The sequence below is a fragment of the Clostridium sp. 29_15 genome, assembly GCF_001916075.1.
Classification (GTDB): domain Bacteria; phylum Bacillota; class Clostridia; order Clostridiales; family Clostridiaceae; genus Clostridium; species Clostridium lentum.
On record NZ_MNRT01000017.1, the window covers coordinates 1 to 57,671 of the forward strand.

59 protein-coding genes, 1 pseudogene and 1 riboswitch (1 of these 61 running past the window's edge) are annotated in these 57,671 nt (G+C 29.5%); of the genes and pseudogenes, 15 read left to right on the plus strand and 45 right to left on the minus strand.

Features of this window, described 5'->3' with window-relative positions; genetic code table 11:
- Positions 1 to 469: 469 nt before the first annotated feature.
- From BHW04_RS02115 to BHW04_RS02125, 3 genes and pseudogenes are all read right to left on the minus strand, one after another.
- Positions 470 to 2,656: an alpha-galactosidase gene (locus BHW04_RS02115; RefSeq protein ID WP_022166982.1), complete on the minus strand. Its 2,187-nt coding sequence runs from the start codon at positions 2,654 to 2,656 to the stop codon at positions 470 to 472.
- A 341-nt stretch (positions 2,657 to 2,997) separates the two neighbouring features.
- A pseudogene (locus tag BHW04_RS02120) lies at positions 2,998 to 3,165 on the minus strand (arsenate reductase ArsC); the annotation flags it as partial.
- Between the two features lie 86 nt (positions 3,166 to 3,251).
- Positions 3,252 to 3,491, minus strand: a complete 240-nt coding sequence (locus BHW04_RS02125) for a spore coat protein (RefSeq protein ID WP_308779194.1) — start codon at positions 3,489 to 3,491, stop codon at positions 3,252 to 3,254.
- 133 nt (positions 3,492 to 3,624) lie between these two features.
- Here BHW04_RS02125 and BHW04_RS02130 point away from each other — a divergent pair, with 133 nt between their 5' ends.
- Entirely contained in the window at positions 3,625 to 4,179 is a 555-nt protein-coding gene (locus BHW04_RS02130) for a TIGR01440 family protein (protein WP_302698701.1), read from the plus strand.
- Between the two features lie 148 nt (positions 4,180 to 4,327).
- Here the strand turns inward: BHW04_RS02130 and BHW04_RS02135 are convergent, their stop codons facing one another.
- The 7 genes from BHW04_RS02135 to BHW04_RS02165 form a co-directional block, all read right to left on the minus strand.
- Positions 4,328 to 5,728 carry a radical SAM protein gene (locus BHW04_RS02135; RefSeq protein WP_302632038.1) on the minus strand — a complete coding sequence of 467 codons (1,401 nt, stop codon included), beginning with the start codon at positions 5,726 to 5,728 and terminating at the stop codon, positions 4,328 to 4,330.
- Positions 5,729 to 6,051: 323 nt separating this feature from the next.
- A complete protein-coding gene (locus BHW04_RS02140) occupies positions 6,052 to 6,198 on the minus strand; it encodes a hypothetical protein (RefSeq protein ID WP_302632037.1) in 147 nt (48 codons plus the stop codon).
- 278 nt (positions 6,199 to 6,476) lie between these two features.
- Positions 6,477 to 7,700 carry an NAD(P)/FAD-dependent oxidoreductase gene (locus tag BHW04_RS02145; protein WP_302698704.1) on the minus strand — a complete coding sequence of 408 codons (1,224 nt, stop codon included), beginning with the start codon at positions 7,698 to 7,700 and terminating at the stop codon, positions 6,477 to 6,479.
- Between the two features lies 1 nt (position 7,701).
- Positions 7,702 to 8,115 (minus strand): 4Fe-4S dicluster domain-containing protein, encoded by a 414-nt coding sequence (locus BHW04_RS02150; protein ID WP_022166974.1) that lies wholly within the window; start codon positions 8,113 to 8,115, stop codon positions 7,702 to 7,704.
- A gap of 10 nt (positions 8,116 to 8,125) precedes the next feature.
- Positions 8,126 to 10,210 carry a molybdopterin oxidoreductase family protein gene (locus BHW04_RS02155; RefSeq protein ID WP_302698706.1) on the minus strand — a complete coding sequence of 695 codons (2,085 nt, stop codon included), beginning with the start codon at positions 10,208 to 10,210 and terminating at the stop codon, positions 8,126 to 8,128.
- Positions 10,211 to 10,428: 218 nt separating this feature from the next.
- Positions 10,429 to 10,635 (minus strand): hypothetical protein, encoded by a 207-nt coding sequence (locus BHW04_RS02160; protein ID WP_302631070.1) that lies wholly within the window; start codon positions 10,633 to 10,635, stop codon positions 10,429 to 10,431.
- A 49-nt stretch (positions 10,636 to 10,684) separates the two neighbouring features.
- Entirely contained in the window at positions 10,685 to 11,617 is a 933-nt protein-coding gene (locus tag BHW04_RS02165; protein ID WP_302698708.1) for a helix-turn-helix transcriptional regulator, read from the minus strand.
- A 183-nt stretch (positions 11,618 to 11,800) separates the two neighbouring features.
- Between BHW04_RS02165 and modA the strand changes: the two genes are divergently transcribed.
- The 4 genes from modA to BHW04_RS12270 all read left to right on the plus strand — a co-directional run bounded on the left by modA (position 11,801) and on the right by BHW04_RS12270 (position 14,806).
- Positions 11,801 to 12,580, plus strand: coding sequence for a molybdate ABC transporter substrate-binding protein (gene modA, locus BHW04_RS02170; RefSeq protein WP_186834914.1), 780 nt, complete (start codon positions 11,801 to 11,803; stop codon positions 12,578 to 12,580).
- A 24-nt stretch (positions 12,581 to 12,604) separates the two neighbouring features.
- The gene (modB, locus tag BHW04_RS02175; RefSeq protein ID WP_186834915.1) at positions 12,605 to 13,282 is read left to right on the plus strand and encodes a molybdate ABC transporter permease subunit; all 678 of its coding nucleotides are present in this window, start codon (positions 12,605 to 12,607) and stop codon (positions 13,280 to 13,282) included.
- Positions 13,283 to 14,323 carry a sulfate/molybdate ABC transporter ATP-binding protein gene (locus BHW04_RS02180; protein ID WP_186834916.1) on the plus strand — a complete coding sequence of 347 codons (1,041 nt, stop codon included), beginning with the start codon at positions 13,283 to 13,285 and terminating at the stop codon, positions 14,321 to 14,323.
- 66 nt (positions 14,324 to 14,389) lie between these two features.
- Positions 14,390 to 14,806: a TOBE domain-containing protein gene (locus BHW04_RS12270; RefSeq protein WP_302698710.1), complete on the plus strand. Its 417-nt coding sequence runs from the start codon at positions 14,390 to 14,392 to the stop codon at positions 14,804 to 14,806.
- Positions 14,807 to 14,898: 92 nt separating this feature from the next.
- Here the strand turns inward: BHW04_RS12270 and BHW04_RS02190 are convergent, their stop codons facing one another.
- The 6 genes from BHW04_RS02190 to BHW04_RS02215 all read right to left on the minus strand — a co-directional run bounded on the left by BHW04_RS02190 (position 14,899) and on the right by BHW04_RS02215 (position 24,424).
- Positions 14,899 to 15,078, minus strand: a complete 180-nt coding sequence (locus BHW04_RS02190) for an LPXTG cell wall anchor domain-containing protein (RefSeq protein WP_186835416.1) — start codon at positions 15,076 to 15,078, stop codon at positions 14,899 to 14,901.
- On the minus strand, positions 15,044 to 18,679 hold the full coding sequence (locus BHW04_RS02195; protein WP_302698712.1) for a glycosyl hydrolase 53 family protein: 3,636 nt from the start codon (positions 18,677 to 18,679) through the stop codon (positions 15,044 to 15,046). Before BHW04_RS02195 ends, BHW04_RS02190 begins: the two co-directional genes overlap by 35 nt.
- A 27-nt stretch (positions 18,680 to 18,706) precedes the next feature.
- Positions 18,707 to 20,773, minus strand: a complete 2,067-nt coding sequence (locus tag BHW04_RS02200; protein ID WP_302698713.1) for a beta-galactosidase — start codon at positions 20,771 to 20,773, stop codon at positions 18,707 to 18,709.
- Positions 20,774 to 20,944: 171 nt separating this feature from the next.
- Complete coding sequence (locus BHW04_RS02205; RefSeq protein ID WP_302698714.1) at positions 20,945 to 22,495, minus strand: ABC transporter substrate-binding protein; 1,551 nt, start codon at positions 22,493 to 22,495, stop codon at positions 20,945 to 20,947.
- Positions 22,496 to 22,539: 44 nt separating this feature from the next.
- Entirely contained in the window at positions 22,540 to 23,430 is an 891-nt protein-coding gene (locus BHW04_RS02210) for a carbohydrate ABC transporter permease (RefSeq protein ID WP_022211554.1), read from the minus strand.
- A 13-nt stretch (positions 23,431 to 23,443) separates the two neighbouring features.
- Positions 23,444 to 24,424, minus strand: coding sequence for an ABC transporter permease (locus tag BHW04_RS02215; protein ID WP_022211553.1), 981 nt, complete (start codon positions 24,422 to 24,424; stop codon positions 23,444 to 23,446).
- Positions 24,425 to 24,615: 191 nt separating this feature from the next.
- On the opposite strand from BHW04_RS02215, the gene BHW04_RS02220 reads away from it, so the two are divergent.
- The 3 genes from BHW04_RS02220 to BHW04_RS02230 are packed head-to-tail and all read left to right on the plus strand — an operon-like array spanning position 24,616 to position 28,626.
- Entirely contained in the window at positions 24,616 to 26,154 is a 1,539-nt protein-coding gene (locus BHW04_RS02220; RefSeq protein ID WP_302622977.1) for a response regulator, read from the plus strand.
- The gene (locus tag BHW04_RS02225; protein ID WP_302698716.1) at positions 26,154 to 27,920 is read left to right on the plus strand and encodes a sensor histidine kinase; all 1,767 of its coding nucleotides are present in this window, start codon (positions 26,154 to 26,156) and stop codon (positions 27,918 to 27,920) included. Before BHW04_RS02220 ends, BHW04_RS02225 begins: the two co-directional genes overlap by 1 nt.
- 22 nt (positions 27,921 to 27,942) lie before the next feature.
- The gene (locus BHW04_RS02230) at positions 27,943 to 28,626 is read left to right on the plus strand and encodes a DUF624 domain-containing protein (RefSeq protein ID WP_302698718.1); all 684 of its coding nucleotides are present in this window, start codon (positions 27,943 to 27,945) and stop codon (positions 28,624 to 28,626) included.
- Between the two features lie 116 nt (positions 28,627 to 28,742).
- Here BHW04_RS02230 and BHW04_RS02235 read toward each other — a convergent pair whose 3' ends face one another.
- Together BHW04_RS02235 and BHW04_RS02240 are read right to left on the minus strand one after the other, a co-directional pair.
- On the minus strand, positions 28,743 to 29,714 hold the full coding sequence (locus BHW04_RS02235; RefSeq protein ID WP_022211549.1) for a sodium:calcium antiporter: 972 nt from the start codon (positions 29,712 to 29,714) through the stop codon (positions 28,743 to 28,745).
- A 219-nt stretch (positions 29,715 to 29,933) separates the two neighbouring features.
- On the minus strand, positions 29,934 to 31,004 hold the full coding sequence (locus BHW04_RS02240) for a glycosyltransferase (RefSeq protein ID WP_022211548.1): 1,071 nt from the start codon (positions 31,002 to 31,004) through the stop codon (positions 29,934 to 29,936).
- A gap of 184 nt (positions 31,005 to 31,188) precedes the next feature.
- Between BHW04_RS02240 and BHW04_RS02245 the strand changes: the two genes are divergently transcribed.
- Positions 31,189 to 32,472 carry a DNRLRE domain-containing protein gene (locus tag BHW04_RS02245; protein ID WP_022211547.1) on the plus strand — a complete coding sequence of 428 codons (1,284 nt, stop codon included), beginning with the start codon at positions 31,189 to 31,191 and terminating at the stop codon, positions 32,470 to 32,472.
- 73 nt (positions 32,473 to 32,545) lie between these two features.
- Here BHW04_RS02245 and BHW04_RS02250 read toward each other — a convergent pair whose 3' ends face one another.
- The 4 genes from BHW04_RS02250 to BHW04_RS02265 all read right to left on the minus strand — a co-directional run bounded on the left by BHW04_RS02250 (position 32,546) and on the right by BHW04_RS02265 (position 35,826).
- On the minus strand, positions 32,546 to 33,235 hold the full coding sequence (locus BHW04_RS02250; protein ID WP_022211546.1) for a radical SAM domain protein: 690 nt from the start codon (positions 33,233 to 33,235) through the stop codon (positions 32,546 to 32,548).
- Positions 33,236 to 33,242: 7 nt separating this feature from the next.
- Complete coding sequence (locus BHW04_RS02255) at positions 33,243 to 33,800, minus strand: ECF transporter S component (protein WP_022211545.1); 558 nt, start codon at positions 33,798 to 33,800, stop codon at positions 33,243 to 33,245.
- Between the two features lie 198 nt (positions 33,801 to 33,998).
- Positions 33,999 to 34,046: riboswitch (PreQ1 riboswitch) on the minus strand.
- An 82-nt stretch (positions 34,047 to 34,128) separates the two neighbouring features.
- Complete coding sequence (locus BHW04_RS02260; protein ID WP_022211544.1) at positions 34,129 to 34,602, minus strand: DUF4358 domain-containing protein; 474 nt, start codon at positions 34,600 to 34,602, stop codon at positions 34,129 to 34,131.
- Between the two features lie 138 nt (positions 34,603 to 34,740).
- Positions 34,741 to 35,826, minus strand: coding sequence for an HD-GYP domain-containing protein (locus BHW04_RS02265; RefSeq protein ID WP_302698719.1), 1,086 nt, complete (start codon positions 35,824 to 35,826; stop codon positions 34,741 to 34,743).
- 236 nt (positions 35,827 to 36,062) lie between these two features.
- Here BHW04_RS02265 and BHW04_RS02270 point away from each other — a divergent pair, with 236 nt between their 5' ends.
- Positions 36,063 to 36,872, plus strand: a complete 810-nt coding sequence (locus BHW04_RS02270) for an N-acetylmuramoyl-L-alanine amidase family protein (protein ID WP_302698721.1) — start codon at positions 36,063 to 36,065, stop codon at positions 36,870 to 36,872.
- A gap of 212 nt (positions 36,873 to 37,084) precedes the next feature.
- Here BHW04_RS02270 and BHW04_RS02275 read toward each other — a convergent pair whose 3' ends face one another.
- The 3 genes from BHW04_RS02275 to BHW04_RS02285 all read right to left on the minus strand — a co-directional run bounded on the left by BHW04_RS02275 (position 37,085) and on the right by BHW04_RS02285 (position 39,736).
- Positions 37,085 to 38,047, minus strand: a complete 963-nt coding sequence (locus tag BHW04_RS02275) for a S8 family peptidase (protein ID WP_302698723.1) — start codon at positions 38,045 to 38,047, stop codon at positions 37,085 to 37,087.
- A 743-nt stretch (positions 38,048 to 38,790) separates the two neighbouring features.
- Positions 38,791 to 39,105, minus strand: coding sequence for a rhodanese-like domain-containing protein (locus BHW04_RS02280; protein WP_022211540.1), 315 nt, complete (start codon positions 39,103 to 39,105; stop codon positions 38,791 to 38,793).
- A gap of 88 nt (positions 39,106 to 39,193) precedes the next feature.
- Positions 39,194 to 39,736: a cysteine hydrolase family protein gene (locus BHW04_RS02285; protein ID WP_302698725.1), complete on the minus strand. Its 543-nt coding sequence runs from the start codon at positions 39,734 to 39,736 to the stop codon at positions 39,194 to 39,196.
- A gap of 272 nt (positions 39,737 to 40,008) precedes the next feature.
- On the opposite strand from BHW04_RS02285, the gene BHW04_RS02290 reads away from it, so the two are divergent.
- Complete coding sequence (locus BHW04_RS02290) at positions 40,009 to 40,305, plus strand: hypothetical protein (protein ID WP_022211538.1); 297 nt, start codon at positions 40,009 to 40,011, stop codon at positions 40,303 to 40,305.
- Between the two features lie 152 nt (positions 40,306 to 40,457).
- Here the strand turns inward: BHW04_RS02290 and BHW04_RS02295 are convergent, their stop codons facing one another.
- The 15 genes from BHW04_RS02295 to BHW04_RS02365 are packed head-to-tail and all read right to left on the minus strand — an operon-like array spanning position 40,458 to position 49,161.
- On the minus strand, positions 40,458 to 40,865 hold the full coding sequence (locus BHW04_RS02295) for a 4Fe-4S binding protein (protein WP_302630982.1): 408 nt from the start codon (positions 40,863 to 40,865) through the stop codon (positions 40,458 to 40,460).
- Positions 40,865 to 41,302 carry an NADH-quinone oxidoreductase subunit B family protein gene (locus BHW04_RS02300; protein ID WP_022211536.1) on the minus strand — a complete coding sequence of 146 codons (438 nt, stop codon included), beginning with the start codon at positions 41,300 to 41,302 and terminating at the stop codon, positions 40,865 to 40,867. The genes BHW04_RS02295 and BHW04_RS02300 overlap by 1 nt, the downstream gene beginning before the upstream one ends.
- A 12-nt stretch (positions 41,303 to 41,314) precedes the next feature.
- Positions 41,315 to 42,292: a respiratory chain complex I subunit 1 family protein gene (locus BHW04_RS02305; RefSeq protein ID WP_302698727.1), complete on the minus strand. Its 978-nt coding sequence runs from the start codon at positions 42,290 to 42,292 to the stop codon at positions 41,315 to 41,317.
- Positions 42,293 to 42,303: 11 nt separating this feature from the next.
- Positions 42,304 to 44,229 (minus strand): proton-conducting transporter transmembrane domain-containing protein, encoded by a 1,926-nt coding sequence (locus BHW04_RS02310; RefSeq protein WP_022211534.1) that lies wholly within the window; start codon positions 44,227 to 44,229, stop codon positions 42,304 to 42,306.
- Complete coding sequence (locus BHW04_RS02315) at positions 44,226 to 44,561, minus strand: sodium:proton antiporter (RefSeq protein WP_022211533.1); 336 nt, start codon at positions 44,559 to 44,561, stop codon at positions 44,226 to 44,228. The genes BHW04_RS02310 and BHW04_RS02315 overlap by 4 nt, the downstream gene beginning before the upstream one ends.
- Positions 44,562 to 44,563: 2 nt before the next feature.
- Positions 44,564 to 45,013, minus strand: coding sequence for an MnhB domain-containing protein (locus tag BHW04_RS02320; RefSeq protein ID WP_302623191.1), 450 nt, complete (start codon positions 45,011 to 45,013; stop codon positions 44,564 to 44,566).
- Positions 45,006 to 45,290 (minus strand): hydrogen gas-evolving membrane-bound hydrogenase subunit E, encoded by a 285-nt coding sequence (mbhE, locus tag BHW04_RS02325; RefSeq protein WP_022211531.1) that lies wholly within the window; start codon positions 45,288 to 45,290, stop codon positions 45,006 to 45,008. The genes BHW04_RS02320 and mbhE overlap by 8 nt, the downstream gene beginning before the upstream one ends.
- Positions 45,283 to 45,549, minus strand: a complete 267-nt coding sequence (locus BHW04_RS02330) for a Na(+)/H(+) antiporter subunit B (protein WP_022211530.1) — start codon at positions 45,547 to 45,549, stop codon at positions 45,283 to 45,285. Before BHW04_RS02330 ends, mbhE begins: the two co-directional genes overlap by 8 nt.
- Positions 45,546 to 45,887, minus strand: coding sequence for a monovalent cation/H(+) antiporter subunit G (gene mnhG, locus BHW04_RS02335; protein WP_022211529.1), 342 nt, complete (start codon positions 45,885 to 45,887; stop codon positions 45,546 to 45,548). The genes BHW04_RS02330 and mnhG overlap by 4 nt, the downstream gene beginning before the upstream one ends.
- Complete coding sequence (locus BHW04_RS02340) at positions 45,887 to 46,150, minus strand: monovalent cation/H+ antiporter complex subunit F (RefSeq protein WP_302623189.1); 264 nt, start codon at positions 46,148 to 46,150, stop codon at positions 45,887 to 45,889. The genes mnhG and BHW04_RS02340 overlap by 1 nt, the downstream gene beginning before the upstream one ends.
- Entirely contained in the window at positions 46,150 to 46,680 is a 531-nt protein-coding gene (locus tag BHW04_RS02345) for a Na+/H+ antiporter subunit E (protein WP_302698730.1), read from the minus strand. Before BHW04_RS02345 ends, BHW04_RS02340 begins: the two co-directional genes overlap by 1 nt.
- A 12-nt stretch (positions 46,681 to 46,692) precedes the next feature.
- A complete protein-coding gene (gene hypB, locus BHW04_RS02350) occupies positions 46,693 to 47,343 on the minus strand; it encodes a hydrogenase nickel incorporation protein HypB (protein ID WP_302698732.1) in 651 nt (216 codons plus the stop codon).
- Entirely contained in the window at positions 47,344 to 47,685 is a 342-nt protein-coding gene (gene hypA / locus BHW04_RS02355) for a hydrogenase maturation nickel metallochaperone HypA (protein WP_302623186.1), read from the minus strand.
- 4 nt (positions 47,686 to 47,689) lie between these two features.
- The gene (locus BHW04_RS02360; protein ID WP_302698734.1) at positions 47,690 to 48,772 is read right to left on the minus strand and encodes a hydrogenase large subunit; all 1,083 of its coding nucleotides are present in this window, start codon (positions 48,770 to 48,772) and stop codon (positions 47,690 to 47,692) included.
- An 11-nt stretch (positions 48,773 to 48,783) separates the two neighbouring features.
- Positions 48,784 to 49,161, minus strand: a complete 378-nt coding sequence (locus BHW04_RS02365; RefSeq protein ID WP_302632605.1) for an NADH-quinone oxidoreductase subunit C — start codon at positions 49,159 to 49,161, stop codon at positions 48,784 to 48,786.
- Between the two features lie 282 nt (positions 49,162 to 49,443).
- Between BHW04_RS02365 and BHW04_RS02370 the strand changes: the two genes are divergently transcribed.
- Complete coding sequence (locus BHW04_RS02370; protein WP_022211523.1) at positions 49,444 to 49,860, plus strand: hypothetical protein; 417 nt, start codon at positions 49,444 to 49,446, stop codon at positions 49,858 to 49,860.
- Positions 49,861 to 49,943: 83 nt separating this feature from the next.
- Here BHW04_RS02370 and BHW04_RS02375 read toward each other — a convergent pair whose 3' ends face one another.
- Positions 49,944 to 50,285 (minus strand): hypothetical protein, encoded by a 342-nt coding sequence (locus BHW04_RS02375; protein WP_022211522.1) that lies wholly within the window; start codon positions 50,283 to 50,285, stop codon positions 49,944 to 49,946.
- A 181-nt stretch (positions 50,286 to 50,466) separates the two neighbouring features.
- Here BHW04_RS02375 and ilvB point away from each other — a divergent pair, with 181 nt between their 5' ends.
- Together ilvB and BHW04_RS02385 are read left to right on the plus strand one after the other, a co-directional pair.
- On the plus strand, positions 50,467 to 52,140 hold the full coding sequence (ilvB, locus tag BHW04_RS02380) for a biosynthetic-type acetolactate synthase large subunit (RefSeq protein ID WP_302698737.1): 1,674 nt from the start codon (positions 50,467 to 50,469) through the stop codon (positions 52,138 to 52,140).
- On the plus strand, positions 52,133 to 52,426 hold the full coding sequence (locus tag BHW04_RS02385; RefSeq protein ID WP_022211520.1) for an ACT domain-containing protein: 294 nt from the start codon (positions 52,133 to 52,135) through the stop codon (positions 52,424 to 52,426). The genes ilvB and BHW04_RS02385 overlap by 8 nt, the downstream gene beginning before the upstream one ends.
- A gap of 101 nt (positions 52,427 to 52,527) precedes the next feature.
- On the opposite strand, the gene BHW04_RS02390 is transcribed toward BHW04_RS02385, so the two are convergent.
- Complete coding sequence (locus tag BHW04_RS02390) at positions 52,528 to 53,682, minus strand: NAD(P)-dependent malic enzyme (RefSeq protein WP_022211519.1); 1,155 nt, start codon at positions 53,680 to 53,682, stop codon at positions 52,528 to 52,530.
- A 225-nt stretch (positions 53,683 to 53,907) separates the two neighbouring features.
- On the opposite strand from BHW04_RS02390, the gene aspD reads away from it, so the two are divergent.
- Positions 53,908 to 55,509 carry an aspartate 4-decarboxylase gene (gene aspD, locus BHW04_RS02395; RefSeq protein ID WP_441294413.1) on the plus strand — a complete coding sequence of 534 codons (1,602 nt, stop codon included), beginning with the start codon at positions 53,908 to 53,910 and terminating at the stop codon, positions 55,507 to 55,509.
- 62 nt (positions 55,510 to 55,571) lie between these two features.
- On the opposite strand, the gene BHW04_RS02400 is transcribed toward aspD, so the two are convergent.
- The 3 genes from BHW04_RS02400 to BHW04_RS02410 form a co-directional block, all read right to left on the minus strand.
- On the minus strand, positions 55,572 to 56,150 hold the full coding sequence (locus BHW04_RS02400) for a hypothetical protein (protein WP_302623585.1): 579 nt from the start codon (positions 56,148 to 56,150) through the stop codon (positions 55,572 to 55,574).
- Between the two features lie 197 nt (positions 56,151 to 56,347).
- A complete protein-coding gene (locus tag BHW04_RS02405; protein WP_302623584.1) occupies positions 56,348 to 57,283 on the minus strand; it encodes a hypothetical protein in 936 nt (311 codons plus the stop codon).
- Between the two features lie 192 nt (positions 57,284 to 57,475).
- Positions 57,476 to 57,671: the end of a hypothetical protein gene (locus tag BHW04_RS02410; protein WP_302623583.1), read on the minus strand. Its footprint extends 803 nt past the window's final position; 196 of the gene's 999 nt are visible here — the last part of the coding sequence; its start codon lies beyond the right edge, outside the window — the gene reads right to left on this strand; it ends in the stop codon at positions 57,476 to 57,478.

The following is a 57,671-nucleotide window of genomic DNA, read 5'->3' on the forward strand; positions in this document are numbered from 1 at the left end:
TATTTCATTTTCCTCTTTAATTCTTGCCATTTCTTTTTTTAAAGCTTTAACTTCCTTTAATGTCATAACTTCATTTTCATCTACTTTAATTTCTTTTACGTCTTTAATCCAACCGTTAATTGTTGATTTTGCAATGCCATATTCGTAGACGATGCTCTGCTAAGCTCATTCCTGCCTTAAATAATTCTACTATCATATCCTTATATTCTTAATCGTATCTTCTGCCCTTTCCCATAATGGACACATCCTTTCTTAACTAAATATTATTTTACTTAGTTCATCTTAATGTGTCCACTACTTTATACTAACACCAGGGATCTGTATTGGAAAACCTATTTGTTGCATAGGTATCACATTCTTTTTGAAGTTTTTCATAACGATATTATATGCAAAAAAGGGAATTCAAACTCGAATTCCCCTTTTTTTATCGGCTAGTATCGAAAGTTATTTCGATACATCCCCTTTATATCTATATTTTTTCTATTGTCCAAACTCTACTTTGATAATCTCCCAATAATTCTCCTATATATAATCCTACGTACATTAATTCATCTCCGCCATATACTTCATTAGTTTCTACAACTTTATATATGGCTTCTTTTTCTAATCCTCTTAACTTTAATCTCTTAGGTAATACATTAACCTCACCATATGGCTTAACGTAAGTTATAACACCTTTCGATTTATCTTTTGATAAATGCATCCAAGCTGCATCATTTCCGTCAAAAGTATTTTTTAATCTATATAAATCTCCAAATTGACATATTTGTCTTATTTCTTTATAGAATTCTACTTGTTTTTTAACTTCTTCCTTTTCTTCACTGGTCATTTTATTTATATCTAATTCATATCCAAAGCTTCCTTCCATTGCTACAGCTGCTCTTGTGCTTAGAGGTGTTATTCTTCCTACTTGATGATTAGGTACTTCTGACACATGACTTCCCATTGTTACTGTTGGATATACTAGAGAAGTTCCATATTGAATTTTTAATCTTTCTATAGCATCCGTATCATCGCTTGCCCAAGTTTGTGGCATATAATATAACATTCCGCCATCAAATCTTCCACCCCCCCCTGAGCAGCTTTCAAATAATATTTCTGGGAACTCTGATGTTATTGTTTCCATAATTCTATATAAACCAAGCATATATCTATGAGCTACTTCTTTTTGTCTTTCTCTTGGTAAATTACTTGATCCTATTTCTGTCATGTTTCTGTTCATATCCCACTTAACATAAGATATTGGTGCTGATTTTAATACATCTTTAAGCATTTTTATTATAGCATCACATACTTCTTCTCTTGATAAATCTAAAATTAATTGCTTTCTAGCTTGATTTCTAGTTCTTCCTGGAACATGAATACACCAATCTGGATGTTCTTCATATAACTTACTCTTAGGAGATATCATTTCTGGCTCAAACCATAAACCAAATTTTAATCCCATTTCATTTATATCTTTTGCTAAATCATTTAATGTACCTTGAATTTTTTCTTCATTTACAAACCAGTCACCTAATGAACTATCGTCATTATCTCTTGTTCCAAACCATCCATCATCTAAGACAAATAATTCAATTCCAAGGTCTGCTGCATCTTTTGCTATGCTCTTAATTTTTTCTCCATTAAAATTGAAATATGTTGCTTCCCAGTTATTAATTAATATAGGTCTTTCTTTATCTCTATATACCCCTCTACATAGTCTCTTTCTATATAAATCATGGAATATATGACTCATTCCTGTTAACCCATTTGATGAATATACAAGAACTGCTTCCGGAGCTTGGAATTCTTCATTTGGCTCTAAAAGCCATGAAAAATCAAAAGGATTAATACCTATTTGTGCTCTTGAATTATTATACATATCAACTTCTACATTAGCTAAAAAATTTCCACTATATATTAAATTTAATCCATATACATCTCCATACTCTTCATTAGCATCATGACTTGCTAAAGCTATAAATGGATTTTGAGCATGACTACTAGCCCCTCTTCTACTTTCTATCAATTGATTTCCACTTCTTAATGGAGTTCTTACCATATGTCTTTCTCTAGCCCATGCTCCTGATAATTGAATTAAATCAAATTCATTACTATTAAAATCAACATTAGCACTTAAAACTCTTAAAATCTCAACGTTATTATTACTGTTATTTATAACTCTACAGCTTCTTGTTATTGCATCATATTCTTCAAATACTGTATATGATAAAACAATTCTTAATTCTGCTAATTTATCCACTAAAGTAATTTCTAAAGTTTCTCCATCTATATCGTTTTCCATATACGTAGCAGGTAATCCTCTAAGTTCCTTTTTTCCTCTAAAAATGCTGTGATTTTCATATCTAAAATCAGTAAGTGTTGTTCCGTTAGCTAATTTTATTTCTATTGCAGGAGAACGTAAATCAGTATGACCATATGTTGGATATTCAACTGTATTTAATTCTATACTAAAATTATCAATATTATCTGTATCAGCTAGAAAGCTTCCTTTACCATATTTCTTAAAAATATAATCTAACTTATTAGATTCTAGCTTTCTTCCCCAGTATAAATGTATTAAATGACCTGTATCAGCTACCATTAATGCATAGCTTGTATTTTTAGATTTTATATTAAATACTTTTTTATCTTCATTATATATTATTGCCATATTTATCCCTCACCTCTAACAATTTTTCAATGTAAAGTAATTATACTATTTATTAATATAATAAAATATGTAAAAATGTTGTTTTTATATGTAAAAGTGTTGTTTTTATAATAATATATACGCAAATTTATTAAATATAATTTTAATAATTTAATTATAGACAACAATTATCCTTTTATCCAAAAATAAATAGCTACTTATAAGAAATACGTAACTATTTATTTTAAGCACTATATCACCAACAATAAATTAAATAAAACTGTTAATAACCTATAATAAAAGAGACCTACTTTTAACTGCCACTGTAAAGTAGACAGGGGGCAGTTAATTTTTTAGGTCTCTTATAAATTATTATTCTTTATTCTTTCTGCTAAATCTTTAATTTTGCTTTCTATAATTTTAGAAGTATTAATAAATTCTTCATCACATTTTCCTGTAGGATCTTCTAATCCCCAGTCTTCAATATGCTTTGCTGGAAGATATGGGCAAACAACATTACATCCCATTTTTCAATATAAAAATACAGATAGTTAAATATATTATTATTAACTACCTGTATTTTTTATAAAATTTATTTTATTTAATATTTATAATATTATCCTTGAGACATTTGTTGCTTTACAGTAGCAATTTCTTCAGGTGTTGCTTGCTGTGCTGGAATATAGTAGCCCTTTTCTTTTGCTTTTGTAAAAAGAAGATATTGGCGTACTTCATCTTTATTTCTCATTTCTTGTATAGTGGCACGTAATTGCTGATTTTCACATTGTGCAATAATTCCTCCATAACCAGCTAAACTTGCATTTAATGATGCAAGATAAACACTCCTTATAATTATTCACTTATATTATTTGAATTATTGTGATTTATATGTATGCTCATATTTATAATCATATTTTTATGAGATATAATAACAATATAATATAGAAATAATTTCTTAAAAATCATGCTTTTAAAGGAGAATAAAATATATGTCTGAATTATTAGATTCTATTTATAACCAAGCTAAAAAAGCTACAGAAGAATTATGTGAAAAAGCTAAACTTAAACAAGGAAATATCGTTATTATTGGCTGTTCTTCTAGTGAAGTAACAGGAGAGTTAATTGGTACACATTCAAGCCTTGAAACTGCTGATGCTATTTTTAAAGGAATATATGAAGTACTATCTGCCAAAAATATATATTTAGCAGCTCAATGCTGTGAACATTTAAATAGAGCTATCATTGTGGAACGTGCAGCAGTTCCACTTTATGATAATGTTAATGTCGTTCCTCAGCCTAAGGCTGGTGGATCATTTGCCACAACTGCTTATAATACTTTTAAGGATCCTGTGGCTATAGAGCATATCAAATCTGATGCTGGTATAGATATTGGTGGAACTCTTATTGGCATGCACTTAAAAGAAGTTGCTGTACCTTTGCGTTTAAGCCTTGACCATATTGGAAGTGCTATTTTGCTGGCTGCTAGGACAAGACCTAAATTCATTGGTGGTATACGTGCTACTTATAATGAAAATCTATTATAAAAAATAACTGGAGCTATACATTAGCACCAGCTATTTTTTATTCTTTTATTTTTTATCTTCAAAAAAGCTAATATGACATCAATATTTCTCTAAACATTTTATATGCAATAGATATTAATACCTATATTAATTTGTAACTTTACGTAAATCAGACTTTCATATAATCTTTTTCTTCTTTTTTACTACAACCAACACACCCTTTTTTACATCTTAAATTTTCTTCCCATAATGGTTCTGCCCTCTTAGCCCAAGTTTGTCCATACTCAATAGTTTTCCTACATAAATCATCTACATTTTCTGGATTAATAAATTCTGTAGACTTAGCTCCAGAATTTTTAACCATTTCAGCAATTTTAGGTGCATTATCTAATATAGGACATGGCCTAAATTGGTTTTCATTGAAAGGTTGATTTTTCTGATACTCTCTAAATAGTGGTTGTCCTAAAGCTTCTACCAATGATACATCTTTAATATTAGCTCCTGAATAATGACAAAATACACATGGTTCAACATCTCCATTAGCATTAATATGGCAATAACGTCTTCCTCCAGCAACACATCCTCCAACATATTCAGCATCATGCCAGAAATCCATATTAAATATAGCCTTATTATTTCTCCATCTACGAATAGTCCTATATAATTTTTCTCTTTGATCTGGATTAGCCATTAATGAAGTATCTGTGCCACATCCAATTGGCATAAAAGTAAAATACCAAGAGAAAAATGCTCCTTTATCCACCATTAAATCAATAAATTTATCACTTAATACACTATCACAATTTACTGTTGTAAAACAAGTGGAGAATCCAAAAGGAACTTTGTTTAATTTCATCAAATCCATTGCTCTCATTATATCTTTCCAAGAACCTTCTCCTCTTCTTCCATCAGTAGCATCATCAAACCCTTCTACGCTAATAGTTGGTACTATATTACCTACCTTGCATAAATCTTCGCAGAACTTTTGATCAATAAGTGTTCCATTAGTAAATATCATAAATACGCAATCATCATGTTTTTCAGCTAACTTTAGTATATCATTCTTCCTTACCAAAGGTTCTCCTCCAGTCATGATATAAAAATATATTCCTAGCTCCTTTCCTTCAGTGAATAACTTATCTAATTGTTCAAAAGATAAATTTAGAGCCTTATTATAATCAGCAGCCCAGCAACCAATACACTTTTTATTACATGCAGTGGTTGGATCTACTAAAATTGTAAATGGTATATCATAACCATATTTTTCTTTATTCTTTTCCAATTCCCCCCACCCTTTTATTGCTGCATTAAGTAAAAAGTTTGTAAATACTGTTTGTAATATGTTTGGATTTATCTCTTTGGTCATTCTTACCATCAGTTGTCTCCAGTTATTATCCTTTTCAGCTAAGTAACCTTCAATAACATCATATTGAGCATCATATAAATGTTCTGTATCAAACTTTCTAATCCACTTCATTATTTTTTCTAGATTTTCTTCTGGATTCTTTTGTAAGTAATTAAATACTTGCTTCAAAAACATTTTTTCTACCTTGTACTTAGCATTTAACATATAATTTCCCCCTTATATAAATTGAAAATAATTAATAATTGTCTTTATTCCTACACAATCTAATTCTTTTACAACAACTTTCTTTTTATTAATCACCTAACCACCTATAAACTTTTAACAGATTTTAAAACTATTTTTGTATTAAAATATATTAGTTTACTTTATTTACCAATTTAAATATAACATATACTTTTTACAATATATGCATCTCTTCACAAAATAATTATTATTTTAATGTTGATATTATTATATTTATGTAACTAAGAAAAATTAAAACCTATTGATAATTATTTCTTATCAATAGGTTTTAACTTTATGCTTAATTAATACATTTCATCCTCATCTTTTTCACTTGAAATCTGATTTTCATCAATTTCTAAATCCTCACATGCCTGTTCAAAGCTGCATCCATTTTCATCAATATATTTTGCTAAATATGAAGTAATGTCCATTTGAGAATAATTGTTCATAACCCAAACCTCCTAATTTAAATTTATAAAATTAATCTTTTACAGAAATAAATTTTTTATACATGAATTTTTTATTTCTTTATATAAAAAGATATATTCAGCTTTACTTATAATTATGAAAACATTTAACAAAATATTTTAACTTTTATTATATACTTATATAAGTAATATATATTTACAAAAACTATTATTGAATTTACTACTGCTACTGGATATGGCTATTAATTCCAAATATCCTATCCACTCAATTAATGGAATACCAAACATACATATAACCCCTAATATACAAATTCTAAATTTTCCTTTTCGTTAAAGAAGTCAGAATAATCAATTTGGAATATTGGTTTCTTAACCCTATCTATATTTATCTTATCTTTTATAAGCTGTGTTAATACACCTACATATGATAAGTCTCCTTGAACTATTGCTCCATAAATTGTTCCATTCTTATGTATAATCTTTTTATAATCCTTTCCTTTTATCTCTACAGCTTCTTCATAAGTATCATCTGGCTTAATAACAGTTCCTAAGGACATTGTTGCTACACCACAAAAATTCATAGTATTTTTACTACCAAAAAAATCTTCCATATATATATCCTTATTGCACATATTGTTGGCTGCAATTAATCCTTCCTTTACTGCAGTTGGCCATATAGGATTTCTTCCACTTATATCTCCTGCTCCATAAACATCTTTAACATTTGTTTCTCCTTTAGGATTAAATATTAAGCCAAATTTATCACATTCAATACCCGAACCTTCTAGAAAACCTACATTAGACCTTACACCTGTACATGCAATGATAAGTTCTCCTGGAACTTCTTCATCAGTATTCAATTTTATTGCCACAGGATTATTATTTTCATCAACAATTACTTTTTCTGCTCTTACATTAAATCTAAAATCCACTCCTTCTTCTTTCAACCTTTCAATATATACATTGGCTGCATAACGATCTAGTTGCAGTGGTAATATCCTATCTCCCATTTCTATCATAGTTACTTTGGCATCATAATCTAACAGACCTGCCATTGCATCTACACCAACAAGACCTGCTCCTAGTATAATAATATTTTTAACTTTTGGAGCTATTTCTTTTATCCTTATGGCATCATCTAAATTTCTTAATCCTATTACATTATTGGCAGTACGCAAATTTTCTATTGGAGGCAGGAATGATGATGCACCTGTTGCCAATACTACCTTTTCATATGGCAAGTCTTCTCCATTATCTAGTTTAAGCTTTTTTTCTTTCGTATCAATGCCTGTTACTTCCACGCCCTTCATCCATTTAATATCATATTTTTTGAAAAACTCTCCTGGAGAAAAGTCTAAATCTTCTATATCACGGCGTCCATCTAAGAAATGATGCAAAATACAACGTGAATATACATATTCATCTTTTGATATTAAGATGATTTCTATATCTTTATTTATTTCTCTTAAAGTCTTAGCTGCATTTATTCCAGCAGCTGAAGCACCTACTACTACATATGCCATCTTATGATTCCACCTCCTGTAAGGTTAATGCTCCCATTGGGCATTTTGCTGCACACTGTGGAGTCTGTTCTTTGACAGTAAGACACATATCACATTTCATAACTTCTCTATTGGTCTGATAATCCATTTTTAATACTCCATAAGGACATGCCATTATGCACATAAAACATGTTGCACATCTGCTTTTATCATAAAGTGCATAGCCAGTTTCATTATCTTTTTGCATTGCACCAGTAGGACATGCATAAACACATTCTGGTCTTGTACAGTGCCTACAATAAATTGGTGCATAATTTCCTTGACTATTAATTACTACATGACCTCTTGTATCTCTTCCTCCATGAGCCACTTTACATGCTGTAGTACATGTTAAACATCCTATACATTTTTTCCTATCAATCTTTATCCTTTTCATAGCTTTTCTCCTAATATACTTTTTCTATGTTAACTGGTACATATTTAAAACTAGGCTCTTTTGAATACTTATCAAAGATAGATGGCAGCACTGAATTTGCCTCTACATAATGCATTGGTGCAAATAAATGATCTTTCTTTACAGTCCTGCTAAATTTAACAATGAAATAATTTATCACTCCATTTGGTGATACTATCTTTATCTTTTCATTTTCATTTATACCTAATTCTTCTGCTAAATCAGGGTTCATATTTACATACCCTTCTTTAACTGAAATAGCATATACATCCTGTATTTCTCTTGTCCTTGTTAGTGTATGCCATTGACCTACAGTAGATCTGCCTGTGTTAAGTAAATATGGATATTCTTCATTTTGCTTATATTTAACTTCCTCTATATCTTCATAGATAAATTTTGCTTTTCCACTGGCAGTATAAAAATGTTTATCTTCAAAAAGCCTTCTTTCATCTATTTCTAATTTTTCTCCTTCTCTAAATGGCCATTGTATTCCTCTAGAATTTTTAAGATTTTCATATGTTACTCCAGTTATGTCACAAGGAGTTCCTTTAGTACATTGCTTAATAGTATTAAAGGCTATCTCTGGTGTTCTCCATTTATCTAGAAGTTTTCCCATTCCTAAAGCTTCACCTATACCTAAAGCTATATCATAATCTGATAATTCATTTTCCATTTTTGGAAGAACAGGATCTAATTTAGAAAGCCTTCTTTCTGTATTTATAATTACTCCTTCTTTTTTCAATCCATTAGTTGATGGTAAAAATAAATCACAATACCTAGCTGTATCAGTATCACTATAAATATCCTGTACAACTAAAAACTCTAGTTTTTCAGCTGCTTTTTTAAAATCTAAATTATTTATCCATGATACAATTGGATTAGTAGCAACTATCCATAATGCTTTGATTTCACCTGAATTTATCTTATCTATTATGACATTATAAGGTAATGTTGGTTTTGTAGGTAAAATTTTTTCATCAATATCTAAAGCTTCTGCCACCACTTTTCTTCTATTTTCATCTGTATACTCTCCTCCACCATAAAGCCCTGTAGTATTACTAAATGCTCTTGAACCCATAGCATTACATTGTCCTGTTATAGAATTTGCTCCTGTACCTGGCCTTCCTATATTTCCAGTCATTAAAGCTAAATTTATAATTCCTTGTGCTGACCTTACAGCTTGATGCCCTTGATTTATCCCCATAGTCCACCAAAATGATACATTTTTACCTTTATGTATTATTTCTGCTAATTCCTTAACTCTACCTTTAGAAATTCCAGTATATCCTTCTACATCATTTATGTCATATTTTTTAATATGCTCTTTAAATCCTTCAAAATCCTCTGTATAATTTTTGATAAAATTCTCATCAATCCAATTGTTTTCAATAAGTACATTTGCTATGGCATATATAAGATATAAATCACTTTTCGGTTTAAGATCTATCCAAATATCTGAATTACAAGCAGTCTCACTTCTTCTTGGATCTATTACTATAATTTTTTTATCTTTAATTTTATTTTTTAATACTCTTCCCCATAATATAGGATGAGACACCACTGGATTACTACCAAAAAATATTATTACATCTGACAGTTCTAAATCCTTTAAAGTATACGGTGGTGCATCAAATCCAAAACTTTGCTTATATGCCACCACTGATGTGGCCATACAAAGTCTAGTATTACCGTCACCATTACCACCTAAAAAAGTTCTTCCTATATGTCCTATAAGGGCCATCTCTTCAGTACATAGTTGCCCTGTACTTAAAAACGCAAAACTTTCTTTACCATTTTCTTTTTGAATCTTTTTTACACGGTCAGCAAATATATTAAAAGCTTCTTTCCATGAAATCTGTTTTAAATCTCCTTTTTTATCTTTCAATATAGGCAATACAGGATTTTCAAATTTAGTGTTTTGCTTATCTAGGTTAAGTCCCTTTACACAGCAAAACCCTGCATTCACTGGATAATCCTCGGTAGGCTTCACTGCATTTATAAAGTTTTTTTCATTTACATGAAAATCAAAATTACATGCTATTGAGCAGTAATTACAGGTAGATCTTACTACTTTCATATTGTCCTCTCCTTAATAATGATAAATATTTAATATACTTATTTTTCATTATTCTTTCTGCTTTTATTCCTTAACTGCTAAAGTTATCTAAAAAACATTAGATTTTTCTTCAGCTACTATCATTTAATTATGTAACTGTACAATAATAAAAAAACGCTCCCTCTATAGCTCCAGTATATTATCATATATACCTACTATAAAGGGAACGTATACTTTTTTTATTTATATAATCCTAATTCAATTATCCTATTTACCAATAATCCTATATTAACTTCCTTTAAACTCATTGGCACATCTATTATCTTATCTACCATTGTAACTTCTACATATTCAACAATTTTTCCATCTTCATCAACATAATCAATGCAATCATATGTAATTATATCTTCTTTAAGCTGCTTCTTAAGTGCTTTTAAATTATCCATTCTTTGAAACTCCTTTGTAAATATTATTATATAAATTATATTATATTACTTAAGTTATTGCCATTATTTTACCTGTATCTTTAGTATCATATCCGCCTAATCCATCAATTTCATTTTTAAACTGGCTACTCTTTACTATTTCAAGGATTCTTGCATATTTTTCATCTGCCAATTTTTCTTTTTTTATAACTAAATCATATCTTTCCTTTTGCATAGGTATAAAATCAACTGCCCCAACCTGAAGAGCCACCTTTTCAGTGCCTATACCTACATCTGCGTCACCTCTAGCTACAGCACTGGCAATAGATAGATGTGAAGTTTCTTCATTATCATAGCCTGCTATCATCTTTACACTAATGCCTAACTTTTTTATCTTCTCATCTAATAGTACTCTAGTTCCAGCACCTTTTTCTCTATTAATAAGTCTAATTCCATCCTTTGCTATATCTTCCCACTTAGTAATTTTTTTAGGATTTCCCTTTTTAACATAAAAACCTTGAATTCTATAAGCTAAATTTATTATTACACAAGCTGTTCCTGGTACAATCCTCTTTACATAAGGTTCATTATAAGTATCACTATCACCATCCCACATATGACTTGTGCATAATGTAACTTCATCCATATAAAGGCTATGTAATCCCCTATAGCTTCCCATATTTGATCTTAATACTCTATAACCTTCTGTCTGAATTAAATTTGCCAAAATATCTAAAATTATATCTTGTCCTGTTATTACTATAGAATCATCTTTATCATCAGTTTCTGCTTCATTTATCTTTTTTACTTTGCTTTTACTAACTAATTTTTTATGCTTTTGATTATCTATATATTCTTTTACATCGCTTTTATCAATTCTTAGTTTTTTTCCAACCTTATATGCTGGGATCTCTCCTCTCTTAACAAGTTCATATACAGTGTTTTTAGTTATATTTAATAGCTCTGCTACCTCCATGGCATTTAATGCTTCTTTATTTTCCATAAATATTTCTGCCTCCTTAGACTATAATCATTTTATCATGTATTATTTTTTTATGCTATTTTATTGAAATTTCATTATTTTCATGCTATATTAACAATTATGACAAAACATATTGAAACATATTAAAACATAACAAAACTAATTATATTTTATAAAATTTATTAAATAAAGAGGTTTTTTATTATGATTAAAAGATTAAAATTCTTATCAACTTTATGCTGCTTATCATTATTATTAACAGGATGCTCTTCTTCAACAAAGAAAGAAGATAAAACAATTGAGCTTAATATCTCAGCTGCAGCCAGCTTAAAAGAAGCTATGGCTGACTTAGAAGCTGCCTATACAAGTAAAAATCCTGAAGTTTCTTTTGTTATAAATTATGGTTCTTCTGGCTCACTTCAACAACAAATAGAACAAGGTGCACCTTGTGATTTGTTTATTTCAGCTGGAGAAAAGCAGATGACTGCCTTAGAAGAAGAAGGATTGCTTTTAGATGGTACTAATAAAGACTTAGTAAAGAATTCTTTAGTCCTTGTTACAAGCAATGATAGTGAAATCAGTTCTATTGATAGCTTAAATTCTGATGCAGTATCTAAAATTGCCCTTGGTGAACCTTCTAGCGTTCCTGCTGGTAAGTATGCTGATGAGACTTTAACTTCTCTTGCTATTAAAGATAGCTTAAATAATAAACTTGTCTTTGCTAAAGATGTTAAAGAAGTATTAGCGTGGACTGCTTCTGGTAATGCTGATGCTGGCTTCGTCTATTTAAGTGATGCTTTAAGTAGCGATGGTGTAAAAATTGTAGAAACTATTTCTGAAGAATACCATTCACCAATTACTTATCCTGTTGCTATTATTAAAGATAGTGATGATATTGATGCTGCTAAAGCATTTGAAGATTTCTTATTCACTGACGAAGCTCAAGAAATATTTGAAAAATACGGCTACAAGTCTGTAGAGTAGAATTTTCCAAGGAGGTATGATGCTATGAATTTTTCACCTTTATGGATATCAATAAAAACATCCTTGCTAGCTACACTAATTACCTTTATCTTAGGTATATCAGTATCCTACTTAGTCGTTAATTACAAAGGAAGGCTTAAGGGATTTATTGATGGCATCTTTACCCTTCCTCTGATTTTACCACCAACAGTCTTGGGATTTTTCTTATTGCTTATTTGTGGAAAGAATGGTCCTGTTGGAAAACTATTAAAGCTTTTTGATACTAATATAATTTTCTCATGGAGTGCTACTGTCATCGCAGCAACTGTCGTTGCTTTTCCCATGATGTATAGGACTACTCGTTCCTCTTTTGAACAAATAGACCCTAATATTCTATCTGCTGCTAGGACTTTAGGTTTAAGTGAATTTAAAATCTTTTATAAAATAGCTATTCCTCTTGCCTGGCCTGGTATAATTGCAGGTTTAGTATTATCTTTTGCTAGAGCAATGGGAGAATTTGGCGCCACGTTGATGATTGCTGGTAATATTCCTGGTAAGACTCAAACTATGCCTCTAGCTATATTCTTTGCAGTAGAAAGTGGCAATATGTCTACTGCACTTAAATGGGTAGCCATAATTGTTTTTATTTCCTTTATTATGATAATGATCTTAAATTACTGGTCTGAACATAACTTAAAAATTACTGGGAAGAGAGGAAGATAAATGTCTCTAGAAATTAGTATAGAAAAAGACCTTGGCACATTCAAACTAAAAACAAGTTTCAATAATAATTGTGGTTCTCTAGGATTCTTAGGTGAATCTGGCTCTGGAAAAAGCATGTGCTTAAAATGTATTGCAGGTTTAGAGAGCCCTGATAAAGGCAAAATTATTATCAATGATAAAATCTTATTTGACTCTGAAAAAAAAATTAATATTCCACCACAAGAAAGAAAAATAGGATATTTATTTCAAAATTACGCTTTATTTCCTAATATGACTATAGAAGAAAATTTAAGCATAGCCTTAAAAAACTTATCTAAGCAGGAAAAGAAAAATCTTTGTAATGAATACATAGAAAAATTTCATTTAACTGGATTAAATAAAAGATATCCATGGCAACTATCAGGTGGACAACAACAAAGAGTTGCCTTGGCAAGAGCTTTAATAACATCACCAGAAATATTACTGCTAGATGAACCTTTTTCCGCCTTAGATCATCATCTTCGCCATAGCATGGAAAAAGAGCTTCTAAATACTTTGAAGGATTATAGTGGTGACATTATATTTGTTACCCATGATATAGAAGAATGTTATCGAGTATGTTCAAATATACTTGTCTTCAATAAAGGAATTGCTTTAAACAAAAGAGATAAAGATGATTTATTTAACTTCCCTAAATCTCTTGTTGAAGCAAAACTAACAGGTTGCAAAAATATTTCAAAGGTAAAGAAAATTTCTGATAATAAAGTTTACGCCATTGACTGGGGCTATGAGTTTATTTTAAACCATGAAGTACCAGAAAACATTGACTATATGGGCATACGTTCTCACAATATATTGGTAGCTGATGTTAATAGCTCTGTAAATGTATTTACTTTTCAAGTATCAGATATCTTAGAGAATCCATTTGATATTACTATTTCATTAAATTCTCCTCTTGCTACTGGCAACATCAACATAAAATTAAAGAAAGAAAACTTTGATTTAAAGATAGGTAGTATGATAAAACTTGAATTTCCTAAAGAACATATATTTTTCTTTTAAATAATTGTTTTATTATTCCATATTATGTATAATTATCATATAAAACTTGTGTGAGGAGATATGGAAATGAAATTAAGTGCAAGAAATAAATTTATTGGTAAGGTTACAGATGTTACTAGAGGGGCTGTTAATGGTATTGTAAAAGTAGAACTTTCTAATGGACAACATCTTACATCATCAATTACTTTAGAATCTATTGATGATTTAGATATAACTGTGGGAAAAGAAGTAACAGCTGTCATTAAAGCTACATCAGTATTAATTGGTAGAGGCCACTTAACATTAAGTGCACGAAACAAGCTTTCTGGTACAATTATTGATATTAATAGAGGTGCTGTTAATGCCATTGTAAAAGTAGAGCTTCCTTCAAAGGTAGTCATTACATCTTCAATAACTCTTGAAGCTGTAGATGAACTTGATTTAACTGTTGGTACTGAAGCTACTGCCATAATAAAGGCAACAGATGTATTACTAATGGCATAAAAAAACATATATTGCAGTTTTTAGAACTATAGATAATTTTATGTAATAAAAAAGGTGTCATGTCAAAGTTTATTTGACACGATACCTTTTACTTATGCCTTCTTTCTTTTTTTAAGAAAGGTTGTTCCAATAATTACTGCTGCAAATGATATAAATATTAATCCACTTTCTTTTCCTGTTGTAGGAAGTTTACCAGTGCCTTTATCCTTTTCTGTTGACTCTTCTTTTCTTATATTATCATTTATAGTAAGATTTTTTTTTAGTGTCTTCAATTACTGGATTTTGATCTTTATCATCTTCTTCATCTTTACTAGAATCTCCTATGCTGTCATCATCCTCTATTTCATCATCAACATCCGGCTCTATTATTTTTTCTACTAAAGATTTTATTGCTTCATCAAGTTTTAATATTGCCTTATCTACAGCTTCCTGCATAGCATTTTCATCTGCTTCAATATTTAATGCCTTATATAATTCATCTTTTAAAACAATAGAGCTTTCTTCTGTATATTTTGATAAATCAATACTTTTTACTTCTTCTATCTTTGCTGATAATACTTCTTTATTAGCTTTAAAAATAAGATTATCTTTAGCATTATTTAAGTTTCTTTCTGCTTCATTTATTTTATCTTGTTTAACATTTACTTCTACTAAAGAATCTTTAGCCTCATTTAAAGCTTCTTTAAAAATATTCCATGAATTTGGAGTGTAATTTTCTTCTATTAAAGTTTCATATTCTTTGATAGTTTTTTCTAAGTTTTCATAATCTATAGCCGTAATAAAGTTTAATTGTACTGAATCGATTAGTACCCAACATCCTGATTTTGCATCAAAATCAAAGCCTATTTCAATAGTTTCATTTTTTATCCATACTTCCATAGATACTTTTGTCCAATAAGTTGTTTTTGGTAATTCAAATTCAGCTATATTTTCTCCATCCTTTATATACATATTAGCTTTATTTTGATTTCCACCATTATATACATATGCTGAAAGCTCATATTTTCCATCAATAATGCCTGCAACTTCTTGACTTACCTTAGCAATGTATGGCTTATCATTCCATAATGATAAAGCATACTTTCCTGATGGTGCATCATTATCACCTTTACTCCTATCTTGTGCTGATGCTGAATTATTCTCATCTATTACAGTCCAACCATCTAAATTACCCAAATCAAAATCACCATTATTAATGCTTATCTTACTAGAAAGCCTCATAATAACTTCACTAGCTTTGCTAGGTAATACTTGAAGATCAATTATTTTATTATCACCGTATCCATCTTTTTTAGCTGATACAGTATAGCCATCTCCATCAATAACTTCATCAACTACAAAGTATCCATTTTCATCTGTTATAGTATTAAATTTTTCTTCATTCTTCAAACTAATAGATATTTCCACATCAGATAGCCTGTTATTATTAGAGTCTACTGCTACTCCTATAATTTTCCCAAAAGCTTTATTCAAAATAATATCTTCAATAGATATTACCTCTTCAGCTTTTACCATTAAATCTTTCATTACAAATGTTTCATATCCAGCTTTACTTATAGTCATTGTATAGTTACCTTCATTGACATAAGAAATCTCAAAACTTCCATCTTCCTTACTGTTAGCTGTATACTTAAATCCATTATGACCCTCTAAAGATATTGTTGTATCCACCACTACTTTACCATCTTCATCAATAACTCTTCCACTTAAAGATGCTGAATTTACTAATAATGTGAAATTAACATCTTTGGTTACTATTCCATTAACTATGTCTATATCTTCACAAGTAGCATCTGCATACCCTTCCTTAGTTGCGTATATTGTATATCCTTTTCCTTCTGGAATATCGCTTAAAGTGTAACTGCCATCATCACTTGTAAATGTAGAGAATTCAGCTCCATCTAATATACTATATACCTTCACACCTTCTAAAGCATTTCCTTTATTGTCAATTACTTTTCCTATTATTTTTCCACTTCCTACTTCAAGTTTAACTTTTGATACTTCACCAATCTTTATTTCAGTAATTGCTTGTGCATCGCCATAGCCATTTTTACTTACAGAAATCTTCACTTCATTACATGGTGATAAATTCACCATAAAGAAGTTTCCATATTTATCAGTTTTTCTAATATATTTTTCTCCATTTATTTCAATTACTACATTTGCATTAGTAATCTTATTTCCACCTGTTCCTACAACAGTTCCTGATAACATTCCTGTGGTGTATCCTTCCGTGTTATCTCTAAAAGATTTTAATGCCCTTAGTGCATATCCATCAAAATCAAATAAAGTAGTATTAGAAACCACATTGCTTGCAGCTTTATCCTCACTACCATCTTCTGCCTGACCTCTTTCCATAGCCCAACCAATACCTTCGTGATCTATCATAACTGGATCCCAGTACAAATCACCAATTATCCAGTTCTTTTCAGAAGTTCTTATACCATTAAATAATTCATCTAAGAACTCCTTTTGCCCTTGAGGAGAAGATTGGTGACTTTCAGGTCCATTATCAGCAAGTTGTCCTGGATATCCATCTGGTTTTGTAGGATTCCAATTATATCCTGTTTCTAAAATTAATATTGGTTTTTGATACTTTTCACCTAAATCATTAAACCATGGTATTATTTCCTCCACTGTCTTTTTAGTCCAGAAAGGATAATATGAACTTCCTATAACATCATAATTAACATTATATTTTTCACAATTATCTAGGAAAGTAACATACTTGTTAGTATTTCCAGCCATATCTAAATGTACTGCCACTGCAGTATTGGTTGATACTTCCTTTACAGCTCTATAACCAGCATTTAAGAATTTAGCAAGATTTTCAAAGTTGACAGTGCTTCCATAAGGATATAATATTCCATTTTGCATTTCATTGCCTAAAGAAATAAATTCAGGAGTTGTTCCCTGATCTGCTAACTTTCTCATGATGTCTTTTGTATAATCATAAATAAGCTCTTCTAATTTTGCTACAGATTCTTCTTCATTTAATCCTTCAATTTCACTGCGCCAAGAGGAAGGTATCTCCTGTGTTCCTGCATTAGGCCACCAATCACTATAATTAAGAGTAACTTCAATCTGCATACCCATTTCTTTAGATCTTAATGCTAAATCAAGAAGATCTTCTGTATTTTGATATCCATCTGGTAGATAATAATCTGGATTTGTTATTGAACCATGTTCTCTTCCCACATCATTATGTGTTCTAAGCCTTACAAAATTGAAGCCATTTTCAGCTAAAATATGAAAAACATCTCTAGCTTCTCCTTCTTCATCATAAAAAACAGCACCTTCATCTTCTAGCCAATTTACCATTGTTAGGTCTCCACCTTTAAGAAAAGTATACTTATTTTCATCATTAGCTATGGTAATACAGTCATAATTTGACCAATTACCAGCATTACCTTTAGAATAAAATCCTAAAGTAACTTGATTATTAGTTACTTCAAAATTTAGTACTACTTTTCTGAAATCATCACTGACAGGGATACTGGTTTTGGCACCAGTACCTCCAAAATCATTAGCATAAATATAATGTTCTTCTTGTCCGCCTCCACTAGCAGTATATGCTTCTACTCTATAATAACCATTTTCTAATCCTGTTATAGTTTGTTCTGTCCACACTTCATAATTATCTGAACTCCAATACCCCAAACTAGATGAATCATCATACCCCCATGAATTCTTCCAGTTGGCAGCATTAGTATTACCTTTAACAGTCCATCCATCAAGAGAACTTTTAAAACTATAATTAGTTATTACATCTTTTTCTGCAGACTCAGGTGATACTGTGTACATACCTAAAGAAAACATAGTAACTACTGCTGTAGATATAACTCTATTAAATGAAGACTTCTTTTCCAAAATTTTATCCCCCTTATACCTTAAATTCTAAACATTAGTTTTTAAAACCATCACTTTATACTTATCTAATTTAACTTCTCCTCTTACTTTACTACCACTTAGTAAATCTAAATACTCCTTATCTAGATTTACTGATTTTTCTTCCTCACTGAAGTTCATTAAAAAGATATATTTATTTTCTTCATCTTCTCTCAACTCAGCATTTACACCTAATGGAAGTTCAATATTGATGGCTCTCCTAAGTTCTAATTCATCAATTATACTACCAAAGAACTTAGTATCAAAATCATTAAATGTTCTTGCTGCTACATAATATGCATTACCATTTCCATACCTATTACGAGTTAAAGCAGGCATTCCTTTATAATAATCAGTGGTATACCTTGCTAAAACTTCTGCATTTTCAGCATGTATTACATCACAGTAATCTTTAACCTTATACTCTTTACCTTCATATTCAATATAATTTACATCAGTATCGTATAATGTATCTATTTCTTCTGCCCATATACCAGTGACCTCTCTTAATGGTCCTGGGAATCCTCCTAAGAAGCAAAGATCATTTTCATTAACTATTCCACTAAAATAAGTAGTTACAAAATTACCACCATTTCTTACAAAGTCATTTATTCTTTCTGCAACTCCTGGCTTAACCATATATAACATTGGTGCAATCACTAACTTATATTTACTAAAATCTGCATCCATAGTTATTACATCTACTGGAATTCCCTTTCTCCAGAATACTCTGTAATATTCTTCACAGCTTTCAATATAACCTTTATTTTCATTATTTAATGCTTGGCAATCATCTATTGCCCATCTATTTTCCCAATCAAAAATTATTGCTACTTCTGCATCTACACTTGTTCCACATACTTCATTGATTTTTTTTAAGCTTTCTCCAACTTCTGTTACTTCTCTAAATACTCTTGTATTTTCATGTCCACAATGGTCAACTACTGCACCATGAAATTTTTCAGAACTTCCTCTTCCTTTTCTCCATTGGAAATATTGTACTGAATCTGCTCCATGAGCTACTCCTTGTAATGATGATAAAAGGTGCATTCCTGGTCTCTTACCTTTATTAATCTTATGCCAATTTACTAAGCTTGGTGTACTCTCCATAATCAAGAATGGTTGTCCACCTTTCAATGATCTATATACATCATGAACAAAACCAACATTAGAAGCTAATTCTTCCGTAGTTTCCCAATTGTTATGCCAAGCTGGATATTCATCCCATGATACTATGTCAACTTCTTTAGCAAAATCACCATAATTTATTCCACCAAATAAGCCCATTCTAGGGTAATCACCCATAAAATTAGTTGTTACAGGTATATTAGGCGTTATTTCTCTAATTGGAGCTATTTCACTTTTATAGAAATCAATATGCATATCACTAACAAATCTTCGCCAATCTAAATTATGTCCATGAACTTGCATTTCTCCAAGTGGTGATGGACTTTCAATCTGACTCCAACTATTGAATTTATGACTCCAAAACCCTGTCCACCATGCTGAATTTAATTCATCTAAATTGTTATGATATTTTTCCTTAAGCCAATTTCTAAAACGTTCTTGGCATAATTCACAGTGACAATCTCCACCAAGTTCATTAGAAATATGCCATAAGATAAGTCCTGGATGATTCTTATATCTTTCAGCTAGCTTTCTATTTAATTCTGAAGTCTTTTGTCTATATACTGGTGATGTATAACAATGATTGTGCCTTTGTCCATGAAGGTTTTTAGTTCTATCTGCATTTACTCTTAAAACTTCTGGATACTTTTCTGACATCCATGCTGGTCTTGCTCCACTTGGTGTTGCAAGTATTATGTTTACTCCTGCTTTATATAAATCATCCATTATATTATCAAGCCATTCGAATTCATATTTTCCTTCTTCAGGCTCTATGGCACTCCAGCCAAAAATATTAATAGCAGCACAATTTATGTGTGCTAACTTCATAAGCCTTACATCTTCCTTTATTATTTCAGGATACTCAAGCCATTGATCTGGATTGTAGTCTCCTCCATGTAAAAATTCTTTTCCTATTATATTATTAAATAAATCATATCTTTTTGTCATAAATTTTCTCCTTTTATTCTCTGGTAACGAATACATTTTTAGTTTTAAAAAGTATATTTTTAAAATTGAAAGTTGGAACCCCACTTTAAAGAGGCTCCAAGGAAATATATATAATTAAAACATCATGATAATTTATAAGTTTAAATTATTCATTGTTTATAATATTGTGTCTTACTCATTATAAGATTTTAAGAATTCTTCAACTTGTGCTTTACATTCTTCCGTAATCTTATCTAATCCAGCTTCTTTTAATTTAGTTTTATATTCTGCTATAGCTTCATTAACATCACTTACCATTCCTAAGTCTATTGGAACACCATATTGAGTAACTACATTACCAACAGCACTCATTTCATTTTTCACCTTTGAATCATCAAATGTAAAAGCTGTAAGTGGATTATCTACTGTATCATTTTCTTTCCACTTATTAATAGTTTCTTGAACTATTTCTGGTTCAGTAGATGAAGTCATAGCATACTTAGATGAATACCATCCCCATGGACATACTTCTTCAGCTGGGTAATTTGAAGCATTTTCTGTTGGTGTATAATATTGGTTACCATCAGTTGTATAGTGCTTTCCTTCTACCCCATACCAAGTAAGTTTATTGATTTCTTCATTAGATCTTAATAATTCTATTGCCATTAATGCTCTTTCTGGATTTTTTGAACTAGCATTTATAGCCATACCACCATTTGTATATGGTTGAACAGTTTTAGATATACCTTCTGATAAATCAATTAATTGAGTATTCCACTCAGGATGAACATTATTCATTTCTGTAACGCTATTTGCAACTGATCCTAAATTCCAAACCATTACAGCTGTCTTTCCTGCTTCAAAATCATCATCTCTAGTAGCTTTACTTGATATTGAGTCAGCAGCCCAATATCCTTTATCAGCAAACTCCTTCATTTTAGTTGCATATTCTAAATACTCATCAGTATCAACAAAGGCAAACACCTCTCCTGAATTATCATTTACATCAAATCCTAAAGTTGGAGTTGGAGCTCCTGATATAGTATTAAATCCATATCTTTCAAGCATGTATGGCCATTGAAGATTTTGTCCTCCACCATTTGCTATTACTTTTATACCATTGGAGCTTTCACCTGTTGCTACAGCATCCATAAATTTTTCTAATTGATCATAAGAAGTTATTGAGTCAAATCCATATTTGGCCATTAAGTCTCCTCTAACACCAAATACATTTATTCCATATTCACTCTTATCATTTGGAACCATATATACTTTTCCATCTATTTTAGCTTGGCTCCACCCCTCTTCCGGTTCACTTGCATAAATATTTGGTGCATATTCTTGAAGCATCTCATCTGATAATTCTAAGAAACCGTTTTTAGTTGCCACTTGACTATAATATCCCCATCCTGAAGCTGTAAATATTAAATCAAAATCTTCACCTGATTGGAATAATAATTGATATTTTGTTGCTAAATCTGACCATGGAATAAAATTTACTTGTAAAGTTGCATTTATTTCTTCTTTCATTATTGAATTTACTTTGTCATATACTTCATCGAAGTCTGCTGGTTTATCACCTATTAAATACATCTTTAATGTTACTTCTTTATCTGTTGATACACCAGATGCTAGTGTTCCTGCTGTTCCTGAAGAACTTGATCCACAACCTACCATCATTGTTCCTGCCATTAATGTACTTAGTGCTATAGCAGACATTCTTTTTACTAAATTTCTTTTCATCTCTTTTCCTCTCCTTACCATAAGAATTACTATCTATTGTTTTATCAGCCCTTTACAGCTCCAATTGTCACACCACTTACAAAATACTTTTGAATAAATGGATAAACTAATATTATTGGTCCTGTAACAATTACTGTAAGTGCCATCTTTAACGATTCACTTGGCATTTCAATTGCTCCTGATACTGCTGAACTATTTTGTGCTAGTATCGTCTTGTAAGCTTCAATATTATTAACTATTTTATATAAATAGTATTGAAGTGAATATAAATTTTCATTATTTATAAATAACATTGAATTATACCAGTCATTCCAATATCCTAAAGCTATTAAAAGACCTACTGTTGCTAATGCTGGTTTAATTAATGGTAGTATAATCTTCACAAATATTGTAAAGTCCCCTGCACCATCAATCTTAGCTGATTCTGTTAAAGCTTGTGGAATTCCTCCAATATAACTTTTCATAAGTATTATATTGAAAACACTAAGCATTGGTGGTATTAATAAAGAAAGATAAGTATCTTTTAACCCTAAATATTTAACCATTAAAATGTACCATGGTACTAATCCACCATTAAATAATGTTGTAAAGTAGAAGTAAAATGAAAATTTATTTCTCCACTTAAAATCTTTTCTTTGTAAAACATAAGCTGTCATTGCCACTATAAATAATCCACAAGCAGTACCAATTATAGTAAGACTTATAGTTATCCCATAGGCTCTTAAAATTGCCATTGGTTCCTTTAATGCAGTTCCATATGCACTAAGTGATAATTTACTTGGTAAAAGTGAGAAACCATTAGCGATGATTTCTTTTTCATCTGTAATTGACCCCATAACTACAATAAGAAATGGAATAAAACAAAACAGTGCAATTAAAGTAACTACTGTATAACTTAATATATTAAACGCTTTTATATCCTTTGACTTTTTCATCAAACATCACCTCCTAGAATAATGAATAATCTTTATCATATGATTTAACAATCTTATTAGTAATAATAATTGTTATGAAACAGAATATTGATTGATAAAGACCTGCAGCTGCTGACATTCCAACTTCTCCTGATTGTATCAGTGATCTAAAAGTAAATGTATCTATAACATCTGTAATTGGGAATAATGGTCCATTATTTCCTACCAGTTGATAGAACATTTGGAAATCCCCTCTGAAGATATTACCTATTGATAATAATGTTAAAATTATTAACGTTGGAACAAGACAAGGTATTGTTACCTTAAATATTCTTTGGAATATGTTTGCTCCATCTATTTGTGCTGCTTCATAGATTTCTTGGTCAATTCCCATTATAGCTGCTAAATATAATACTGTTCCATACCCAACATTTTTCCATGCACAGAAAGCAGTAATTATTATTGGCCATACCCACTTAGTCCCATAAAAATTGATACTTTCCATACCTAATTTATTTAAAATTGTGTTTACTGTACCATAATCAACATTTAAGAAATTATAAGCAATCATTCCCACAACTACCCAAGAGATAAAATATGGTAAAAACATTGCTGTTTGTGTAACTTTTTTGAAATACTTGCCTCCAATTTCAGATATAAATATAGCAAGTCCCATCTGTAATACTGTATTTACTACTATAAATCCTACATTATATAGAATTGTATTTCTAGTTACTGTCCATGCTTGTCCAGATTTAAAGAAATATTCAAAGTTACTGAAACCTACCCATGGACTTCCAAAAATACCTTCCCTAAAATTATAACTTTTAAATGCTACTATTGCCCCACTCATTGGCAAATAACTGAAAATAAAGAAGTACAAAAATGCAGGAATAAGCATCATAAGTAAAACTCTATTCTTTCTTAATGCTCTAGTAAATGATGACTCTTGCTTTATTCCTGCAGTCGAAATCTTATCATCACTAAAAACATTGTTCTCAATTTGATTTTCCATCGTCAATCCCCCTTATTATACTAAATAATAACATCTTATAAAAGATGTAATTATGGTAAAATTCTTTGATTATAGTAAAATATTTTTATTTTAAACATTTACATAAATAAATTATCTCATTTTTACCTTTTTATTGAAATATATTCTTTTTTAATGTTATACTTTTATATGATATCTAATGGAGGTGGATTATGATTAAAATACTTATTGCAGATGACGAAAGATTTACTAGACAAGGTATCCTAGATATGGTTGACTGGGACAAGCTTAATGTAAGCGAAGTAAAGGAGGCTTATGATGGTATTAATGCTCTAGAAATATTAAAAGATTTTGAACCAAACATACTTCTGACAGATGTTCGTATGCCTAGACTAAATGGCATAGATTTAGCCTTTAAAACAAGGGAGCTTTATCCTAACTGCATGATACTCTTTATGAGTGGTTATTCAGATAAAGAATATTTAAAATCTGCTATTAAGCTAAAAGCTATCAATTACGTTGAAAAACCTATTGAAATTGAAGAATTGGAGGAAAATTTAAATAATGCTATCCTTGAATTTGTAAAAAATACTACTATTCATAATAGCATTGAACATACTATTGCCAATGAAATATCATCTATAGATAATTCTGTAGCAGTTAAATCCATAATAAGTTCTTACTTTCCTAAAGATTTCAATGACAAATTAGTTGATGGCCATTATGTAAGCGTTTTAATAAAGATTTACAAAAATATTCCAAACAAGTATTTGTTTATAGATAAAATTCGTGAAATTATTCATGATTGTGGATTAGAAGGCTTTGTTTCAATGCAAAATGAACAAGATATAGTATTACAGATTTTTTTCTCAAAGAATATTAAATCAATACATAATTCAAATGTTTTCCAAAGCTTTTTTGCTACTTTAGATGAATATATTAAAAATTATAGCCAATTTTATATATTTGTAGGCTCTATTGTTACCAATATTCAGGATATGCATAAATCATATGCATATGCTTCTTCATTAGACACTTTATCCTTTTTTAAAGATTATAATTCAGTGATTTATTTTGAAGAAATTCCTCATAAAACTTGTGCCACTATTGATTCTAATGCTTATTCAGATTTTAAGAGAAATTTGAATAATGAAGATAAACAAGCTGTCTTAAATGATATTAATAATATAACATCAGAATTTATGCTTAATTGTGGTACAGACATCAATGAAATAAAAAATGTATATAATAAATTTCTAATGCATATATTTAATTTCTGTCATAGTAGAAATATTAATCTTAATAATTCTGTAAATGAAAATACCAACTTTAATGCTATACTGCAATTTAATAATATCTTTGAAATAAAGCATTATTTATTAGAAATAATCAAAGATGTATTTTCATGTTTAAAGGAAAAAGATATCTATAATGAGCCAGCATTAAATATAATCAAATATATTAATGAACATTATAGTAGCTATGACTTGTCTTTAGAAGATATCAGTAAGAATACATTCTTAACACCTGCATATATATGCGTAATCTTCAAAGATTATACTGGAAAAACTGTTAATAAATATATAACTGAATATAGGATAATACAAGCTAAGGAACTGTTGAAGGATTCAAATATAAAAATGAATGATATTGCTTTAAAGGTTGGCTATAAAGATGGTAATTATTTTGCAAAGATATTCAAGAAAGAAACAGGCTATACCCCTTCAGAATATAGAAGGAAATTTTTATAATGAAATTACCACTGTTGCATAATATGAAATTATTTAAAAAATTTGTATTAACATATTGTATCCTTTTAATTATACCTGTTTTAATAATTTCTTCTTATGCCTATGCTAATCTTTCAAATATAATAACTGATAATTTCCTTAACTCAGCCAGTGAATCCTTTGAACAATCATTAGATTATATGAACTATACAGTTTATAAAATTTTTGATACATCTAACACCATAGTCGTAAACAATACAGTTACTGATATATTAACTCGTGATGTTGAATCTTATGCTTTAACTGATCAGATATATGATTTTTCTAACCTTCAATCGTACCTTTGCTCCTTTGAAAATAATCTGGATATAAAAAAAATAAATCTTTATATAAACGATAAATTTATTTATTCCAGCGAAAATGTGAATTTTTTTAAAGCTAGCTCTTTAAAAAAAACAAAGGCTGAAGATTGTATCGTAAGTACTAATGCAAGATTTATTTGGGGACCAATGTGGTATCTTAATGAAAACACTGTAAATGATACACTGTTTCTCCTTAAAAGTATCAAGAATCCTGATGATCTTTCAAAGGATATAGGCTTTATTAGGATTAATTTTAGAAAGAGCATAATTCAAGATATACTAGATAAAATTAGCCCTCTTGATGATGTTTTCAGCTTTGTAATTAATTCTGATAATAAAATAATAGCATCTTCAAGAGATTTAAAGGACTTATATGATAATTCCTCTATAAACTTAGAACTTATAAAAAATGCTGCACAATTATCTAATGAACTTATTACCTTTGATGATGGTAAATTTTATCTGCAAAGTGCTTCTATAGATAAAACTGATTGGTATATGGTAAATGTACTTTCCAAATCCAGTATATTATCTACTATTAAAATACAGCGTAATTACTTATTTATAATTGTGGTTTTAACAAGTATAATGGCAATAATCTTAGCTGCTTATTTTGTTAAGCTAATTAATAAAAGATTATTCCAAGTTATTGATGGCATGCGTCAAGTTCCCAATGGACAATTAAATAAATATATAGAAAATGATAGTTCAGATGAAGTTGGAGAACTTATTGATAATTATAATTATATGATCAGTAAAATGTCTGTACTTATAGATGAGCAATACAAACTAGGAAAAGAGGTTAAAAATGCAGAGCTAAAAGCATTGCAATCACAAATTAATCCACACTTCCTCTATAATACACTTGATATGATTAACTGGATGGCTTATAGAAATATGAATAAAGAAATAAGTATTGCTGTTAAAAACTTAGCTAAGTTTTATAAACTTTCATTAAATAAAGGAAAAGATATTGTTACTATAAAAGATGAAGTAGAACATTCTAAGCTTTACGTAAATCTACAGAATATGAGATATGACAATAGAATTACCCTAACAACTAGACTAGATGAAAACTTAATGAATTGCTCAATTCCTAAAATTACTTTTCAGCCTATAATAGAAAATTCCATTAATCATGGCATACTAGGAAGGGGCATGGAAAAAGGTTCTATACTTATCAGTGGCTATATATCTCAAAACAATCTTATAATTCAGATTTCCGATGATGGTATAGGTATTGAAAAGGAAGTGTTACCACTTATATTAAAAGAAAATAATTTACAGACAAAAGGTAGTGGCTATGGTTTAAAAAATATTAACCAGAGAATTAAAGTACTTTATGGTGAAAGCTACGGCTTATCCTTTACCAGCAACTATAGCTTTGGTACTACTGTAGAAATAACATTGCCTGTAATAATATAATTTTTAAAGAAAGGACTATATTATGAGTAAAAATAAAGATTTTTTTGATAAACCACTATTCACACTACCAAGTTATCTATTTTGGTTCTTACAAGGAGGTGCCTACTTCTTTATCACTAACATATTGCTAGTTTTATTTATAACAGCAACAGCTATTAATCCTGACTCCTTTAACTTAATAATTTTATTTATTTCCTTGATTCCATTAGGACCATCATTATCAGCCTTATCAGCTTCTACTTCTGAAATATTAAGAGAAAAATCAATTTCCTTCTCTTCGTATTTCTTTAAGTCATACAAAGATAATTTTGTAAGTAGCCTAAAACTTTGGCTTATAATACTTTTTCTGCTATCTCTTATGTTTGTGGATTTTCAATATTTCTTTTTAAACATGCCAAAATATGGCATACATGTTATATTTGAAATTCTTGCAATATATATAGCTCTTTTAATCCTATATGCTATTCCAATAAATTCTCGCTTTGAAATGAAAACAAAAGATATATTTATATTGTCATCATATTATATTATTAAAAAACTTCCTATAACTATCTTAAAATCTGCAATACTTGTGGGAAGTTTTTACTTAGTATCAAAGACTACATCACTACTTATAATAGTTTTGCCAAGCATAATATCCTTTATTTTTTCTTTCTATGATAATACTATATTTACTGATATAGAATGTAGTCAGAAAACTGCTTAAATATAATTGGGCTATAAAAAAGCCTTTGAAATCAAACAACCATATTAGTAAAAAAATTAATTATACCAAAAATCGCTGTAAGTTTAATACCTACAGCGATTTTTACACTTCCCTTTTTATACAATCATGAATAACAAGTAACTAACTATAATTCCAATAGATGGAATATATAAAATATATTTATTTTTTACTTTATCTTTAATCTTTAATACAGTTAACATTAACATTGTACTGATTATACCAAATATAACTAAGTTTCTTGTTTGACTTTCTGCAAAATCATAAACTGTTCCACCAATAAATAGCACATCAGATATAAAAATAATTAAGAAATTAAATAAATTGCTTCCTACAATATTTCCTACAGATACATTAAAATTGCCAATCTTAACAAGAGAAACACATGATGTAAGTTCTGGAAGCGAAGTTGCAATACCTAATAATAAAGCTCCTGCTAAGCTTGCACCTAAATTAAGTCTAGCTGCTATAATATCAGTAACATATGTAATTAATATACTTGATATTACTAATCCAATGCTCACTAAAATAAATCTTATAATTATTTGTTTTAATGAAAGTGATGTTGTTACAGCTGTTTCATCTTTAAATTCATCTGCTGTTCCACTATCATCATTGGACATAGTCTTTACTCCTAATGTATATAATACTAATATTATTATTGAAGTTATTGAAATTGTTACTACTTCAAAATTGACTATATTCAACATATTCAAAGCCACTGCTACATATATAGCAAGTGTAACCCATGCAGTATAGCTATGACTTTTAGATATATTAGACTTTTTAAAATTGCTTGTCCATAAAATAATAAGCATTGCTATAATGGTCATATTAAATAAATTGCTTCCTAAAATATTTCCCAAAGAAAGCCCAGGATTCTTTAACCATACTGTTGATGATAAACTTGTTAATAATTCTGGAAGTGATGTTACTGCTGATAACAAAACTCCACCTATAAATGCCCCTGATAATTTGGTGTTCTTATCTAATAAATCAACATATACAGATGCCTTAATAGATAATAATACTACCGCTATTGCTAGTGCTAAGTAAATTAAATAAATCATATAAATCCCTCCATTGCTTTGTCCCGCAAAAAAACGAGACTTACAGATAGCATGTCTCTAAACATACTATCTGTAAGTCTCGTTATTTAAGATAATACCAGACCATAAAGGCCATGATTGTTGATATTATCACAGTAATTCACTGCTAACTACTCCCCTACAGGACTTATTATATTGATTATATACTTAAAACAATATAATTTCAAGAAGTTTTTTATTTTATTTCACCTTATCTAAAAGATATTTCCTATTATTTATTACACTGCTATGATTAGGTACATATCTGGCTGCTAGTTCATTATATTCATTTGCTTTATTGAAATCACTTATCTTGCTATAACACACACATAATTGAAGAGCCGGTACCCACGTATACATAGCACTATTAACTAAGTTCAAACTTCCTGGTTTTGGCGGATTGTTTATGGCATTTTCATACCAAAAAACTGCTATTTCATATTTTTCCTTTTCATAAAATGTATAACCAATTCTACAGCAGAGATCACTAGATGGAATATCATACTGTAAGCCCTTAAACAAATACTCTTCTTCCTTATCCTTATAACCAATAAATCCATAGCATTCTGAAATCTTTATAAGAGCCTGTTTTATATCTTCAATCCACCCCTTTTTTGTATCTATAAAATCATTATATGCTTTTATAGCTTCCAAATAGTATTCATTATCATAAAGTTCATTACCATAATAAAATAAATCTCGTGGTGAAAATTCTTCATTTTTAAGTATCATCTTACGAAATATTTTTAAATTTCTATCGGTATATTCCTTATCTTTTAAATGATTTACAGCAATATCTGCATTTAAAGTATTTCCATAAACCTCTAAATATTCATGAACCTTTCCTATCCAAATATAATTATTTTCTCTTTTTACTATCCTATTTCGCCTCAAAGAAACTATTGGATTATTATTCTCATCTATTGATAATACATACAGCATTGATACTGCATCTACATTTCCATTCAAACTTTTCTTCAATAACTTTAGCTTCCGCTGATCTTCTTTTTCCAAAACATCATCGGCATCCAACCATAATATATAATCCATCCTTGCCTTGCTAAAAGCGAAGTTTCGAGCCTCTGCAAAATCATCTTGCCAAGGAAAATCATAAATATCTGCTTTATATTTTTTCACCTTATCTTTGGTACTATCTTGTGAACCAGTATCTACTATAATTATCTCATCTACTATATCAATTACTGTATTAAGACACCTCTCTATAACCTTTTCTTCATCTTTTACAATCATACATAAACTTATAGTACTCATTGATACCTCTTAAAATCTTTCTTTCACTATCATATTAATTTTAAGTTTATCTTTTTGTTACTTAAGTATAATAATATGTTTTATTTATCTCCAAGTCTATTTTGCTCGAACCTAATTAAATTAAAATTCATATTATGATATTGAGTTAAACTAAATTACTTTTAGATTAAGGAGTTGATTAACATTGAAAAAAGGAATAAAAATAGCTTCAACTGGAAGCACCTATATTGCTAGTGGAACACCTGACAGTAATTTTTCTTCATCTTCCAGCTTGCTAGTAGGAAATTTATCTTCTTGTTGTCCAGCCGCAAATGAATATAGATCTATAATTAGTTTTGACTTAACTAATTTTTCATACCCAATAAAGATGGCTGTACTTTATTTATATGTAGAAAATATTCAGTCTACTACAGACTGTAATCTCTCTATATCAATAAGTAATAATACAACTACTGTAGATACAGACACTGTAACTTGGAATACTGCACCTGCAGTAGATTATTATTCTACACTTAACTATAAATTGCTTACATCTGATATAGGGTGCTATATAAAGTTAGATGTTACACCAATAGTTAGATGTTGGCAATGTACTACCGGTGTAAAGAGCATCACTTTAAGTTCTAACAGCATCATAAACCGTGCTCCTCTTATTACTATTGCATCTACAAACTCTTGTAATCCACCAGTGTTAGCAATTGCTCCTGTAAAGTGCTGCAACCCTGATCCTTGTTGCAACGGTTATAATCCATTTCCTTGTTCATTCCCACCATGTTGTCCTTGCCCAACAGGAACAACAAACCAAAGTGGTGCATGTACACCTGCAAACTTTGATCCTGCTTTAGCAGCTTTCTACTCTGCTGGACAAGTTATTAGATATAATAATCAGCTATATCTAGTAAATGCTAACAATCCTCAAGGAATCCCTGGAACCTCTGCTGACTTCACATTATTAAGTTCAACTGGAACTACTGGACCTCAGGGGCCTACTGGTGCTACCGGACCTCAAGGCCCTACTGGTCCTCAAGGCCCTACTGGTGTCACAGGTACTGTTTCAAGTGCCTATGGAACATTTACAAGCACAGGAGGAAGTACACCATTAAGTACAACTGCTGCTCCTATAATTCTTACTACTACTAATGTTGCTTCTAACATGTCACTAAATCCAACCACTGGAACAGTAACACTATCAGAACCTGGAACTTATAAAATAACTTATGTTGTAGTACCTTCTGCTACAGTTCCAATAGTTACTGTTGGCTTAAGTTATAATGATTCAACTACACCTTCAGCTGCATCAACTTCTACAATAAATACAAGTACAAATCCTAATGTGCCAATAGTTGGTCAAGAAGTATATACAACAACTACAGCTGGCACAACTGTAAGAATTATTGCAACTGGCGCAGATCCAGGTTCCCTAGATTATAGTAATGCTAATCTATCAATAATTAAAGTAAGTAATTAGACAATTGATTATTTCTAGTAGATAATAAAAATCAGCTATTTAACCTAATAGCTGATTTTTATATTTAAAAAAATTAATCTCCTACACCAAAATCAGTGTTATTATATAACACTTCTATATATTGATAATCCTCTAGATACTTAAAATTATCAGTAAACCACTGTACAAGCTCTTCATCTCTTTTTACATCAGTGGTATTATTAATAAATACATTTATTGTGGCATACTTAAAGTTCTCTAAAACAAGATTTATATCTCGCTTTATCATTTCCTTTGTCTGCCCCTTAATTCCTACAAGAAGGCATACAGATTGAAAACTTTCTTTCACTTCATCTACAGTTTTAAAATTAGCATTTTTATTTAATACTAAATTTCTAAAGCTATTATCAAAAGTCTCTACGCCAATCTTAAAAATTATTTCAATACCAAAGAAATCTCTCATTTCTTGTAACCTATTTTTATAACACCAATGGCTTTCCAAAAATAATTTTTTTATCTTCTTTTCAACAACTATCTTCTTAATATACTCTAAGCTCTCTCTTGGTATTTCAAAGCAACTTCCAGAATTAATTACCTCCAAAACCCCAAATTCTCCTGTTATATTATTCAGTACTTCCTTATTAAGTTTATTTATTTCTGCTATATTATCATCATTATCATCAATGTAATCACAAAAAGCACATTTACCCCAAATACAAGGTAGTGCCTTAAGCAACACTATTTCTCTTAAATTCTTATTAATTACCTTACTATATCTATCCATATTTCACCTAAACTGCTGTAATTTTATTTTTTATATCTCTTGGAATCACTTTTATAGCTGCTAATACTAAATAAACAATCAATATCTTATCTAAAAGATCCGTTACTATTTGTGTTAAAAATACACCAAGCACCATACTAATACCATTATTTCCTAATATCCCCACAATAATAGCACTACCTGCTGAAGTAACTCCACCAAAAACATAAGCTGCTATACATGCTGAAACAAAAGATACTGGTATAGCCATTAAAATTATACCTAAAATACTTTTCTTACCATTGAATAATCCCCTTCTATAAAATATTCCTGAACATAAAGCAATTATTATTTGAGCTGGAATAAAGTATAAGGCACATGGATCAAAAGTTATATAATTTACTATATATGATACCACTCCTGTTAATATTGCAGGTACAACTCCAAATAAGAACCCTACAAGAACTGTACCAATTGAATCAAAATATATAGGTAATTTTAAAGAAATTGCAATAAGTCCTCCAATAAAATTTAATGCTATAGCTAACGCCATAATAGTTATTTTCAATGTATTATTATTTCTCATAAAAAACTCCTTTCAAACTCCATATTTACAATTTTCTAAAATTATATTAATCCCTTTCTTTCTACAAAAAAGAACCATCCTAGAATGGTTCTTTTCATATAACTTATACCTCAAATAAAACCTCTAAGACATAAGTCTTAGAGGTTCATAAAAAACAAACATATAAATGCAAATTAATAAAGTAGCTTACAGCTAATTATAATCCTAGTTTTTTATAGAGGGATGGTATTGACGAACCTCTCCTAAGAATTCTCTTAGATTTCTATTAATTTATTTCCACTTAAAAAGTCTCTTTTAAATATATAGCATTAAAAAGAAAATTTCAATACTATTTTTTAATTAAATTATTATACATCTTTTCAGCATCTGCTTCAACTTCACTGTTTAATAAGAATAATGATACAAAATTACCATCAACTTCAATAGTTGCATTCTCAGCTACTTCTTGTTCTTCTGGATAAAAAGCCTGCCCTACCTTATCTTCTAAAACTTTTTCCATTGAATTCTTAACATTTTCAACTTTTCCATCCTTAGCTTTTACAATCATAATAAATCCTGGACCTGGTCTTCTTTCTGTTTCATATATTGCATAATTTTCTACATCATCAAGATTTAAATGATATACTTCTTCTACCATATCAGAATCAACTTCCTTTGGTGATATTAAGTAATCTGCTTCTATCAGTTTTTTTGCTATTTCTTTTGATGTAATATTACTGCTTACATCACTATTTTTTCCACAACCAACTAAAACACTGCTCATCATAACAAGTATAAGTCCACTTATTAATATTTTTTTCATTGAAAAATCCCACCTTATATGTAATTTTCTTTTATTATAATTAGACTATTAATTATAATAAAAGTTCCATTAAACTTATATTTTTATTTTATCATAAAAAATATAAGTTTAATTTTAAATAATCTATATTTTTTAATACTACAAATAATATATTATTTTATCTATACTTATGTTTAAAACATCAACTAAATTTATACATTTATTAATTTTTGAATTATCATCACTTTGTAATACTCGTACAATTGGACGTGAAGTAAATCCATTAATAGTTCCTTCAACTAATACTATATCACCATTACTTAATTTAAGCATAGTACCTTTTAAAAATGGTATTGCCTTTTTATAGAAAACTTCTACAATTTTATAATCAAAAGCAGTCCCTATATGTGCCATTATTCTTTCTAAAATATTATTAGGTAAGTCTGATTGAAGAATTACTTCACTATTTACTAACTTATCATAAAAATCTACAATAGCTATTATTTTACTATATTCATTTATCCTATTTCCTTTAATTCCCCTTGGATAACCACTTCCATCAACATGTTCATGATGATATAAAATTGGAAAAAGAACATCTCTACTTACATCAGTATATAAGTATAAATAATTATATCCTTTTTCACTATGTGTTTTTACTACTTCCTCTTCATCATTTGATAATTTAGTAGATTTATATATTATTTCTTTAGGTAAAAAAGCATATCCTAAATCATGTAAAATTGCTGCTATTCCTAATCGTCTTAGTTTGTCTATATCATAATTTAATTCAATTCCTATAATAAGAGATACTACAGCTACATTTACAGAATGTTGAAAATATTGGTTTTCAAAATCTCTTATATCAATTTGTTCTATAGTTAAACTATTTTTCTTCAATAATTCATCAATTATTCTATTTACTAAATTTAAAATTTTTTCTATATATACATTATTTATTTCTTTAGTTCTTTTTATTGATGTTAAATTAGAAAATTCATAAGACATCTTTTTTAACTCTAATACTGCTTCTCTTCTTAATTCTGGACTAATAACATCATCAATTATATCTTCTCTACTTTCATCCATTATATATACATATATAATTTTATTTTTATGCAATAATTCCATCATGTTTTTATCTATTTTCATACTTTTACTAATTAAAAGCTTTCCACTAGAGTTATATATATCCATTGCAGTTATACTATTTTCTTTTAAATATCTTAAAGGTATTCTTCTCATAATATACTCCCAAATAACTAAATTAATACTTGTATACTTTAATAAGCATACATATTTAATATTTCGTATTTTTCTTTTTAAACTTTATTTCTTAAATAATTACTCGAAAGTACTCGTAAAAATTCGTATGAAAATTAACTTTACTCAATTTACATAATTTTACTTTTGAATTATAATTTATTTATATAAACAGTATTTTAACTAATTATTTTTTATGTAAAGCATAGGAGTGAAATATGGAAAATAATCATTTTGATTTAAATGCAAAACGAAGGATGCTTTACAAAAGAAAGAAAATAAGGAGGCTACTAAAACTATTTCTTACATCATTTTTTTCTTTAATGATAGTATTAGGCATTGCTTCTTCTTATATAAAAAACAATACAAATATAACAACTCTTAATAAAAATGCACTAAAAAATAAAATTTCTTCCACTCAGGAAAATAAAGATAACTTTAAGGTCTGCATAGACCCTGGTCATGGTGATGAAGACATAGGTGCAAAAGGAATAAATGGCTCCTATGAAAAGGATCTAGTATTAAATATAGCTTTGGAACTTGGAAAGATTCTTAAAGAAAAAGATATTGATGTAGTTTATACCAGAATTGATGATAATCTTCCTTGGTCTCAATCTGCCAATGATAGTCTAAAAGAAAGATTAAAAGTTTCTAAAATATCTAATGTGGATGTTTTTATATCCATCCACTGTAATAGCGATTATACTGCCACCGATGCTAAAGGAGTGGAAACTTGGTACAAAAATGGTGATGATGCAAGCTATACGTTTGCTTCCTACCTTCAATATGAGCTAGGCCAACTGGACTATACTTATAATAGAGGCTTAAAAACTTATGAAAGTAAAGATGATGCCTTAGCTGTTTTAGAGCTTAATGAAAATACAGCTGCTTTAGTTGAACTTGGATTTTTAAGTAACTCTCAAGATGAAAAATATCTTACTTCAAATGTTGGACAAAAAAACTGTGCTGAAGCTTTATCAAAAGCAATACTAGATTACAAAAAAAATGTACTAGCCAATAAGAAATAACTTAAAGTTAAAAATTGACTTAACTAATTATGAATTTTTAAATCAACTCACAAAGTTTAAGAAATTTAAATTAATTCTAGAGTTTCACTGCTAATTTAGTAAAACCTCTATTAAACATTTATCTATCTAATCTATAGCCAGTTATAAATTTTGCAATACTTTACCAAAATAGCTTTAGAAACTCTTAATTAAGTTTAATATTTCTGTAGCTTTTATACCTTTAAAACTGATGCCTGTGATATATAATTTTCTAATATTTGAGGTGCTAATAAATAAAGGAGCCCATTACCTACTAAAGTCTTCTTAAATCCTAATGAAGCAGTATGCCTTATTAATTGAGCATAAAGTTCTGTTTCACTCATTTCTCGCCCAAAATCCTTTCTTGACCAGTTTATTATTAAAGCTAATGCTCCACTTACATGAGGTGTTGCCATTGAAGTTCCTTGCAAATTAGCATATTTATTATTTGGGTAGGTAGACATTATACTTACTCCTGGTGCTACTAAATCTACTGATTTATTAGAATTGGTAAAGCGGGCAATATTTTTACTATAATCTACTGCTCCAACTGAAATACATTCACTATAAACTGCTGGATAGCTTAGTTCTTCCGTATCTCCATTACTATCACCTTCATTGCCTGCTGCACATACTACCAAAATATTACTCTCTACAGCTTTCTTTATGGCTTCATGAATTAAAGGTGTTTCTTCCGTACTACCAAGAGACATTGATATTATATTCACCTTTTTTCTTACTGCATAATTAATGGCCTTTGCAATATCTTCTTCAGTGCCTTGTCCCTTTTTATTTAATGCCTTTAAAATAAGTAAACTGCATAAAGGTGCTACACCTACAACTCCTTGTCCATTTTGACTTGCTCCAATAGTCCCTGCCACATGAGTGCCATGACCTAGATAATCTGTTACAATTTCAGGATCACCACCATCGTCTTCCGTAAAATTATATTTACCGATTATCCTATCTTTTAAATCTACATGAGTACAGTCACAACCTGAATCAATAATTGCAATAACAACTCCTCTTCCTCTATCTCCTTTATTCCAATATTCTGGAGCCTTTATCATTGCTACACCCTTGGGAATTTCATTTGTATCTTCCACTACGCTCATAACCTTAAAAGTACCTAAGGCAATTATTTTTTTATTATCCATAAACATCTTCCCCCTTTACCTATCTACACCATAAATTGGTTCTGTAAAGTATGATATTTCCGTATTATTTCCTAGAAAATCCTTCTTAAAGCCAATAATTATAATCACCTCTATATTTAATTACTCACTTTATAATATTCTATAAAAAATATTATGTTACTTATTATAAAAAGGTTCTTTAATTTGAATAAGAGTTTTCAAAACGAAGTTCCTGCTAATGTTATTTTACTTGCATATTATAAAAATATAACTGGTCTATACCTTAAAAAAAGTACCCAGTTAATAGGTACTTTAAACTTATTCAAATATATCACGTAAATTTATTTTTAAATCTGGAAAAACAACTGATTCATACTCATCATTATTTTTGTATACATTCACTATTTGATATGCTCCATCAATTAATTTATGTTGTACGATAAATCCAGTTTGTTCAAAATATTAATCCATTATCATATTCAGCTTTTCCATCATAGTGAGCATATACTGTCTCGTCTGTATCTCAAATAATATTTTTATGTAAATTAAATTTTCTTATGGTCATTATAAAGTCAATTAAGATAATGACTATTTATAATGGAACTATTATACTAAATCCACAAATATTATCTACTTTGTTAATACTAAGATTTGTTATATTTATGAATTTATACTTAATATATTAAACTATTTTTTTAATTTTTCTTATTCTTCTGATAAAATATAAACTCCCTTAAAGGGGTTTATATTTCTAAAAACAATAACTAAGATCTTTCATTACCTTCATAAAAAGCCATTCCACTAGTTACATCTACTACATCAAAGCCCTTATACTTTAATTCTCTACATGTAATAGCACTTCTTCTGCCTGCTTTACACATTATGTAATACTTTTTATCCTTTTCTAAATATTTATCTGGATTATTTAATAAAGTATCCATTGGTATATTTTTAGCAGTTCTTAAACTTCCACATTTAAATTCATGAGGCTCTCTTATATCTATTAAATTAATTTCTCCAATAAGCTCATCAATTTCGTTTATATCTATTGTTCTTTCATTAAGATTAAAATTAAACATTTTTCTTCCTCCAATTATTTATTTACTATTTTTATATTTTAACATATTTGAATAAAAAAATAGTCATAAATAATTGCCATGAGAAAATCTACCTATTAATAACTTTAACTTGAAATGATTCCATAACTTCTAATGACTTCTTATGCATTTCTTCATCAAAACCAGCAGTAAGCGAAGCATCCACAATTATTTCTGTATTAACAAATTGAGATTGAAAAGTAACTGCATTACTAATAACGCATATATTGGTCACAACTCCTACCAACTCTATTTCTTCAATATCATCATAAACCTTTTTAGCAATGTCCAACATATCTTCCGGTGATAGTCCAAAGGACTTTTTATTATAATGAAGTGTATTTTCTACATCTTTGAACTTCTTTAACTCTCCATATAAATCGTGTCCTTCAGTATCTATGATACAATGCTTCACTGGCAACTTTTTGCCTTCCCTAGTATGTAGATAATTTTCAAAATGAGTGTCATAAGTAAATATTACTTTATCTCCCCTATTTAAATATTCCTCTATCTTATTACATATGCCTTTTTCTAAAGTTTCTGCTTTTACAAAACCTAAAGCACCGTTAACAAAATCATTTTGATAATCAACTACTACAAGTAACTTTGCCATAATATATTATCCTCCCACTTTTATTAATATAAAAAAATAAATACCATCATATGTGTATATACACTTGTAATAGTATTGTATATAGATACTTTTTTCAAGCTTTTTTATAATCTTTTTTCCATATAAAACTTGAAAATATATAATTTTTATACGTATATAAGCGAACTACTTTATTAAATTAATTAATTATCTTAATTATTTTTAGCTTATTGTAATTTTTTTCCACAAAACATATAATATTATTATGATTTATTTAATAAGGAGATGAAGCTTTGGAAAATAGTAGTTGCAAGAAGAATTTTTTTGAGGTTTTTTTAGAAGAAAGAATAATCCCTGATCCAGATATTCTTTTAGGAAAAGCCTTAAAATACTTAAAAAATACCGGAAGAAAAGTTTCACTGATTGGGTTTGATGAAACTTCTGCCCCTATAGTAAATATCGATGAGGAATCATACATTTTCGATAAGTACTTTGGAATATGGGAGCATGCTAGGTTTACTAAAACAAATAAAGAGGCTACAGACTCAACAGCTTCTGAAAGAAAGATTAAAATTGAATCATATTTATAAATATGTAATTCATGATTTTAATTAATATTACTTTCTCAAAACAATTAACCTAAAAGGACAACTAATAATTTTAGCTGTCCTTTTATATTGCTTCTTTCTTTAGAATATATAAACACTTATTATACTAATTTATGATCTTCTTTAGCCATTTCTTATTTTGATACTTTTTTCTCTATTTTAACTTTAGATGGCATCTTTTTAATAAAAGTCCCCTGTACCTTTAAATTATCTTTATTCTTTTGTACCATTATAGGATCATTTGTTAATGTTATGGCCTTTTTACTACAAAAATCTTGGCACAAACCACAAAAAGTACAAGATGCCATATCAAAGGACATCGTAATTTCTTGTCCATCTTCTACTGGCTTTATGCTCTTAGTTATAGCATTGCCTGCACATACCCTTATACATAATCCACAACCAATACAAGCATCTTCATTAAAGCTTAATCTTCCTCGATAATTATCAGCTGATTTTAATTCTTCAATAGAGCCTTCTTCTGTAATAGGCTTTTTAAATAGATTTTTTATTCCTTCTGTAAGAAATGGAATTTTAAACATTATATTTCTTCCCTCCTACGCTTATTTAATATTTCAACAGCTTCTAGTATTCCTTTTAAGATTGCTTCTGGTTTAGGTGAACAACCTGCCACTGATACATCCACCTTTGTCCATTTATCCAAAGGTCCATCAACAGAGTAACTATCCTTAAATACATTACCTGAAGCGGGGCATGATCCTACTGATACTATAACTTTTGGTTCTGGCACTTGTGACAACACATTTATCATTCTTTCTCTGCATTGTGTGGTAACTGGCCCTGTTATAAGTACTATATCTGCATGTTTAGGTGAAGCTGTAAGCTTCACACCAAACCTTTCTGCATCGTATTTAGGACCTAGCAATGCCATTATTTCAATATCACAGCCGTTACAAGAACCAGTATTTAAATGATATATCCACGGAGATTTTTCTCTACTTTTTTCAATTAATGACATAAGCTTTTCCTCCTATATATTCATACTCACTAAAAAATAACTTATTACTGATAATATTGTAGGTATTGTCCAATAAAATTTAAACATTTGATGTGCCTTATACCGTCCCATAGATCCTCTTACTATAGATAAGCAGACTATAGTTATTAAAGTTGATAAAGCTATCATAATTACTGTATTAATTATTAAATTAATAGAAGTGCTTCCAAACTCCACAAATATATTTCCTAAAAACAAGGCCACAAAAAGCATAGCCATTACATAGCTTTTAATGCTATGACTTAATTTAAATAAACTTAAATATATTCCACTATATTCAACTAAAGGTCCTTCACATATTTCTGTTTCTGCTTCTGCTACATCAAAAGGTGCTACTCCTACCTTAGCTGGTAAAATCATTAAAAATGCTATAGCTGCAGGCAATAAAGCTAAAGAAAACATAAAATTCCCCTCTATTGCCTGTGCTTTTTCTATAAGCTCCATGGAATAAATAGTTCCAGTACCTAATATCTTTCCTGCCTTCTTACATACATCTATAATAATTATAATTAAAGGAAGTTCATACCCTATAATTGATACCACTTCCCTGGATAATCCTATGGAAGCAAATGGTGATGCTGATGCCATTGCTCCAATTATTAAAGCTAAAGATGGGATAATAAGTAGATATATTAATACCACCACATCTGCTGTACTTTTTATAAAAGTATACTTTCCCAAAGGAATAAATAACGGTATGATTACTATACTTACCACTGCTATAACAGGAGCAATAATAAATAACTTTCTATTGGCACTAGAAGGTATAATTGTATCTTTTCCTAAAAGCTTTATAAAATCATAAAAGCTCTGACTTATCTTGGGCCCTCTTCTTCTTTGCATCTTTGCTACAATCTTTCTATCTAATCCAGATATGAAAAATCCTATTAAACTTGAAAAAATTATCCCTGGAAATACAAGTATATATAAAATTATCTTTAAATATTCCATATTTCCACCTCCTATAAAAATATAAAGGAAAGTATTGTTACTACTATCAGCATAGTTACAATCCAAAGTGAGTAGGTATTTACACTTCCATTATGTGCATTTTCAATAAATTTAAAATATCCCTTTAATTCATGCTTCATTGGCCAAAATAAATCACTTGAATTCACCTTAGTAGCTTCTTCATTTTCTCCTCCAATAAATACATCAAACTTCCTACTACCTCTATTTATATATGCTTCACTTAAATCTTTATCTTCATCTATTGAGTACTTCATATTAAACAGGATGAAAATAAATATTGCTAAAAGCACTACTATAAACAATATAAAAAAGTTTCCTGGAGAATATATTCCACTTATCTTTATTGTAGTATCTATACTTTCACTGGTACCAATATTAAGTGCTGCATTGATATAGGAGTCTATATTGAGGATACAAGATATAACTGGACTTAATATATATTTCATCATAACTCTTGGAAATAGCCCTAAAACTAATGTACCTATAGATAAGACAGACATTGGTACTTTCATAGAAAAAGGTACCTCTTTTATCTGTCCACCACCTATATTTTCTGGGCCAAAAAAAACTGAATGTCCTACCTTTATGAAAGATGCCAAAGTCATAGCCGATACCACTACAGCTACAACAGTAACTATTTCCACTCTACCTTGTGATGCACTTTCATAAATAATCCACTTGGAAGCAAACCCATTAAAAGGAGGTATTCCACTGATAGCTGCTGCTCCAAATAAAAACATAGTCATGGTAAAAGGCATTTTTTTACCTAATCCTGATATTGAATTTAAATCAGTTGTACCAGTTGTATATAATACTGCACCAGCACATAAAAATAATAATCCCTTAAAGACGGCATGATTTATCATATGATATAATGCACCTGCCATAGCCAAATCTTGAATCTTGCCAGTACATATAATTGCTACCCCAAATGCACTTACAATATAGCCAATTTGTGAAACTGAATGAAAAGCCAAAAGTCTTTTAAAATCATGCTGCAATAATGCCATGGTTACACCAACTATCATTGTTGCAATACCCCAAACAATAATTAGATAACCTACGTATTTATTGTCATTAAGTGCAAATATACCAAATAATATTCTTATTACTGCATATATTCCTGTTTTGCTCATAACACCTGATAATATCATAGAAATTGATGAAGGTGCTGCCATATGGGCATCTGTAGGCCAAGTATGACATGGAACCATAAAAGCTTTTACGGCATATCCTACCATCATGGAGCTAAAAGCTAAGATGGTAATTGAAGACATTTCTGAAGTATTTCTTAGTATATCTATTATTTCTGCTAAATTTAAAGTTTTAGTTTCTGTATATAATAAAACTGTTCCTAGCAATATAAGGGATGACCCTAATGAACCTGTTACTATATATTTGAATGCTGCTTCCAAGGATTTATCCTTATAATTTCTAAAGGCAGTCAATGAAATAGCTGCAAAAGTCATTATCTCTAGCATTACATACATATTAAACAAATCACCTGTAAATACAAATCCTAGCATACTACCTGATAAAAGTAGGAACAATGCATAATATTTATCAAGTCCATTATCTTTACTCATATATTTTAAAGAATAAATAGCTGAGAGCAAACAAGCTATTGAAATTATAAGTGCCATAAATATACCTAGTGCATCAACTTCTAATGCTATACCAAAGGCCTTTCCAGCCAATGGTTTCCAATTCCCTAGCCATACAGTTATGGTATCATTGTTAAACATTACAGGCTTTATCATCAAGATCACTGCAATTACACTTACTAATAATGCTACTATAACAAAGATTTTTTTTAGCTTCATGTACTTATTTTTAAATAAGCCTATAACAAAGGCTATGGCTATTGGTGTAATAATTGCTATAAGTGGAAGATTATTTAATATTTCTTTATTCATCCTTTAATCCTCCTTACTTCATCACTATCTATACTGCCATAATGTTCATTTATCTTAATGACTAGTGATAGTGCTAATGCTGAAACACAAGCTCCTATTACTATGGATGTAAGTGTAAGAGCTTGTGGAATAGGATCAACAAATTTAGCTGCTCCATCAGTAAATATTGGTGTTGTTGCATCATTTCTATATCCAATTGAAATAAGCAGTAAATTTATTCCTGAATCAACTATTCCCATACCAATAACTATTTTAATAAGATTTTTCTTTAAAACTATGATAGCTAGTCCTATAAATATCAGTAAAAATGCTCCTATATAATTAATGGTCATGATTATTCATCCCCTTTCGATTTCAAATTTGATACCATTATTAAAATCAAAAAAGATACTCCTGCAAAAACTTTAAATCCTACTGCAAAATTCATTAGAAATATACTACCTGATGAAAATAATTCTCCTGGCTCACCTAAATAAAATATATTTTTAAAAAATGTTCCACCAAAAACAAGTCCTAGAAAAGCCAATATTATAAAACCTAAAGCACCAATATCTTCACCAATCTTAAGGACATTCACCTTTATTTTTTTACTTAAATTTTTAATGCCATAAGACACATATAAAATTGCAAAGGCTCCAGCAACCAATACTCCTCCTTGAAATCCTCCACCTGGTGATAAATGGCCATGTATAATGATATATAAGCCTAAAGTTATTATTATTGGAAGTACTAAATCTGAACAACAGGTAAGAATTGAATCCTTTCTCATTCTTTTATTATTCATCTTTATTATTCACCTCATCTTTCTTACTGCTTCTTAAAACAGCACTAACACCACAAATAGCCGTAAATAGAACTATAGATTCTCCTAACGTATCATATCCACGAAAATCAAATACTACAGCAGTTACAGAGTTAAGGGCTGAAGTCTTAGAGATGGTTTCATTAAGGACTATTTGTGAAGCATCACCTAAATCCCTATTTTCTTCAATATTGAAACCTACATATATAAAAGAGGCTAATAACGCAAACAAAATAATATATGTTATCTTTTTACCCATTTTTCTCCTCCTTATTTTTATTTCTCTTAACATTATTTAAAGTTATGATAAAAATTACTGGAGTTAGTATTGCTCCTACTGCACCTTCAGCTATGGCCACGTCTGGTGCCTTTAAAAGTAGGAATTCTAATGCTAAAAATGTCCCTAAAACTGAAGTAGCTATAATGCATTGTAATACATCATCGAGAATAAATATGGATACCGCTGAAATTATAAGCCCTATTATTATGATGGCATTGACAATATTAAATGCTGTCATTTTATATCCCTCCCATAATGATCGTACTTAACTTTATTGCTTTTTTCATCTAAATGCTTATATGCCGCCTTTGCCATAGCATGGGAAGCCACTGGATTAGTGATTAATAAAAAGAAAATTATTATAAGTGATTTAATACCAATAGAAATGTTATTGTTAAGAAACCCATATATACTACAAGCTAAAGCTATTGGCATAGCCCCCATTGTTGCAATATTGGTTGAAGATTGTAATCTGCAAAGAGTATCAGGCATTCTAAGTATCCCAACCACTCCTGCAAAGGTAAAAAAGATTCCCATTATAATAAGTATTAGTATTATGATTTCCCATATACCCATTATAATTCCCCCTTTATATATTTAGATATGAGTACTGTACCAATAAATCCTAAAAGAGTTATTATAAGTCCTAGATCTAAATACATGGCTCTATTTTCTAAAGCACCAAATAAAACCATTATTATACCAGCTAAAATATCAATGGCATCTGCACTAAGCACCCTATCAATAATAGTTGGCCCTTTAATAACCCTATAAATTAGTATTAATGAAAAAATAGCAAATATTATAGCTGTTCCCTTAAATAGCAAATCAATATTCATTAATCAAATATCCTCCTTATATATTTTTCAAACTTGCCCTTAATAATTTTTGCCGCCTTTTTTCCATCATCTGTAGTGCTATCAAGCCAATGCACATATAGGTAATTTTTATTTTTTTCTTCATATATATCCATAGTTATTGTTCCTGGAGTCAACGTTATGCAATTAGAAAGCATTGATAATCCCCAATCTGATGAAAGATTTGTTTGTATTTTTACAATAGCAGGATTTACTTCTATCTTCTTAAATGATAGTGCTTTTTTTGCCACATCCCAATTGGCTTTAATAAGTTCAATACTATAAATAGGAATAAAAATTAAAAGATTAACAAGCCTAAATTTTTTAAATAACCAAAATCCATCTTTCTTAACAAAAAACTGACTACAAAACACTCCTACCACCACAGCTACAACTAGTCCTGTAATTAATTCCTCATATCCTAACTTAAAAATATTAAAATCTTGTGCCAAAAAAAGTATCCAAAAAATATATGATAATAGAAACGTTGAAAAAAAAGCTTTAAACTTCATATATGATTTCCCCTATCCTTTATATTTTTTAATGAGCCACTCTGCAAATGGATATATTTCTGATTCATCTGTAGAATCTATCTTAAATACCTCTGCTTCCTTATTTCTCTCCCATAACTCCTCTTCCACTTTTCCATCATTAAAGTTAAAATACTTTGCCATATCATATTTATTTAATACCACTGCATTAGCCTTAATAAACATAAGTGGATATTTTACTACCTTGTCATCACCTTCTGGAATACTTAACAATGCTATTCTTAAATTTTCACCAATATCAAATTCTGCTGGGCATACTAAATTTCCTATATTTTCCACAAAAATCATATTAATCTTATCTAAATCAAAATAAGGCAAAATATTTTCAATAGACTTAGCTTCAATATGGCATGCACCTTCTGTATTTAACTGTACCACTGGAAATTCTTCTTTTTGAATTCTCTCAGCATCAATGGTACCTTCAATATCTCCTTCTATTACGCCTGAATTAATTCCTCTATCTCTTAGATACTTAATTAAATTAACAATAAATGTTGTTTTTCCTGCTCCTGGAGAGCCCATTACATTAATCATATAAACATTTTTTTCTTGTAGAAGGCTTCTAACTTTATTGCTTACATCCTCATTCCACTCTAGTATCTGTCTCATAACCTTAATTTGCATTTATTCTACCTCCATAGTATCAATATAAAATTCTCTACCTTTTACTATTTCATAATCGTCTTTACCGCAATTTGGACAAACATATTGATTACTTAAAAGTTGACCTTCAAAGCCACAGCTTTTACATTTTATTTTTACCTTTTCATAAGTAATTGATATTTCTGCTTCTTCAGCTAAAGTTCCTTTTGTAGCAATATTAAAATAATATGATATACAGCTCGGCATAAGACCTGTAAGCTCTCCAACCACTATATTTATCTTTTTGATTTTTTCTACATTGTGTTTTTTACCTTCCTCTAAACATATCTTTAAAATTCCTTCAGTTACTGATAATTCATGCATATTATCACCTATCAAGACATGAGAAACATGGATCTATACTTGCTACAATAAGACCTGCATCGGCAATGTTGTTATCTTTAAGCATCACAGGTACAGTTGCTGCATTTTTAAAAGTTGGTACATGTATATTAACCCTACTATTAGTTTGTCCACCGTTGGAAACTACAAAATACGATACTTCTCCTCTTGGTGCTTCTGTCACTATTAACGATTCTCCCTTAGGAACTCTAGGAATTTTATTTCCCAAGTTTATAGAACCCTGTGGAATGTTTTCTACTGCCTGCTTTATTATCTTAAAGCTTTCTTCTATTTCCAAAAGCCTTACTACTGCTCTGGAAAATACATCTCCATCTTCTGCTAAAGCCACTTTAAATTCAAAATCTTCATAGCTGTTATAAGGCATGGTTTTTCTTACATCAAAGTTTACATTTGATGCTCTGCCATGTGGTCCACAAGCTCCATAAATCAAAGCATCCTTCTTAGTAAGTATTCCAACTCCTTTTGTTCTTGCTGCAATGCTGCTATCACTTGTATATATAGTGTATATGCCTTTAAATTTTTCCTCAGTTTCCTTTATCGCTTGCAATAATTCTTTAAATTGTTCTTTACTTATATCTCTTCTGGCCCCTCCTATTATATTCATAGCGTAATTAACTCTATTACCTGTGATTATTTCCAACATTTCCATTATTCTTTCTCTAGTTGCAAAACATTTCATGAATAATGAATCAAAAGCTATGAGATGTGCTGCAAGTCCAAGCCATAAAAAATGAGAATGAAGTCTTTCTAGTTCACTTATGATAATCCTTATATACTGTCCTCTCTTAGGAACTTCCAGACCAGCTATATCTTCTACGGCTAAGCAATATGTCATGGCATGTGAATGTGAGCAAATTCCACACACCCTTTCCACCAAAGTTATTGTTTGAATATAATTCCTTACTTCTGTTAGTTTTTCAATTCCTCTATGGTTATATCCAATAAAGACTTCTGCTTTCTTTATAAGCTCACCTTCTGTGTAGAGCTTCACATGAACCGGCTCTTCAAGAGATGGATGATATGGTCCTAATGGTAAAACATAACTCAAATCAATACCTCCTAACTATCCTTTAATTTTTTAAGTTCATTTAAAGGCAATACTAATATTTTTCCTTCTCCATTTTTAAATTCATCTGGCAAAAATAATCTTCCACTTCTTTTAAGCCCAATAAACTTTACTGGCATCATCTCTTCTATTTCCTCTTCAAACCAAGCAGCTCCTATATATATGCTTGTAGCTGTAGGTATTTCTCTTTGATCTTCCAATTTAAGAATTTCCCTAACTTCATCATGCTCAATAGTATAAATCACTATCATCTGTCCCTCTTCATTTATATATCCATTGATACATACAATCCGCCCACCACTTTTTATATTTGTTTCCAGTTCATTTAATAACTTATCTTTTTCTATTGCTCTTTTAATTATTTTTCCCATAAGACCTCCTTAAAAATTTCACTTTGGAAATATTTGTCATTATACTATAATTATACTTTATTTATATCCATATTTAACAATAAATTCTTATATATTCATAAGTTTATTTATGAAGTTTTCTTTCATTTTTGTTTATCAAAGTACCTTTATATGATATAATCAACTTAAATAATTTAAATTTGTAAAGCTTATACATGATTAACTCAACATAATACTCAGCCTTGAGTCAGGGTTATTTCATTGAATAAATATATTATATTTATAGTAAAAGGAGTTTTTTGAATGGGTTTCAAAGATAAAATGACTAAATACTACTCAGATGCTTATATGGAAAAATACGGAGATAGAATGACAAGTGTAGCTGGAACAATTTTATCAGTTAAAACTGAAGTTAAAAGCATTCTAGGAATTTTTAATAAATTACATGTATTTTTAGTTGTTAAACCTGAAGTTGGTAAACAAGTTGTAAAATGTGAATATAAACAGAATAAATGGTTTAAAAAGCCTCAATTTATTGATGTAAATCAAGGTCATAAAGTTATTATAATGGGATTAAAAGGTATTAAAGGAAAAGCTAACTCAGAAAATATTCTTGTTTCTAATATAGCAAACTTAACAACAAAAAAAGACCTTCATCCTTTTGATCATAGCCAAATAAAGAAAGCTAGACAACAATCTACTAAGATGATGAGAAGATAAAAAAGCACTACAATAAAAATGGTGATTATAAAATAGAAAATACTGTATCAAATGTTAAGTTGATACAGTATTTTTAACTTTACTTATAAAATTTGCCCTCTACTTCTCTTATTAATATAATTTACAGCTCTCATTTTGAATCTTTCACTTTCACCTAATTTATAAAAATTCTTTAAATCCATTGTCAAGAATAAAGTATCTAAAGCTAAATAATTTAAATCTCTTAAATTATCAATATCTTTTTCTTCCACTTCTACCTTATCACATCTTAACTTTAACTCTTCAAATAATTCACTATACTTTTCAAGATTATTCATAATTATATCATCATAATTTGCAATATCACTTTCCATAACCATTTGAATAAACTTCACGTATTCCTTATTTAATTCATTATATTCTTCGTATGTTTTTACTAGTTCCATTCCTATCCCTCTTTTTAATGTATTTTATCTATTATTATACACATAAAAAATTATTATTAAAATTAATTTTATCTGCATATATTTATATAAACTTTTATGGCTACGTAAAGGCTTACTACTTTTATGTAAAATTTTTCTTCCTCTTCTTCATGATGAGGTATCTTTTTAAAGGAGTTTTTTTATGAAATATAATGGAGCAGAAATATTAGTAAAACTTTTAGAAAAACAAGGGGTAGAATATATAGCTGGAATTCCTGGCGGTTTTAATTTACCTATATATGATGCACTATATAATAGCAATATTAAACATATATTATCTAGACATGAACAAGGTGCTGGCTTCATTGCTCAAGGTATTTCCAGATCTTCCAATAAGATAGGTGTATGCCTTGCTACTTCTGGTCCTGGTGCCACTAACCTCCTTACTGCTATAGCTGATGCCAAGCTAGATTCCATACCTATGGTTGCCATCACTGGACAAGTCCCTTATTCAGCCATCGGTACTGATGCTTTTCAGGAAGTTGATGCTTATGGACTTACTATTCCTATTACCAAGCATAATTTTATAATAAGAAAAATTGAAGACATATTTTATATTGTTCCAGAAGCTTTTAAAATTGCTACGGAAGGTCGACCTGGCCCTGTTTTAATAGATTTTCCGAAAAATATTCAAAGCGAAGTGATTGAGTTTAAGAAATTTCCTTCTATAGAAGAAAATAAAGTGGATATAGATATACCTAATACCCATGCTTTATCATATATTGGAACACAAATTAATAAAGCCAAAAGGCCAATTATATATGCAGGTGGCGGAATTATAAGTTCTAATTCCTCAAAATATCTTTATGACTTAGCTAAGAAAAATAATATTCCTGTAGCATTAACATTGATGGGCCTTGGAGCATTCTCTGCTGATGATGAATTATATTTAGGAATGCTAGGTATGCACGGCTGTCCATTTACTAATCTTTTAATAAATGAAGCAGACCTAATATTAGCTTTTGGGGTAAGATTTGATGACAGAGCCACTGGCGATATAAAAAAATTCTGCCCTAAGGCATCAATTATTCATGTAGATATTGATGAATCGGAAATAAATAAAGTTAAAAATAGTAGTATATCTATGAATTGCTCCATTAATTCATTTTTAAAAGCAATTATTGGCTACATAGATGAAAATCCTAGAACTAGCTGGATACAACGTATTAATTGCTTTAAAAATAAATATCCATTACCTTCATATGATGACCCTATGCATCCTGCTAATATCATTTCTTTTGTAGCTGATAAAATACCTGATGATTCTATTATAGTAACAGATGTGGGACAACATCAAATGTGGACTGCTCAAAGATATCCATTTAAATATCCAAAAACACTATTAACTTCCGGTGGACTAGGTACCATGGGCTTTGCCCTCCCGGCAGCTATAGGAGCATCTCTATATAATCCTCAAAAGCTCATTATTTCCTTTAGTGGAGATGGGTCCATACTTATGAATATTCAAGAATTAGCCACATTAGCAGAAACAAAATCTAATATAAAACTATTAATTATCAATAATCATCATCTTGGATTAGTTCGTCAACAGCAAAACTTATTTTATCATAAACACTATATTGCTTCTGAATTTATCTTCAATCCAAATTTTAAAACCATTGCTGAAGGCTTTGGCATCAAAGGTTATGATTTAAGTAATGAAAGTGATCCACTTGAAAAACTCACAGCTTTGCTCACTGAAATTGGACCTGCTGTTATTAATATTCCAATTAATGATGATGAAAATATTTATCCTATGGTTCCACCTGGTGCTGCCAATACTGAAATGATAGGAGGTATACCTATAAATGATTAATACTGATTTTTATCTTATTGAACTTCATGTTAGGAATCATCCTGGAGTAATGAGTCATATTACCAATCTTTTTGCCAGAAGAGGATTTAATCTTGAAGGAATATTATGTGGAGAAGTTGGTGATGGAAAGACTAGCAAGATATATCTACTTGTAAAAAATGATTTATATCTAGATCAAGTTATAAAGCAGCTGCAAAAATTATATGACGTATTAGATGTATCGCTACATCAAGATTATAACCATTCAGTTTTTAAATCCTTATCAATTCTTTTAAATTTAAAATAAATTCATAAAAAATATTTTTTAGTATACACTATATTAATATTCAAAAAAATATAAAAAATCCTTAAGAGAATTGCCTTTTAAGGATTTTATTATTCATTAAATTATTTATATGCTGCTTTTGAAACTGATGCTGAAACAGCCTTTACTACTCTTTTATCGAAAGCATTAGGAATAATATACTCTTCACTTAATTCTTCATCAGTAACAATTGAAGCAATAGCTTTTGCTGCTGCTATCTTCATTTCTTCAGTAATATCTTTAGCTCTAACATCTAAAGCCCCTCTAAATATTCCTGGAAATACAAGCACATTATTAATTTGATTTGGAAAGTCTGATCTACCAGTTGCTATAACTCTAGCATTACCTTTTTTAGCTTCATCAGGCATAATTTCAGGCACTGGGTTTGCCATGGCAAAAACAATTGCATCATTGGCCATAGTACTAACCATTTCTGCTGATACAATATTAGGGGCAGACACTCCTATAAATATATCTTTGCCCTTAATAATTTCTTGCAAGCTTCCTCTTTCATCATACTTATTAGTCTTTTCTGCCATAATAGTTTGTTCTGGATTCATCCATTGCTCTCCTAAAGCTAAAGCTCCTTTCATATCTACTAAAACCACATTGCCAATACCTACTTCCAACAAAAGTTTGCATATTGATATTCCAGCTGAACCAGCTCCATTTATTACAACATTAGCTTCATTTATTGATTTATTAACTAGCTTTAAAGCGTTAATTATTCCTGCTAAAACCACAATGGCAGTTCCATGCTGATCATCATGGAATACTGGTATATCAAGCTCTTTCTTTAATATTCTTTCAATCTCAAAACATCTTGGAGCAGATATATCCTCTAAATTAATTCCTCCAAAAGTTGGTGCTAAATATTTTACTGTCTTAACTATTTCATTAACATCTTTTGTTGCTAAACATATTGGAAAAGCATCAATATCAGCAAATTCTTTAAATAGTATTGCCTTTCCTTCCATAACGGGCATAGCAGCTTCAGGTCCAATATCTCCTAGTCCTAATACTGCACTACCATCAGATACTACCGCCACAAGATTTCCTTTTGCTGTATACTTATAAACATCTTCTTTATTTTCACTAATCCTTCTACAAGGTTCTGCTACACCAGGAGTATAGGCTACACTTAAATCTTCCCTGTTCTCAACCTTTACCTTTGAAACTACTTGAATTTTTCCTTTATTTTTTTCATGTATATCTAAACTCAATTTGTTATAGTCCATTTTTATCTCTCACTTTTATACTTTTTTATTATTTTTATAATTTTACTAATGATAATTATATCATATTAATAATTTTAATATATATTAATAATATGTATATCAATAATTTATTATTTTTTTCTACATTTTATTATCATTTTTTAATTTTGCTCAGTAAATATTTGTGTTTTTAAAAATTAATTGATAAAATATACTCTATCAAATTAAAGTTAGGAGATATTGATAATGAATTTACCAAAAGATGAATTACAAAAAATTTATGGTCAAATAAGTCCATTTGAATTTAAAGATAAATTGATACGTCTGGCACAAGAAAATAATGATGATATTCTTGATGCTGGAAGGGGAAATCCCAACTGGACTGCATCCACACCAAGAGAAGCATTTTTTACCTTTGGCCAATTTGCTATAAAAGAGACGCAAAGAACTTGGTGCAAAGATGATTTGGCAGGAATGCCTGAAAAGAAAGGTATTGCTAAAAGATTCCAAGAATTTTTAGAAAACTCTCCCCAAACATCTGCTATAAAATTATTAACTAATATTTTAAAATATGGAACTGAAGAAATGAATTTTAATTCAGATGAATATATTTTTGAACTTACTGATGGAATTATCGGAGATAATTATCCTGTACCAGACAAAATGCTTATACATATTGAAAAAATAGTACATAATTATTTAATGAAGGAATTATGCCAAAACAAAGAATTTGAAAGTAATTTTGAAGTATTTGCTGTAGAAGGTGGTACTGCTGCAATGTGTTATATCTTTGATTCATTAGTTGTAAATAACCTTTTAAAATCTGGTGATACCATTGCTTTAATGACTCCTATATTTACACCTTATTTAGAAATACCTCATTTACCTAACTATAAGTTTAATGTTATAAATATAAAAGCAAATGAGGTGGATGAAAATGGAAATCCAACATGGCAATATCCAAAAGAAGAATTAAATAAACTTAAGAATAAAAATATCAAGGTATTATTTGTGGTAAACCCAAATAATCCAGCTTCCGTTGCTTTAAGCAGAGACTGCAAAGATAACCTTATTTCTGTAGTTAAAGAACATAATCCTGAGTTAATGATAGTTACAGATGATGTATATTGTACATTTGTTGATAACTTCCATTCATTAGTTAGTGAACTACCATATAATACTTTAGGTGTTTATTCATACTCAAAATATTTTGGTGTAACTGGCTGGAGATTAGGAACTATCTTTTTAAATGAAAAAAATATATTTAATGACCTTATTAAAAAACTATCACCAGATATGAAAAATGAATTAAATGAACGTTACAAACATTTATGCCAAAATCCAACTGAGATTTCATTTATGGATAGATTAGTGGCTGACAGCAGACAAGTTGCCTTAAATCATACTGCTGGACTTTCTACACCACAACAAGTGCAAATGGCATTTTTCTCACTATTCGCCTTAATAGATAAGGAAAATACTTACAAACAACTTACAAAGGATATTTGTAAAAGCAGAAAAAATTTATTATTTAATGGATTAGAACTTGAATATGAGAAAAGCCGCCATGATGCAGCTTATTATACTGAGTTAAACATATTAGATATAGCCTTAATGAAATACGGCAACACTTTTGCTGAACACATAAAAGAAAACTATAGCACCTTTGATTTACTATATGATTTGGCCAAATATCATGGAGTAATCTTATTAAATGGTGATGGCTTTGCTTCTTCAAAATGGTCTATTAGAGTATCTCTTGCCAACTTAAAAGATGGTGCTTATCCACAAATAGGTACAGCCATAAAAAACTTAATTGATAACATATATAATTCTTATATTTCATAATAAGCTAAAAAGGAGCCATATAAATGGCTCCTATTAAATTATTATCTTTTTTATTATAAAAACTAATTCTTTTCGACTGCTAAAGCTGCTAAAGTTATATTCTTTAAATCTCCATCTATACTAATCTCTGGACCTCTCTCTAAATAAAGAGAATATCTTACTATGCCAGAATCTTCATCACATACGTCTGAAACTTCATAATTTCCTACTGCATCTGTATACATATAAGAGAATTGATCTGCTGTAAAAACAAAATCATCTTCACTTAAATTAATTTGTATTGCTCTTAGTGGATGTGATAGTAATACATCTCCTCTATCTCCATTATCGTCTCTTTGTGAACAGCATTTTTTATTATTTTTAATTCCTGTCTGTTTATATAATGTTATTCTTGCTCCAAGATGAATTGCTGCAAATGGAACGTATAATCCTGAGAACATAACTAAAATTGTAGGATTATTTAATTTTGATGTGTCGATTGATATTTCAGCTAATTTTGTTCTATCTGTCCCTATTATATTTAGCGCTATATCACGGTCAACTATTGGAACAGTCTTGCTCTTTAATAAAGCAAGCCCTGGTTCATCAGTACAAACTAATTCTGAGTGAGGTTTTCCATTTTTCTTTACACAATTATTCATAACAAATTTCTCCTTTGTACATTTTTTATTATTCTTTTGTTTTATACTATATACTATGAGAAATAAAAAAAATTGTTCATATTTTTTAATATGTTATATATTTTTTGCTTTTAAAAAGTGAGTTAATTTTTATTAACCCACTTTTAATTATAATTATTACAAATTGCAATAACTTTTTATCTTTTATATTTTATTTTTTATAAACATGAAGAATCATTATCAGGTTCTCTACATTCAACGCCATTAGGATTTGTGAATACTGCTATTTCTTCATTTGTAGTATGACGTACTCTTCCACTTGTTACAAATGAGTAGTTAACGTTAGCACGAATTATACCATCATTATCTTCTGAATATACATCATCAGTTGTTGCACATTCAACTGCTAAGCATGCATCAAATCTTATATTACTCTTAACAATTCTTCCATCACTAGGAGCACTTACTCTAGTATAAAGGCTAGCTGGTGAAAAGTTTAATCCACCTTCTTCATCTGATTTAGTAATTTCAACTATATCATCATATTCTTTCGTAGCTGTAAATTTCTTACATCCAATTCTTCCTGAAATCATTACTTTTAGATTAGCAGCATGGAAAGGAATGTTTCCTTTAAATACTGTTCTTTTTACTGCTTCGTCATCATCTGAATTATTACTTCTAAATGAACAAGGAATTTTTGAAACTGATCCTTCAAATTCAGTATATAAAGTTTCTCCATTTGGATGATTAAATTCTGTACCTTCTACTGAAGTAAATTCTTTAGGAATTGCATCATATTTAACAGTTATTTGTCCACCCTCTACTCTTGGCATTTCATCTTGTAGTCCAATATAATCATAACATAATCCAATTGAATCTATACAAATAGAAGCACCTTCTTCATATCCGCCTCTTCTCCAAGAAGAATCTCCTGTTAAAGTAAATTCTTCGTCTTTATTTGAATATTGTGGACATTGTTGTCCAGTTGCACAATCAAATACTTTATCAACTAAAATACCAACACAAACTGCATCATCTATGCTTCCACATTCAATTTCTATTTCTTCTCCTGGCTCTGTTTCACAATTATCCTTCATGTTTCTCTCAGTTCCGCATCTTTCCATAACTTCTTCATCATTGCAATTATATTTCATTTTTAAGGTTCCTCCTGTTATTATCATAAAGTTTTTTAACTCATTAGTTTTATACTTTATACTATGTATTTCCTTATAATTTATTTACAAAATAAGACAAAAAAAGACGATTTAAATTTTCTTTAAATCGCCTTATTTTTAATATCACCTTATAGCATTTGTGTATTAATTTTTATTATTTATATGTGAAATTTAGTCTATGCAATCTGAATCATTATCAGGCTCATTACCTCTTACACCATTACGACTTACAAATACAGCTAATTCTTCCTCTATTGTATGTCGTAATTTATGATTTACTAAGAATGAATATCCTACTACAGCTGTAATCTGTGGATTTCCTTCTTCATCACTATTACTTGAATCGAATAAATCATTAGTTTCTACA

Bases quoted from the DNA above. Each gene is read 5' to 3' on its own strand.
- BHW04_RS02115 (WP_022166982.1), bottom strand. From the start codon at position 2,656: ATGGCAATAATATATAATGAAGATAAAAAAGTATTTAATATAAAATCT.
- BHW04_RS02130 (WP_302698701.1), top strand. From the start codon at position 3,625: ATGTCTGAATTATTAGATTCTATTTATAACCAAGCTAAAAAAGCTACA.
- BHW04_RS02135 (WP_302632038.1), bottom strand. From the start codon at position 5,728: ATGTTAAATGCTAAGTACAAGGTAGAAAAAATGTTTTTGAAGCAAGTA.
- BHW04_RS02140 (WP_302632037.1), bottom strand. From the start codon at position 6,198: ATGAACAATTATTCTCAAATGGACATTACTTCATATTTAGCAAAATAT.
- BHW04_RS02145 (WP_302698704.1), bottom strand. From the start codon at position 7,700: ATGGCATATGTAGTAGTAGGTGCTTCAGCTGCTGGAATAAATGCAGCT.
- BHW04_RS02150 (WP_022166974.1), bottom strand. From the start codon at position 8,115: ATGAAAAGGATAAAGATTGATAGGAAAAAATGTATAGGATGTTTAACA.
- BHW04_RS02155 (WP_302698706.1), bottom strand. From the start codon at position 10,210: ATGAAAGTAGTAAGATCTACCTGTAATTACTGCTCAATAGCATGTAAT.
- BHW04_RS02160 (WP_302631070.1), bottom strand. From the start codon at position 10,635: ATGGATAATTTAAAAGCACTTAAGAAGCAGCTTAAAGAAGATATAATT.
- BHW04_RS02165 (WP_302698708.1), bottom strand. From the start codon at position 11,617: ATGGAAAATAAAGAAGCATTAAATGCCATGGAGGTAGCAGAGCTATTA.
- modA (WP_186834914.1), top strand. From the start codon at position 11,801: ATGATTAAAAGATTAAAATTCTTATCAACTTTATGCTGCTTATCATTA.
- modB (WP_186834915.1), top strand. From the start codon at position 12,605: ATGAATTTTTCACCTTTATGGATATCAATAAAAACATCCTTGCTAGCT.
- BHW04_RS02180 (WP_186834916.1), top strand. From the start codon at position 13,283: ATGTCTCTAGAAATTAGTATAGAAAAAGACCTTGGCACATTCAAACTA.
- BHW04_RS12270 (WP_302698710.1), top strand. From the start codon at position 14,390: ATGAAATTAAGTGCAAGAAATAAATTTATTGGTAAGGTTACAGATGTT.
- BHW04_RS02200 (WP_302698713.1), bottom strand. From the start codon at position 20,773: ATGACAAAAAGATATGATTTATTTAATAATATAATAGGAAAAGAATTT.
- BHW04_RS02205 (WP_302698714.1), bottom strand. From the start codon at position 22,495: ATGAAAAGAAATTTAGTAAAAAGAATGTCTGCTATAGCACTAAGTACA.
- BHW04_RS02210 (WP_022211554.1), bottom strand. From the start codon at position 23,430: ATGAAAAAGTCAAAGGATATAAAAGCGTTTAATATATTAAGTTATACA.
- BHW04_RS02215 (WP_022211553.1), bottom strand. From the start codon at position 24,424: ATGGAAAATCAAATTGAGAACAATGTTTTTAGTGATGATAAGATTTCG.
- BHW04_RS02220 (WP_302622977.1), top strand. From the start codon at position 24,616: ATGATTAAAATACTTATTGCAGATGACGAAAGATTTACTAGACAAGGT.
- BHW04_RS02225 (WP_302698716.1), top strand. From the start codon at position 26,154: ATGAAATTACCACTGTTGCATAATATGAAATTATTTAAAAAATTTGTA.
- BHW04_RS02230 (WP_302698718.1), top strand. From the start codon at position 27,943: ATGAGTAAAAATAAAGATTTTTTTGATAAACCACTATTCACACTACCA.
- BHW04_RS02235 (WP_022211549.1), bottom strand. From the start codon at position 29,714: ATGATTTATTTAATTTACTTAGCACTAGCAATAGCGGTAGTATTATTA.
- BHW04_RS02240 (WP_022211548.1), bottom strand. From the start codon at position 31,004: ATGAGTACTATAAGTTTATGTATGATTGTAAAAGATGAAGAAAAGGTT.
- BHW04_RS02250 (WP_022211546.1), bottom strand. From the start codon at position 33,235: ATGGATAGATATAGTAAGGTAATTAATAAGAATTTAAGAGAAATAGTG.
- BHW04_RS02255 (WP_022211545.1), bottom strand. From the start codon at position 33,800: ATGAGAAATAATAATACATTGAAAATAACTATTATGGCGTTAGCTATA.
- BHW04_RS02260 (WP_022211544.1), bottom strand. From the start codon at position 34,602: ATGAAAAAAATATTAATAAGTGGACTTATACTTGTTATGATGAGCAGT.
- BHW04_RS02265 (WP_302698719.1), bottom strand. From the start codon at position 35,826: ATGAGAAGAATACCTTTAAGATATTTAAAAGAAAATAGTATAACTGCA.
- BHW04_RS02270 (WP_302698721.1), top strand. From the start codon at position 36,063: ATGGAAAATAATCATTTTGATTTAAATGCAAAACGAAGGATGCTTTAC.
- BHW04_RS02275 (WP_302698723.1), bottom strand. From the start codon at position 38,047: ATGGATAATAAAAAAATAATTGCCTTAGGTACTTTTAAGGTTATGAGC.
- BHW04_RS02280 (WP_022211540.1), bottom strand. From the start codon at position 39,105: ATGTTTAATTTTAATCTTAATGAAAGAACAATAGATATAAACGAAATT.
- BHW04_RS02285 (WP_302698725.1), bottom strand. From the start codon at position 39,736: ATGGCAAAGTTACTTGTAGTAGTTGATTATCAAAATGATTTTGTTAAC.
- BHW04_RS02295 (WP_302630982.1), bottom strand. From the start codon at position 40,865: ATGTTTAAAATTCCATTTCTTACAGAAGGAATAAAAAATCTATTTAAA.
- BHW04_RS02300 (WP_022211536.1), bottom strand. From the start codon at position 41,302: ATGTCATTAATTGAAAAAAGTAGAGAAAAATCTCCGTGGATATATCAT.
- BHW04_RS02305 (WP_302698727.1), bottom strand. From the start codon at position 42,292: ATGGAATATTTAAAGATAATTTTATATATACTTGTATTTCCAGGGATA.
- BHW04_RS02310 (WP_022211534.1), bottom strand. From the start codon at position 44,229: ATGAATAAAGAAATATTAAATAATCTTCCACTTATAGCAATTATTACA.
- BHW04_RS02315 (WP_022211533.1), bottom strand. From the start codon at position 44,561: ATGACCATTAATTATATAGGAGCATTTTTACTGATATTTATAGGACTA.
- BHW04_RS02320 (WP_302623191.1), bottom strand. From the start codon at position 45,013: ATGAATAATAAAAGAATGAGAAAGGATTCAATTCTTACCTGTTGTTCA.
- mbhE (WP_022211531.1), bottom strand. From the start codon at position 45,290: ATGGGTAAAAAGATAACATATATTATTTTGTTTGCGTTATTAGCCTCT.
- BHW04_RS02330 (WP_022211530.1), bottom strand. From the start codon at position 45,549: ATGACAGCATTTAATATTGTCAATGCCATCATAATAATAGGGCTTATA.
- mnhG (WP_022211529.1), bottom strand. From the start codon at position 45,887: ATGGGTATATGGGAAATCATAATACTAATACTTATTATAATGGGAATC.
- BHW04_RS02340 (WP_302623189.1), bottom strand. From the start codon at position 46,150: ATGAATATTGATTTGCTATTTAAGGGAACAGCTATAATATTTGCTATT.
- BHW04_RS02345 (WP_302698730.1), bottom strand. From the start codon at position 46,680: ATGAAGTTTAAAGCTTTTTTTTCAACGTTTCTATTATCATATATTTTT.
- hypB (WP_302698732.1), bottom strand. From the start codon at position 47,343: ATGCAAATTAAGGTTATGAGACAGATACTAGAGTGGAATGAGGATGTA.
- hypA (WP_302623186.1), bottom strand. From the start codon at position 47,685: ATGCATGAATTATCAGTAACTGAAGGAATTTTAAAGATATGTTTAGAG.
- BHW04_RS02365 (WP_302632605.1), bottom strand. From the start codon at position 49,161: ATGGGAAAAATAATTAAAAGAGCAATAGAAAAAGATAAGTTATTAAAT.
- BHW04_RS02370 (WP_022211523.1), top strand. From the start codon at position 49,444: ATGGGTTTCAAAGATAAAATGACTAAATACTACTCAGATGCTTATATG.
- BHW04_RS02375 (WP_022211522.1), bottom strand. From the start codon at position 50,285: ATGGAACTAGTAAAAACATACGAAGAATATAATGAATTAAATAAGGAA.
- ilvB (WP_302698737.1), top strand. From the start codon at position 50,467: ATGAAATATAATGGAGCAGAAATATTAGTAAAACTTTTAGAAAAACAA.
- BHW04_RS02385 (WP_022211520.1), top strand. From the start codon at position 52,133: ATGATTAATACTGATTTTTATCTTATTGAACTTCATGTTAGGAATCAT.
- BHW04_RS02390 (WP_022211519.1), bottom strand. From the start codon at position 53,682: ATGGACTATAACAAATTGAGTTTAGATATACATGAAAAAAATAAAGGA.
- aspD (WP_441294413.1), top strand. From the start codon at position 53,908: ATGAATTTACCAAAAGATGAATTACAAAAAATTTATGGTCAAATAAGT.
- BHW04_RS02400 (WP_302623585.1), bottom strand. From the start codon at position 56,150: ATGAATAATTGTGTAAAGAAAAATGGAAAACCTCACTCAGAATTAGTT.
- BHW04_RS02405 (WP_302623584.1), bottom strand. From the start codon at position 57,283: ATGAAATATAATTGCAATGATGAAGAAGTTATGGAAAGATGCGGAACT.